The organism is Streptomyces sp. CA-294286 (assembly GCF_050947155.1).
In the GTDB taxonomy this organism is placed as follows: Bacteria; Actinomycetota; Actinomycetes; order Streptomycetales; family Streptomycetaceae; genus Streptomyces.
Genome location: NZ_CP192004.1, coordinates 962,478 through 1,018,567, shown reverse-complemented (window position 1 = coordinate 1,018,567; position 56,090 = coordinate 962,478). Strand labels below are relative to the sequence as shown.

51 protein-coding genes (1 of these 51 only partly in view) are annotated in these 56,090 nt (G+C 72.6%); 20 read left to right on the top strand and 31 right to left on the bottom strand.

From position 1 onward, the window contains the following. Window positions 1-857 precede the first annotated feature (857 nt). Window positions 858-2,300: an endo-1,4-beta-xylanase gene (locus tag ACQPZG_RS04450; RefSeq protein WP_433544435.1), complete on the top strand. Its 1,443-nt coding sequence runs from the start codon at window positions 858-860 to the stop codon at window positions 2,298-2,300. A gap of 289 nt (window positions 2,301-2,589) precedes the next feature. Here ACQPZG_RS04450 and ACQPZG_RS04445 read toward each other — a convergent pair whose 3' ends face one another. From ACQPZG_RS04445 to ACQPZG_RS04425, 5 genes are all read right to left on the bottom strand, one after another. Next, window positions 2,590-4,812, bottom strand: a complete 2,223-nt coding sequence (locus tag ACQPZG_RS04445; protein ID WP_433544434.1) for a beta-glucosidase — start codon at window positions 4,810-4,812, stop codon at window positions 2,590-2,592. A gap of 59 nt (window positions 4,813-4,871) precedes the next feature. Next, window positions 4,872-5,717: a carbohydrate ABC transporter permease gene (locus tag ACQPZG_RS04440; protein ID WP_433544433.1), complete on the bottom strand. Its 846-nt coding sequence runs from the start codon at window positions 5,715-5,717 to the stop codon at window positions 4,872-4,874. Continuing rightward, window positions 5,714-6,727 (bottom strand): carbohydrate ABC transporter permease, encoded by a 1,014-nt coding sequence (locus ACQPZG_RS04435; RefSeq protein WP_433544432.1) that lies wholly within the window; start codon window positions 6,725-6,727, stop codon window positions 5,714-5,716. Before ACQPZG_RS04435 ends, ACQPZG_RS04440 begins: the two co-directional genes overlap by 4 nt. Continuing rightward, window positions 6,728-8,059, bottom strand: coding sequence for an extracellular solute-binding protein (locus ACQPZG_RS04430; RefSeq protein WP_433544431.1), 1,332 nt, complete (start codon window positions 8,057-8,059; stop codon window positions 6,728-6,730). Between the two features lie 123 nt (window positions 8,060-8,182). Beyond that, window positions 8,183-9,241 (bottom strand): LacI family DNA-binding transcriptional regulator, encoded by a 1,059-nt coding sequence (locus tag ACQPZG_RS04425; RefSeq protein ID WP_433544430.1) that lies wholly within the window; start codon window positions 9,239-9,241, stop codon window positions 8,183-8,185. Between the two features lie 609 nt (window positions 9,242-9,850). On the opposite strand from ACQPZG_RS04425, the gene uppS reads away from it, so the two are divergent. The 3 genes from uppS to ACQPZG_RS04410 all read left to right on the top strand — a co-directional run bounded on the left by uppS (window position 9,851) and on the right by ACQPZG_RS04410 (window position 12,238). Beyond that, window positions 9,851-10,660, top strand: a complete 810-nt coding sequence (gene uppS, locus ACQPZG_RS04420; protein ID WP_433544429.1) for a polyprenyl diphosphate synthase — start codon at window positions 9,851-9,853, stop codon at window positions 10,658-10,660. A gap of 142 nt (window positions 10,661-10,802) precedes the next feature. Further along, entirely contained in the window at window positions 10,803-11,417 is a 615-nt protein-coding gene (locus tag ACQPZG_RS04415; RefSeq protein WP_433544428.1) for an ABC transporter ATP-binding protein, read from the top strand. Beyond that, entirely contained in the window at window positions 11,405-12,238 is an 834-nt protein-coding gene (locus tag ACQPZG_RS04410) for an ABC transporter permease (RefSeq protein WP_433544427.1), read from the top strand. The genes ACQPZG_RS04415 and ACQPZG_RS04410 overlap by 13 nt, the downstream gene beginning before the upstream one ends. 94 nt (window positions 12,239-12,332) lie before the next feature. Here the strand turns inward: ACQPZG_RS04410 and ACQPZG_RS04405 are convergent, their stop codons facing one another. The 4 genes from ACQPZG_RS04405 to ACQPZG_RS04390 form a co-directional block, all read right to left on the bottom strand. Next, window positions 12,333-13,430, bottom strand: coding sequence for a polyprenyl synthetase family protein (locus ACQPZG_RS04405; RefSeq protein ID WP_433544426.1), 1,098 nt, complete (start codon window positions 13,428-13,430; stop codon window positions 12,333-12,335). Between the two features lie 141 nt (window positions 13,431-13,571). Then, window positions 13,572-14,651 carry a polyprenyl synthetase family protein gene (locus tag ACQPZG_RS04400; protein WP_433544425.1) on the bottom strand — a complete coding sequence of 360 codons (1,080 nt, stop codon included), beginning with the start codon at window positions 14,649-14,651 and terminating at the stop codon, window positions 13,572-13,574. Between the two features lie 313 nt (window positions 14,652-14,964). Then, on the bottom strand, window positions 14,965-15,882 hold the full coding sequence (locus tag ACQPZG_RS04395; protein ID WP_433544424.1) for a squalene/phytoene synthase family protein: 918 nt from the start codon (window positions 15,880-15,882) through the stop codon (window positions 14,965-14,967). A 464-nt stretch (window positions 15,883-16,346) separates the two neighbouring features. Then, window positions 16,347-16,883, bottom strand: coding sequence for a hypothetical protein (locus tag ACQPZG_RS04390; protein WP_433544423.1), 537 nt, complete (start codon window positions 16,881-16,883; stop codon window positions 16,347-16,349). Window positions 16,884-17,467: 584 nt separating this feature from the next. Between ACQPZG_RS04390 and ACQPZG_RS04385 the strand changes: the two genes are divergently transcribed. The 6 genes from ACQPZG_RS04385 to ACQPZG_RS04360 all read left to right on the top strand — a co-directional run bounded on the left by ACQPZG_RS04385 (window position 17,468) and on the right by ACQPZG_RS04360 (window position 24,309). After that, on the top strand, window positions 17,468-18,484 hold the full coding sequence (locus tag ACQPZG_RS04385; RefSeq protein ID WP_433544422.1) for a LacI family DNA-binding transcriptional regulator: 1,017 nt from the start codon (window positions 17,468-17,470) through the stop codon (window positions 18,482-18,484). Beyond that, window positions 18,481-20,067, top strand: a complete 1,587-nt coding sequence (locus ACQPZG_RS04380) for a sugar ABC transporter ATP-binding protein (protein WP_433544421.1) — start codon at window positions 18,481-18,483, stop codon at window positions 20,065-20,067. Before ACQPZG_RS04385 ends, ACQPZG_RS04380 begins: the two co-directional genes overlap by 4 nt. Then, a complete protein-coding gene (locus ACQPZG_RS04375) occupies window positions 20,057-22,012 on the top strand; it encodes an ABC transporter permease/substrate-binding protein (protein ID WP_433544420.1) in 1,956 nt (651 codons plus the stop codon). The genes ACQPZG_RS04380 and ACQPZG_RS04375 overlap by 11 nt, the downstream gene beginning before the upstream one ends. A 57-nt stretch (window positions 22,013-22,069) precedes the next feature. Then, a complete protein-coding gene (locus ACQPZG_RS04370; RefSeq protein WP_433544419.1) occupies window positions 22,070-22,993 on the top strand; it encodes a ribokinase in 924 nt (307 codons plus the stop codon). Beyond that, window positions 22,990-23,379 carry a D-ribose pyranase gene (gene rbsD, locus ACQPZG_RS04365; RefSeq protein WP_433544418.1) on the top strand — a complete coding sequence of 130 codons (390 nt, stop codon included), beginning with the start codon at window positions 22,990-22,992 and terminating at the stop codon, window positions 23,377-23,379. Before ACQPZG_RS04370 ends, rbsD begins: the two co-directional genes overlap by 4 nt. Before the next feature lie 333 nt (window positions 23,380-23,712). Continuing rightward, a complete protein-coding gene (locus ACQPZG_RS04360; protein ID WP_433544417.1) occupies window positions 23,713-24,309 on the top strand; it encodes a hypothetical protein in 597 nt (198 codons plus the stop codon). A 269-nt stretch (window positions 24,310-24,578) separates the two neighbouring features. Here ACQPZG_RS04360 and ACQPZG_RS04355 read toward each other — a convergent pair whose 3' ends face one another. Continuing rightward, window positions 24,579-24,887, bottom strand: coding sequence for a hypothetical protein (locus ACQPZG_RS04355; RefSeq protein ID WP_433544416.1), 309 nt, complete (start codon window positions 24,885-24,887; stop codon window positions 24,579-24,581). A gap of 1,202 nt (window positions 24,888-26,089) precedes the next feature. Here ACQPZG_RS04355 and ACQPZG_RS04350 point away from each other — a divergent pair. The 3 genes from ACQPZG_RS04350 to ACQPZG_RS04340 all read left to right on the top strand — a co-directional run bounded on the left by ACQPZG_RS04350 (window position 26,090) and on the right by ACQPZG_RS04340 (window position 28,372). Further along, complete coding sequence (locus ACQPZG_RS04350; RefSeq protein ID WP_433544415.1) at window positions 26,090-26,953, top strand: poly-gamma-glutamate hydrolase family protein; 864 nt, start codon at window positions 26,090-26,092, stop codon at window positions 26,951-26,953. Window positions 26,954-27,116: 163 nt separating this feature from the next. Further along, window positions 27,117-27,914 (top strand): SAM-dependent methyltransferase, encoded by a 798-nt coding sequence (locus tag ACQPZG_RS04345; protein WP_433544414.1) that lies wholly within the window; start codon window positions 27,117-27,119, stop codon window positions 27,912-27,914. Between the two features lie 110 nt (window positions 27,915-28,024). Further along, window positions 28,025-28,372: a hypothetical protein gene (locus ACQPZG_RS04340; protein WP_433544413.1), complete on the top strand. Its 348-nt coding sequence runs from the start codon at window positions 28,025-28,027 to the stop codon at window positions 28,370-28,372. A 248-nt stretch (window positions 28,373-28,620) separates the two neighbouring features. On the opposite strand, the gene ACQPZG_RS04335 is transcribed toward ACQPZG_RS04340, so the two are convergent. Continuing rightward, on the bottom strand, window positions 28,621-29,844 hold the full coding sequence (locus ACQPZG_RS04335) for a cation:proton antiporter domain-containing protein (protein WP_433544412.1): 1,224 nt from the start codon (window positions 29,842-29,844) through the stop codon (window positions 28,621-28,623). Window positions 29,845-30,291: 447 nt separating this feature from the next. On the opposite strand from ACQPZG_RS04335, the gene ACQPZG_RS04330 reads away from it, so the two are divergent. Next, on the top strand, window positions 30,292-30,792 hold the full coding sequence (locus tag ACQPZG_RS04330) for a hypothetical protein (RefSeq protein ID WP_433544411.1): 501 nt from the start codon (window positions 30,292-30,294) through the stop codon (window positions 30,790-30,792). 228 nt (window positions 30,793-31,020) lie between these two features. Here the strand turns inward: ACQPZG_RS04330 and ACQPZG_RS04325 are convergent, their stop codons facing one another. From ACQPZG_RS04325 to ACQPZG_RS04315, 3 genes are all read right to left on the bottom strand, one after another. Then, a complete protein-coding gene (locus ACQPZG_RS04325) occupies window positions 31,021-31,788 on the bottom strand; it encodes an ANTAR domain-containing protein (RefSeq protein WP_433544410.1) in 768 nt (255 codons plus the stop codon). Continuing rightward, complete coding sequence (locus ACQPZG_RS04320; protein WP_433544409.1) at window positions 31,785-32,501, bottom strand: GAF and ANTAR domain-containing protein; 717 nt, start codon at window positions 32,499-32,501, stop codon at window positions 31,785-31,787. Before ACQPZG_RS04320 ends, ACQPZG_RS04325 begins: the two co-directional genes overlap by 4 nt. 112 nt (window positions 32,502-32,613) lie before the next feature. Next, window positions 32,614-33,474, bottom strand: coding sequence for a GAF and ANTAR domain-containing protein (locus ACQPZG_RS04315; protein ID WP_433544408.1), 861 nt, complete (start codon window positions 33,472-33,474; stop codon window positions 32,614-32,616). A 538-nt stretch (window positions 33,475-34,012) separates the two neighbouring features. Here ACQPZG_RS04315 and ACQPZG_RS04310 point away from each other — a divergent pair. The 4 genes from ACQPZG_RS04310 (at window position 34,013) to ACQPZG_RS04295 (ending at window position 36,726) form a co-directional block, all read left to right on the top strand. Then, window positions 34,013-34,249 (top strand): DUF6480 family protein, encoded by a 237-nt coding sequence (locus ACQPZG_RS04310; protein WP_433544407.1) that lies wholly within the window; start codon window positions 34,013-34,015, stop codon window positions 34,247-34,249. A gap of 270 nt (window positions 34,250-34,519) precedes the next feature. Beyond that, window positions 34,520-35,371 carry a SigB/SigF/SigG family RNA polymerase sigma factor gene (locus ACQPZG_RS04305; RefSeq protein WP_433544406.1) on the top strand — a complete coding sequence of 284 codons (852 nt, stop codon included), beginning with the start codon at window positions 34,520-34,522 and terminating at the stop codon, window positions 35,369-35,371. Between the two features lie 244 nt (window positions 35,372-35,615). Continuing rightward, window positions 35,616-36,014, top strand: a complete 399-nt coding sequence (locus tag ACQPZG_RS04300) for an ANTAR domain-containing protein (RefSeq protein WP_433544405.1) — start codon at window positions 35,616-35,618, stop codon at window positions 36,012-36,014. A gap of 301 nt (window positions 36,015-36,315) precedes the next feature. Then, window positions 36,316-36,726 carry a four-helix bundle copper-binding protein gene (locus tag ACQPZG_RS04295; protein WP_433544404.1) on the top strand — a complete coding sequence of 137 codons (411 nt, stop codon included), beginning with the start codon at window positions 36,316-36,318 and terminating at the stop codon, window positions 36,724-36,726. A gap of 155 nt (window positions 36,727-36,881) precedes the next feature. Here the strand turns inward: ACQPZG_RS04295 and ACQPZG_RS04290 are convergent, their stop codons facing one another. After that, window positions 36,882-37,709, bottom strand: a complete 828-nt coding sequence (locus ACQPZG_RS04290) for a VOC family protein (RefSeq protein ID WP_433544403.1) — start codon at window positions 37,707-37,709, stop codon at window positions 36,882-36,884. A gap of 192 nt (window positions 37,710-37,901) precedes the next feature. Here ACQPZG_RS04290 and ACQPZG_RS04285 point away from each other — a divergent pair, with 192 nt between their 5' ends. Beyond that, a complete protein-coding gene (locus ACQPZG_RS04285) occupies window positions 37,902-38,030 on the top strand; it encodes a hypothetical protein (RefSeq protein WP_433544402.1) in 129 nt (42 codons plus the stop codon). A gap of 203 nt (window positions 38,031-38,233) precedes the next feature. Here ACQPZG_RS04285 and ACQPZG_RS04280 read toward each other — a convergent pair whose 3' ends face one another. From ACQPZG_RS04280 to ACQPZG_RS04250, 7 genes are all read right to left on the bottom strand, one after another. After that, window positions 38,234-38,404, bottom strand: a complete 171-nt coding sequence (locus ACQPZG_RS04280; protein ID WP_433544401.1) for a hypothetical protein — start codon at window positions 38,402-38,404, stop codon at window positions 38,234-38,236. A 54-nt stretch (window positions 38,405-38,458) separates the two neighbouring features. Beyond that, entirely contained in the window at window positions 38,459-38,650 is a 192-nt protein-coding gene (locus ACQPZG_RS04275) for a hypothetical protein (protein WP_433544400.1), read from the bottom strand. Between the two features lie 452 nt (window positions 38,651-39,102). Further along, a complete protein-coding gene (locus ACQPZG_RS04270) occupies window positions 39,103-40,056 on the bottom strand; it encodes a glycosyltransferase family 2 protein (protein ID WP_433544399.1) in 954 nt (317 codons plus the stop codon). Window positions 40,057-40,115: 59 nt separating this feature from the next. Continuing rightward, window positions 40,116-40,991, bottom strand: coding sequence for a glycosyltransferase family 2 protein (locus ACQPZG_RS04265; protein WP_433544398.1), 876 nt, complete (start codon window positions 40,989-40,991; stop codon window positions 40,116-40,118). Next, the gene (locus ACQPZG_RS04260) at window positions 40,988-41,941 is read right to left on the bottom strand and encodes a glycosyltransferase family 9 protein (protein ID WP_433544642.1); all 954 of its coding nucleotides are present in this window, start codon (window positions 41,939-41,941) and stop codon (window positions 40,988-40,990) included. Before ACQPZG_RS04260 ends, ACQPZG_RS04265 begins: the two co-directional genes overlap by 4 nt. 103 nt (window positions 41,942-42,044) lie before the next feature. Continuing rightward, a complete protein-coding gene (locus ACQPZG_RS04255; RefSeq protein ID WP_433544397.1) occupies window positions 42,045-43,085 on the bottom strand; it encodes an NAD-dependent epimerase/dehydratase family protein in 1,041 nt (346 codons plus the stop codon). Window positions 43,086-43,311: 226 nt separating this feature from the next. Further along, entirely contained in the window at window positions 43,312-44,061 is a 750-nt protein-coding gene (locus ACQPZG_RS04250; RefSeq protein WP_433544396.1) for an SDR family oxidoreductase, read from the bottom strand. 562 nt (window positions 44,062-44,623) lie between these two features. On the opposite strand from ACQPZG_RS04250, the gene ACQPZG_RS04245 reads away from it, so the two are divergent. Then, window positions 44,624-46,021, top strand: a complete 1,398-nt coding sequence (locus tag ACQPZG_RS04245) for an MFS transporter (RefSeq protein ID WP_433544641.1) — start codon at window positions 44,624-44,626, stop codon at window positions 46,019-46,021. A gap of 82 nt (window positions 46,022-46,103) precedes the next feature. Here the strand turns inward: ACQPZG_RS04245 and ACQPZG_RS04240 are convergent, their stop codons facing one another. From ACQPZG_RS04240 to ACQPZG_RS04200, 9 genes are all read right to left on the bottom strand, one after another. Continuing rightward, window positions 46,104-47,195: a glycosyltransferase family 9 protein gene (locus ACQPZG_RS04240; RefSeq protein WP_433544395.1), complete on the bottom strand. Its 1,092-nt coding sequence runs from the start codon at window positions 47,193-47,195 to the stop codon at window positions 46,104-46,106. A 21-nt stretch (window positions 47,196-47,216) separates the two neighbouring features. Continuing rightward, complete coding sequence (gene rfaE2 / locus ACQPZG_RS04235; RefSeq protein ID WP_433544394.1) at window positions 47,217-48,638, bottom strand: D-glycero-beta-D-manno-heptose 1-phosphate adenylyltransferase; 1,422 nt, start codon at window positions 48,636-48,638, stop codon at window positions 47,217-47,219. After that, window positions 48,635-49,309, bottom strand: coding sequence for a D-sedoheptulose-7-phosphate isomerase (locus ACQPZG_RS04230; RefSeq protein ID WP_433544393.1), 675 nt, complete (start codon window positions 49,307-49,309; stop codon window positions 48,635-48,637). Before ACQPZG_RS04230 ends, rfaE2 begins: the two co-directional genes overlap by 4 nt. Window positions 49,310-49,535: 226 nt before the next feature. After that, window positions 49,536-50,810: a glycosyltransferase gene (locus ACQPZG_RS04225; RefSeq protein WP_433544392.1), complete on the bottom strand. Its 1,275-nt coding sequence runs from the start codon at window positions 50,808-50,810 to the stop codon at window positions 49,536-49,538. After that, window positions 50,807-51,772, bottom strand: coding sequence for a glycosyltransferase (locus ACQPZG_RS04220; RefSeq protein ID WP_433544391.1), 966 nt, complete (start codon window positions 51,770-51,772; stop codon window positions 50,807-50,809). Before ACQPZG_RS04220 ends, ACQPZG_RS04225 begins: the two co-directional genes overlap by 4 nt. Continuing rightward, on the bottom strand, window positions 51,769-52,911 hold the full coding sequence (locus ACQPZG_RS04215; protein ID WP_433544390.1) for a glycosyltransferase family 9 protein: 1,143 nt from the start codon (window positions 52,909-52,911) through the stop codon (window positions 51,769-51,771). The genes ACQPZG_RS04220 and ACQPZG_RS04215 overlap by 4 nt, the downstream gene beginning before the upstream one ends. Beyond that, a complete protein-coding gene (locus ACQPZG_RS04210; protein WP_433544389.1) occupies window positions 52,908-53,609 on the bottom strand; it encodes a D-glycero-alpha-D-manno-heptose-1,7-bisphosphate 7-phosphatase in 702 nt (233 codons plus the stop codon). Before ACQPZG_RS04210 ends, ACQPZG_RS04215 begins: the two co-directional genes overlap by 4 nt. Further along, a complete protein-coding gene (locus tag ACQPZG_RS04205; protein ID WP_433544388.1) occupies window positions 53,606-54,706 on the bottom strand; it encodes a glycosyltransferase family 2 protein in 1,101 nt (366 codons plus the stop codon). Before ACQPZG_RS04205 ends, ACQPZG_RS04210 begins: the two co-directional genes overlap by 4 nt. Further along, window positions 54,706-56,090: the 3' portion of a carbamoyltransferase family protein gene (locus ACQPZG_RS04200; RefSeq protein ID WP_433544387.1), read on the bottom strand. Its footprint extends 277 nt past the window's final position; the window shows 1,385 of its 1,662 coding nt (coding positions 278-1,662); its start codon lies beyond the right edge, outside the window; the stop codon is at window positions 54,706-54,708. Before ACQPZG_RS04200 ends, ACQPZG_RS04205 begins: the two co-directional genes overlap by 1 nt.

Sequence of the window (56,090 nt, the reverse complement as noted above, 5' to 3'; positions counted from 1 at the left end):
CCGGGACCGGGACGAGCGGGCGGGAAGGCGAGCGGACGGGCACAAGGCCCCGACGGGCCGGGAACGGCCTGTCCGGACGGAAGGGCACGGGGCGGCGAGTTCCGGTTGCCTGCCGAAAAACTTTCGGAAAAATTTCGGATGCCTGTGACGCCACAAGCTAGGAAGGCCGAGCCTTCCGGTCAAGACCTCGCACCGATCCGGCCTCGAAGTGCACCTCTCCCCCGGGGTGAACAGCACGTCGGGGCAACCGGAAGTACTTCGAAAGTTTCCGACGCGAGTAGCCCACGAGGGCGCCTGCGCGACGGGCGAGGCGCGGCAAGCAGCGTCCACTTGGCCGTCATCACGTCAACTTCCGTAGCCGCTCGACCTGTTGACTGCCCGACCGCACGTCATTACTGTCCGACTCGCATCACCGACACACCGACCATTGTTCGATATGTCGAATCAGGGCGCTCCCCGTCTCCGGACGGTCCAAGCGCTTACGGGGCACCGTCCCCGGGCAGCCCCCTGTCCCGGGACGTCGACGGCGGTCGGACGTTCCGCGCCGTCAACCGGCAGACCCCGATCGTCACGCCGTGTCGCCTTCACCCCGTTCCGAGGACTTGGACCCCAGAGCCGCAGGCGCCCCCGGCCGTCCGTCGTTTCCGGACGTCGGCCCCACCCGCAGCAACTCCACCCGCCGGCCCGCACGGACGCACGAGCCGCGCATGCCTCCGTCCCTTCGACCCACACGCACCACGCGAACGTCTGTACCTGATCCGTGGCTGGTCGCGCGTACGGGGCTCGCTCCAAGGGCCCCTGCGGCGTCGGGCAGCCGCTTCCCCTCCCTTCCGCCGTACAACCCTGGAGGCACAGCCATGTCTGCGCATGCCCTACCCCTACGCGCCTTGCGGCGCAGGTCCGGCACTCTGCTGTCCGCACTGATCATCGGCGTCCTCGGTGTGTCCGCCGCACCGGCCGTCCTCCCCTCCGCCCATGCGGCCAGGAGTGCGGCCGAGAGCACGCTGGGCGCCGCGGCGGCGCAGAGCGGCCGCTACTTCGGCACCGCGATCGCCGCGGGCAGACTCAACGACTCGGCCTACGCGGCGATCGCGGGCCGCGAGTTCGATTCGGTGACGGCCGAGAACGAGATGAAGATCGATGCCACCGAACCCCAACGGGGCCGCTTCGACTTCACCGCAGCTGACCGTGTCCACCACTGGGCGGTACAGAACGGCAAACACGTACGCGGCCACACCCTGGCCTGGCACTCGCAGCAGCCCGCCTGGATGCAGAGCCTCAGCGGCAGCAACCTGCGGCAGGCGATGATCGGCCACATCAACGGCGTGATGACGCACTACAAGGGCAAGATCAGCCAGTGGGACGTCGTGAACGAGGCGTTCGAGGACGGAAGTTCGGGAGCCCGGCGCGACTCCAACCTGCAGCGCACCGGCAACGACTGGATCGAGGCCGCCTTCCGCGCCGCGCGAGCCGCCGACCCGGCCGCCAAGCTCTGCTACAACGACTACAACGTCGAGAACTGGAACGCGGCCAAGACCCAGGCCATGTACGCCATGGTCAAGGACTTCACACAGCGCGGAGTGCCGATCGACTGCGTCGGCTTCCAGTCGCACTTCAACAACGACAGCCCGTACCACAGCAACTTCCGCACCACACTGCGGAACTTCGCGGCACTCGGCGTCGACGTGGCCCTCACCGAACTCGACATCCAGGGTGCCTCGGCCGCGACCTACGCCCAGGTGACCAACGACTGCCTGGCCGTCCCGCGCTGCCTCGGCATCACCGTCTGGGGTGTGCGCGACACCGACTCCTGGCGGCCGGAGCACTCGCCGCTGCTGTTCCACGGCGACGGCAGCAGGAAACCCGCGTACGGCGCCGTCCTCGACGCACTCAACGCCGCCTCCCCCACGCCCCCCGGCGACTCCGGACAGATCAAGGGCGTCGCCTCCGGCCGCTGCCTGGACGTGCCCGGCGCCGGCACCACCGACGGCACGCAACTCCAGCTGTGGGACTGCAACAACCGCACCAACCAGCAGTGGACCCACACCGCCGCCGGCGAGCTCCGGGTCTACGGCAACAAGTGCCTGGACGCCGCGGGCACCAGCAACGGCAGCAAGGTCCAGATCTACAGCTGCTGGGGTGGCAGCAACCAGAAATGGCGCTTCGGCTCCGACGGATCCGTCGTCGACGTCCGGTCCGGCCTCTGCCTCGACGCCACCGCGGGCGGCACCGCCAACGGCACCACGATCCAGCTCTACTCCTGCTCCCACGGCGCCAACCAACGCTGGACCCGCGCCTGAGGTCCCGCCACGCGCGCCGCAAACGACGGGGCGGATCACAGAAACGGTGAACGCTGCCCCGGCAGGGTGGCGACGGTACGCCGGGGGCTGGTGGGCCCCCGGGCACCCGCACCGGCGAGAAGGCGGTGGAGGCGAAGGACGCCTCCACCGCCGACGCCGTTCCGCACACCGGCCGGAAGCAGGGAGGCGCGGCCCGCCGACAGAGGGAACCGGGGCGGCAGCCCGCTCCGTCGCGGCTCCCTCCTCTGCCCGGGTACGGCGATCGGTGGCCGATCTCGCGGTACGGGTCCTACGTGACCCGCATCTCGCACCGCATCCGGCGGGTGTGCCCGACCTCCCGCACCGGGCCCGTCAGGGTGAGCGGGACGGTGTGGTGCACGTGCTCACTGGACGCGCAGACGCGCAGTTCGAGGGCGCCGGGCTCGACGGCACGGCGGCCGTCGGCACCGGTGTACCCGGCGAGGTCCGCCGGGAAGGTGGCATGGATTTCGGCCGATGCCCCCGGGGCGAGCGGAACGCGGGCGTAGCCCACGAGCCGGACCTCGGGCCGGGCGACGGTGCCGACGGGGTCGTGCAGGTAGAGCTGGACGACCTCGGTGCCGGCCCGTTCGCCGGTGTTGCGGACGGTCAGGCGCACGGTCGTCTCCCCGTCGGTGGGAAGGTCGGGGGCCTCGCAGTGCGGGGCGTCCCAGACGAAGGTGGTGGTGGACAGGCCGTGCCCGAAGGGGTACAGCGGTGTCGGGTCCACGGTGCTGGGGAAGCCGTGCCGGCCGAGTGGCGGAGCGAGGTACGGGGCGGGCTGACCGCCGGGATGCCGGGGCACGGCCACGGGCAGGCGGCCGGACGGAGCGACGCGTCCGGACAGCACGCCCGCGACGGCACCGCCCCCCTCCTGCCCGGGGAAGAATGCCTGGACGACCGCCGCGGCCCGGTCGGCCCAGCGGCCGAGCGCGTAGGGCCGCCCGCTGAGCACGACGACGACGGTCGGTGCCCCGGAGTCGAGCGCCGCGTCCAGCACCTCGCCCTGGCCGTAGGGAAGTGCGAGGTCCTCGGCGTCGCAGCCCTCGCCCGACGAGCCGCGCCCGAACAGGCCGGACCGGTCCCCGACCACGGCCAGGCAGACATCGGCGCCGGACGGATCGTCGACGAACACGGCGCCCGGCAGCTCGGTGCGCAGTGCCTCGGCGAGCGTCGGTACCTCGATGCCGGTCGGCAGGCCGGGGTGGTGGACGCCGACGTGCCGGGGGAAGGTGTAGCAGCCGAGCATGGCGGCCTGCTCGTGGGCGAGCGGGCCGAGGAGCGCGATGCGCGCATCGCCGCGCAGCGGCACGGCCCCGCCGTCGTTCGCGAGCAGGACGACGGACTCCTCGGCGACCGTCCGCGCCAGTTCCCGCATGTGCGGGGGGTCGAGGTCGACGGGCCCGGCGCTCGCGGCGGGCTCCCGCTGCGGGTCGAGCAGGCCCAGTTCGCACTTCTGCGTGAGCACCCGCAGTGCGGATCGCTCCAGCAGGTCCGCGGGGAGCGGGTCGGTGGGGTCGAAGCAGCGGGCGGCGGGGAGTTCGACGTCGACCCCGGCCGCGAGGGCGAGCCGTGCGGCGGCTCCCTCGCCGTCGGCGATCCGGTGCGCTTCCTCCAGCAGTGAGACGCCGTAGTAGTCCGAGACCACGGTGCCGGTGAAACCCCACTCCTCACGCAGGAGTTGGGTCAGCAGTCCGGGATGGGCATGGGCGGGCAGACCGTCGATGTCGTTGTAGGCGGGCATCACGGACCGGGCGCCCCCGTCCCGTACCGCCATCTCGAACGGCGGCAGGATCACGTCGGCGAGTTCGCGCGGGCCGAGCGGGGCGGGCGCGTGGTTGCGGGCGGCGCGGGAGGCGGAGTACCCGGCGAAGTGCTTGAGGGTGGCGACGACCCCGGCGGCCTCCAGTCCGCGCACGTACGCGGTGCCGATGGTGCCCACCAGGTAGGGGTCCTCGCCGATGGCTTCCTCGGTGCGGCCCCAGCGTGCGTCGCGCACGACGTCCAGGACCGGGGCCAGCCCCTGGTGGACGCCCACCGCTCGCATCGACGTACCGATGGCCCGTGCCATGTCCGTCACCAGTGCGGGGTCGAAGGTGGCGCCCCAGGCGAGCGGCGTCGGGAAGACGGTGGCCTGCCAGGCGGTGAACCCGGTCAGGCATTCCTCGTGGGCGAGGGCGGGCAGGGCGAACCGGTTGCCCGCACGGATCGCGCGTTGCAGTTCGGCGAGGCGGGCAGCACCTTCGGAGGGTTCGACCGGGACCGTGCCGAACGGGCGGGTGAGGTGGCCGACTCCGTACGGCAGGAGCGCGTCGAGGGCGGCGCTGCGGGCCGCGTACGTGTGCTGACCGGGAGCGACGTCGGCGCCTTCGGTGTCCGCACCGATCCATACGCTGGTGAGCTGGGCGGTCTTCTCCTCCGTGGTCATCCGGGCGAGCAGGTCCGCCGCCCGGACGGCGGCGGGCAGGGTGGTGTCCTGCCAGGGCTTGACCATGGAACTCCTCGGGTTCTCGGCGTGCAGGGGATGTCTGGGTGGGGGACGGCTGCCGGGGCTCAGCCCTTGGTCGCGCCCATCGTGATGCCGCCGATCAGCTGCCGTTCGGCGACCGCGTAGAAGCCGAGTGCCGGGATCATGGCGAGGACGAGGTAGGCGAAGACCCGGGCGATGTCGGCGGCGTACTGGCCCTGGAACTGCTGGACGCCGACGGGGATGGTCCACCAGTGGGGTTCGCTGAACACGAGCAGCGGGAGCAGGAAGTTGTTCCAGCTGCCGACGACGGCGAGGACGCAGACGGTGCCGAGCGCGGGCCGGGCCATGGGCAGCAGGATCCGCCAGAAGAAGCCGAACGGGGAACAGCCGTCGAGGGTGGCCGCCTCCTCCACCTCGGCGGGAATCTCCCGGAAGAAGCCCCGCAGGATGACGAGGGTCATGGGCAGGCCGAACGCGGCCTGCGGCAGGACCACCCCCCACGGGTTGTCGAGCAGCCCGAAGGTGCGCAGCAGGATGAACAGGGGCAGGATCGCCACCGCGAACGGGAACATCAGCCCCACCGTGAACAGAGTGAAGAGCAACTCCCGGCCACGGAAGGCGAATCTGGCGAGAGCGAACGCGGCGAGCGCGGCGGCGCCGACGGTGAGGAGGGTGGTGCCGATGGCGATCAGGGTGGAGGAGGCGAGCATGCGCCAGAACGAGCCGGAGGCCAGGATGTCCGTGTAGTGGGAGACGACCCACGGGGAGGGCAGGCCGAAGGCGTTGTCCGAGAGCTGATCGGTGGTCTTGAATCCGGACACCACCGCGTACAGCAGCGGGGTGACCATGACGACGCCGATCGCCCACACGGTGACGTACAGCGGCGTCGAGCGCAGTCGGCGGCGTGCGGTGAGGGACAGGCCGCTCATCGGGCGCCTCGCATGGTGGTGATGGCTCCTTCGGTGTCGCGGCGCAGCACGTAGCGCTGGTAGAGCAGGGCGAAAACGAGGCTGATGAGGAACATGGCGATGCTGATCGCGCTGGCGTAACCGATCTGGTAACGCTTGAAGCCGAACTGGAAGAGCGTGACGGCCATCGTCTCGGAGTGGTGGTCGGGGCCGCCCTGGGTCAACACCCACACCAGGTCGAAGAGCTGGATGGCGCCGATGACGGAGAGGAAGACGCTGATGCGGATCGTCGGCCCGAGCAGCGGCAGGGTGATGTGGCGAAAACGCTGCCAGGGCCCCGCGCCGTCGATGCGGGCCGCCTCGTGCAGCTCTCCGGGGACGCTCTGCAGGCCGGCCAGGTAGAGCATCATGTGGAAGCCGAAGTACTTCCACATCATGACGAGGAACAGAGTGGGCAGGACCCAGTCCTGGTCGGCGAACCAGAGGCCGCCCACGTGGTCGAGGCCGATCGCGCCGAGCACCTTGTCGGCGAGCCCGTCGTCCGGCGCAAAGATCATGGAGAACAGCACCCCGGTGATGACTTCGGACAGGACGTACGGGGCGAAGAACAGCATCCGGTAGAAGGCCCGGCCGCGCAGCTTCTGGTTGAGCAGGACGGCCATGGCGAGCGCGAACGGCAGCTGGACACCGACGGACATCAGGACGAGCAGCAGACCTCGCCACAGGTCGCCGAGGAAGACCGGGTCGCCGAGGAGGCGGGTGTAGTTGTCAACCCCGGTGAAGTTCGAAGGCGCACCGAATCCGCCCCAGTTGAAGAAGCTGACGTACAGGGCGTACAGGATCGGCATGAGCACGAAGAGGCCGAACAGGACGAGCGCGGGCACCGTGAAGGCGAAGGCGGTGCACCAGTCGCGCACCCGCTGCGCCAGGGGCCGGCGGTTCTCGGAGGTGCGGGACGGTCCTCCAACGGGTCCCCCGGCGGGGACGCCGACCGGCGGCTCCTCGCCGATGCGGGTGCAAGTCGTCTTCATCTACTGGCTCTTGGCGACCTGAGTGATGGAACGCGTCACCTGTTGCGGTGACTTCGCCCCGGCGATGAGGCCGGCGACCGAGTCGTTGATCTCCTGCCCGACGGCCGGCGGATACGCCTGGTCGAGGTACAGCTGGAAGCCGGTGGCCTTGTCGAGGGTCTGGGAGACGAGCTTGAGGTTGGGGTCGGTCAGGGCCGAGACGGCTTCCTTGGCGACCGGCATCATCCCGCCCTTCGACACGAGGATCGTGTCGGACTCGGGGCTCATGAAGAACTTCAGGAAGTCGGCAGCCGCCTTCGGTGCGCCTTTGCGCACGGCGTACCCGCCGCCGCCCCCGAACACGTCGGTCGCCGCGCCCTTGCCACCCTCGACGGTGGGGAACGGGAAGAAGCCGAGGTCCTTGCCGATGCCCTTGCCGGAGTCGGCCTGCACGACGGGCGCCCACTGACCCATCAGTTCCAGGGCGGCCTTGCCGTTGCCCATGAGCGCGGCCTCTCCTCCCGGCGTGGAGTAGGCGGCGCCGAGGAAGCCCTTCTGGAAGGGCTGGAGGGCGACGAGTTCCTTGAGGTGTTCGCCGGCCTTGACGAAGTCGGCACCGGTGAAGTCCCGGGCGTCGGCCGCCTTCTGCATGCCGTCGACACCGGCGATGCGCATCGCCAGGTAGGCCCAGTAGTACATGCCGGGCCACTTCTCCTTGCCGGCGAGGGCGATGGGAGTGATCCCGGCGGCCTTGAGCTTCTTGACCGCGTCGAGGCAACCGGCCCAGGTGGTGGGCGGTGCCTCGATGCCCGCGTCGGCGAAGAGCGCCTTGTTGTACCAGAAGCCGACAGCGCCGATGTCGATGGGCATCGCGTAGGTCGCGCCGTCGAACTCGTAGGGCTTCACTGCTGCTGCGAAGAACGTGTCCGCCATCGGCTTCACGGTGTCGGTGAGGTCCTCGACGAGGCCCGCGTCGATCTGCTGCCGGAGTACACCGCCACCCCAGGTGTGGTAGATGTCCGGAAGCTTCCCGGAACTCGTCAAAGCGGTCATCTTCGCCTTGTACGCGTCGTTCTCCAGCGTGACGAGCTTGACGCGGACCTGGGGATTCTTGGCCTCGAACGCCTTGACCCGCTCCGGCCAGACGGACTTCGACGGCTCCGTGGTCTGGATGTTCCAGAGTTCCACGACGGTGCGGCCCTCGCTGTCGGTACTGCTCGCACCGGAGTCCGAGCAGGCGGACAGGCCGACCGCTCCCAGTCCGACCGCCGACGCGGCCCCCAGGAAGCGGCGGCGAGGGAGGGCCGGGGCGACGGTGGACACGGGCACGGCTGAGCGGTCGAACGCTGGCATGGCACACCTTCCGGAAACCGTCCGAAAATTATCGGGGGATGGCAACGGAAGTTACGGACACACCGAGGGGGTGTCAACGACCCTGACAGAAAAGGCCGTTGACACCCCCTCAGGGCGACTGGGTCACACCTCGCGCGGCGCACCCGTACTGGCCCGGACCACCAGCTCCGTCGCCAGCTCGATCCGCAGGGACGCGGGCTCCACCGACCGGGCGAGGTCGAGAACCACCCGCGCCGCCAACTTGCCCATGTCGGACAGCGGTTGCCGCACCGTCGTGAGCGGCGGCGCCGACCAGCGCACCTCGGGCAGGTCGTCGAAGCCGACGACACTCATGTCCTCCGGTACGCGCAGGCCCCGACGGCGCAGCGCCTCGATCGCGCCGAGCGCCATCTGGTCGCTGGACGCGAAGATCGCGGTGGGCGGCTGTGCGAGGTCCAGCAGCCGGTTGCAGCCGGTGAAACCTGATTCGTGGTAGAAGTCCCCGGGCACGATCAGCTCGCGCTCGACCGGGACGCCCGCGACGTCCAGGGCCGCCCGGTAGCCGTCGAGCCGGGCCCGCGAGCACAGCAGGCGGGAGGGGCCCTCGACGAAACCGATCCGCCGGTGTCCGAGGCCGAGCAGGTGCTCGGTCGCCGCCATCCCGCCCGCCCAGTTGGTGGCGCCCACGGTCGGCGCCTCGGTGGCGGGTGCCCCGGCCGGATCGATCACCACCAACGGCACGCCCAGGAGCCGCAGTTCGTCATGGAGCCCCGGCGCGAGAGCCGAGGTCACCAGGATCACGCCGTCCGATGCCCGGGACCGCAGGTTGGTCATCCACTGCCTCGCCGCCCCTGCCCGGCCGTGGATCGCGGAGACCACGGTTCCCACGTCGGACTCGTGGGCGACCTCCTCCACGCCCCGGATGATCTCCACGGCCCAGGGGCTGTCCAGGTCGTTGAAGACCAGGTCCAGCAGAGCCGCCGGAGCTCGGAGCGCGCCGGGCCTGCGCTGGTAGCCGTACCGGTCCAGCAGGTCCTTGACCCGGGCCCGGGTGGCGGGCGAGACGTCGGAGCGCCCGTTGACGACCCGCGAGACGGTCGGCACGGACACCCCGGCCTCCCGCGCGATCTCGGTGATCGTCACCTTGGCCGGCCCCTCCGGGCCCTGCACGACTCCCTTGCGCCGAGCGCTTTCCCCCGCCACCGCCCCCACCTCCGTAGCTGTACGCCCGGAAGGCATCCGGGCACCCTGCGGAAACCGTAGAACACGCCGTCCGCCGCCCGCCCCACACCCCTGTCCGGTTCCTCGAACATACGGGAGGCGGGCGCCGGGCGGCGAGGACGCTCCGCAGAAGGCGGACCGCCTCTCCGGTCTCCTTCTACCTCTGGGGGGCGGGCGGTCCGCCGCCGGAAATGGAGCGGGTCCCGACGGGCCCACCTCACCCCGCCCTCGGACACAACGCCCGCAACTCCGCTGCACATGGCACTGGTTGAGTGAGCCCCGACAGCCCCGGTGCGATCGCGGCCTGCTCGCGCACGGGCACACCGTGACGCTCAGGGTGACTCGTATGCCGTGCTCGGTGCGCCCTCGGGCGCGGCCGGCTCGAACGGCGGGCCGACAGGACCCGGGAGAGGCGTGCGGTCGACCGGTGCGCCCCGCAGCCCTGTGCCGGCCTCCTGGAGGGGGCGGGGCGCTGGACCGTCACTCCCTGCTGCGCGTTGCGTCGGGAGGGGGCGGTCGTTGTACGGGTGGACGACCGGCGAGACGGCATCGCAGCCGGCGCGGCGTCCGGCTGTCGACGAGGAGTGGATCATGGCACACGCAGGTTCTCCGGGCGGGCGGGGCCCCGTCACTGCCGCGGCCGGTGCGGAAGGCGCCCTTTCCCGCGCCGCCGGGGCAGGTCCTGCCGCTCCACCTGCTCCTCTCCCCTCGCTTCGTCATCTGGCTGTCATCCCCGACGGCAACCGGCGGTGGGCGAAGGCGAAGGGGCTGCCGAGCCTGGAGGGCCACCGACGCGGCTGCGAGCGCACGCTGGAACTGCTCGACCGATGCCGCACGGACACCGCGATCGAAGTCCTCACGCTGTGGACGACCTCCGTCGAGAACCTCGGCCGGCCTCGTGCGGAGGTGGACCCGGGGCTTCCCGTCATCGCCGAGTTCGTGCGGCGCGTCGCCTCTGCGGGGCAGTGGCGGGTCGGATTCCTCGGCGATCTGGATCGTCTGCCGCCCCCCATGGCCGCCGAACTGCGCGACCATGCGCACCGGAGCAGTTCCGTGCCGGGTCCGCTGGTGAACTTCGCCCTCGCGTACAGCGGACAGGATGAGATCACTCGTGCGGTGCGCAGGCTTCTGGTCAGCCGGGCCGCAGACGGTCATCACCCCTGCGAGCAGCAGCCGTTGACCGCTGGGGACCTGGCTCGGCATCTCGACACGGCCGGCCTGCCCGATCCGGATCTGGTGATCCGCACCTCCGGGGAGACCCGGCTGTCGGGCTTCATGCCGTGGCAGACGCTGCACTCCGAGCTGTACTTCTCACCGGTTCTGTGGCCGGACTTCGACGCGTGCGCGCTGGAGGAGGCGTTGGAGGACTACCGGGGTCGTCAGCGGCGCAGAGGAATGTGACATGCGGGCCGCGGCGCGGGCCGCGGCAGGGTGGGACGACAGACGAGCAGACGGGACGCGTGGGATGCGAACGGCAGGTCACCAGGCGCGGGCGCCGTACGGGGATGCGTGGGCCACGGCTGAGAGCCAGCCGAGCCTGCGCATGAGGGAGGTGTGCAAGAGCTATCGGAAACGCCCCGTTCTGCGGGGAGTCTCGTTGGATGTGTTCCCGGGGCAACTGGTGGGCGTGGTGGGGGAGAACGGCGCCGGGAAGAGCACGTTGCTGCGCATCCTCACCGGTGACCTGGCCGCGGACAGCGGCGTGTCGCAGTGCCGGGGCACGGTGGGCAGCTGCCCGCAGGACCCGGTGCTGCACGGGGCGTTCACCGTCGAGCAGCATCTGCGGTTCTTCCGGACCGCCTACGGTCTGAGCCACCTCGACCGGGCCTCGGAACTGCTGGAGCAGCTGAACTGCACCGGCTACCGGAACCAGCGGGTGGAGACACTCAGCGGGGGGACCCGGCAGAAGCTCAACCTCGTGCTCGCGTTGATGCACGATCCGCGGGTGCTGCTCCTGGACGAGCCGTACCAGGGCTTCGACTGGGACACCTACCTGCGTTTCTGGGACCTGGCCCGGACCCTGTGCGACCGGGGCTGCGCGGTGCTGGTGGTCTCCCACCTCGCCTACGACGCCTCCCGCCTGGACGCCTTGTACCGCCTGGACGCAGGCGTGCTGCGTGAGGCGGAGCAGGCCGACACGGGCGCGTGGGGCTCGTGAAGCGGTGGTGTTCCTGCCTGTGGAGCGCGCTGCGGTTCGCAGTCGTCGAACAGGCCCGCAACCGACTCGCGCTGCTCATCGTGCTGCTCTTCGTCCCTCTGTGGACGACCCTGGCGTTCGAGGTGGTGGCCCGGACACCGCTGCGTTTCCACGTGCGCGCGGTGGACCGCCGGCTCGTCATGGACGCCAACGTCCTCACCCAGATCACCGGGGCGCTGCAAGCTCTGACCCTCGTCATCGCTTTCATGATGTTCATCGCCACCGCTCGTTCCACGCTGTTCGACCGGCGCCTGGTGCAGGCCGGCTATCCGCGGTCCTGTCTGGCTGCGGCGAAATGCGCCACGCTGGTTCTGGTGGCCGCAGTGGTCGCCGTCTACGCCACCGCCTGGACCCACGTGCTGTGGCACCCGGCGCAGCCCATGGTGTTCGCCGCGGGCATGTTCACCGGCGCCCTCGTCTACGGGGCGTTCGGCATCGTGCTCGCGGCCGTGCTGCGCAGCGAGCTCGCCGGGATGTTCCTGGCCATCATGACCAGCTCCATCGACCTGCTGCTCCAGAACCCGATGATCAACCCGGACGCCGACAGCCCTGTCGTGCGCTACCTCCCCGCTCACGGCGCGGTGCAGGCGTCCGTCGCAGCCGGCGGGCTGCACACCGTGCCCTGGAGTTCCTTGTTGCTGGGGGCCGGGTGGGCTGTGGGCATGGCCGCGCTGGGCATGGCGGCCTTCGCCGTACGCACCCGCACGCAGCGCCCACCGGCTCCCCAGCCGGCTGAACGCCGAGCCGGGGCCGCTGCGACGTCCACGGTCGGGACGCCGTGAGACCGCTGCCCGGTGCAAAGGCCGGCCGGGCAGCCTTGACGCGCCGAGCCCGCTGGGGAGCACGCGCAGCGCTCTCACCCCGCGTCAGGTGCCGCTACTTGATCCGGTCCATGGCCCACTGCGGCAGGCACTCGAAGAAGGAGACGGCCTCCGGCCGCCACCGCGTGCGCCAGCCGGCCGCCTCGGCGGAGGCCAGCTCCGCGCAGCGCTGCATCTGCGAGCGCATCCTCGCCGGGACCCCCCGCCGTTCGGCGATCTCCCGGACGGCGCCGATGGTCTCGTCCGTGCAGTCCGGATCGCCGAGCGCGGACTCCACCAGGGCCTTCTCGGTGTCCGTGGAGGCCGCCAGGAGGGTGTGGACGGTGTAGTTGCGCCGCCCGTCCCGGATGTCGGTCCCCGTGGGCTTGCCCATGACCTGCGCGTCACCGAACAGGTCGAGGTAGTCGTCGCGCATCTGCCCGCCGATGCCCGCCAGCCGGGCGTAGCGGCGCAGTTCCTCCTCGAAGGGGCCCGGCTGCTCTCCCGCGGCGAGCAACCCCAGTTGCATGGGGGCCAGGACGGAGTAGCGCGCGGTCTTGAAGTCGGCGACGCAGTGCAGCATCTCCTCGTCCGTGTCCGGGGCGAAATCGCGCTCCAGGTCGATGATCTGACCCACGAAGGTGGCTGATGCCGCTCTGGCCTGGACCTCGGCCATGGCCCGCCGGATCGCGGAGGGGGCTGGGGATTCCAGGAGCGCCCGCAGGGACAGGGCGAGCGCGAGATCGCCCGCGAGGACGGTGAGCCCGAGAGCGGCCTGCGGATGGTCGGGAAATCTGTGCCGGTAGGCGTAGTACGTCGAAGGGCCGCCCCGGCGGGTGGGGCTGTCGTCGATGATGTCGTCGTGGATCAGACCGTGGGTCTGCAGCAGTTCGATGCTCAGCGCCGCGTCGTCCACGGCCCGGCCGGGGTCGGCCGTCACCAGCCGGGCAGCTTCTTGGACCACCGCCACGCGCATCCGCTTGCCGCCGCGCAGCGACAGATCCCTCAGCAGAAGCAGGCACTCGGGCATGAATCTGCTGAACGACGGCGTCTCGACAGCAGCGTCGAGGGTTCGAAAGTACTCTTCGAACAAGCCGCTGAAGTGCGCGTCGTACGCGGCCAGGCGCGCCCGGAGGTCCGGGGCGGGAACAACGGCATCAGTCACGAAGAACATCTCCTGATCGGACGTTTCCGAAAGGGACCGGGTCAAGGCACTCTCGTCCTCTGGGCCACCGATGGGCAAACCGGTGCGCCCGGTGTCCGACCCGGCCGCCGGAACTTCCCGACAGCCGTCGAGCAGCGCCACCACGAGGGCTCATGAGGTGTACGAGACGGCAGCAACGGCCAGCCCGAGCAACGCGCGGTGGGCGGCGGGCGGGAAACCGGCCGCGTCCATCACCCGCACCACGTGCTCGTGGCGCGTGGTGATCATGGCCTCCGTTCGCTCCCGCGCTCCCGTCGACTCCAGGATCGTCCGCACCTCGCGCGCCCCGCTCTCCCCCAGGTCCGGCCGGCCCACCAGCTCGCCAAGACGCTGTCGCTGTCCGGGATCGGCCGCCTGCAGGCCCAGGGCCAGGAGCACGGTTCGCTTGCCTTCCCGCAGATCGCCAAGACCCGGCGCGCACACGCCGTCGGCGCTGCCGAACACGTCCAGCAGGTCGTCCCGGAGTTGGAAGGCCTCACCGAGCGGCAGTCCCAGCGCCGTGAAACGGGCCATGCCGTCCGCACCGGCTCCGGCGACGGCAGCGCCCAATTGCAGTGGGCGTTCGACCGTCGCGGTGGCGGTCTTGTAGCGGACGATCCGCAACGCCGCCTCGACGTCGTCCGGCTCCCGCCCCGCGCCCATCACGTCCAGGTACTGGCCGTACATCACCTCTTCGAGCATCGCGTCGTACAACGCGTGCACCGCGCACTGCCTTTCCGGGGGGAGCCGGGCGGTGTGCAGCAGCTCCTGCGCCCAGATCAGGGCCAGGTTGCCGATCAGCAGCGCGCCGCCCGATCCGAGCCGTTCCGCGCGCTGCGACGGAATCAGACGGGTACGCAGCACACGGTGAACCGCAGGGCGGCCACGGCGGCTGGCCGAGTCGTCCATGATGTCGTCGTGAATGAGGGCGAAGGCCACGAAGAGCTCCAGCGAGGCAGCCACCCGCACTGCGGACTCGGCGTCCCCACGCCCTCCGGCGGCATGCCAGCCCACCACACAGAGCAGGGCGCGGATCCGTTTGCCGCCCGCGGTCAGGAAGGACCGCAACGTATCCACCACCTCCGCCGGGAGGCCCCGCCCGTCTGCCGAGCGGGCCTTGCCGTCCAGGAAGTCCCGCAGTACCGCATCGACCCGCTCGCGTACCGCCCGCAGGCCCGCTTCCTCCTGGATTCCCGGGGCAGTCGGGGTCACTGGCTCGCCCCGCCGGTCCCGGACGCCGGCCGACCGGCCGGGCCGGGAAGAACGGAGCTCGGCAGCTGGACGGGGCCCCGTGCGTCGATGTCCTGGAACGGCCCGCGCCGTCCGGTGCGCGACGTCATCCATGTCTTCTGCATGCCTCGTCAACGACGGAAGCGAGGCGCGATCACGCCCCGGCGCCCGGCGGCGGCCTTCGGTCCTCGTCCGCCGTGCCCGTCGTCCGGTGGACCACTGCACCCCGTCTGACGGACAGCCCTACGACGGACAACCACCCCCTGCGCATTCCGGCACGCTGTCGCGCGGGCCGTCACCCACGCTCTCGCGTGGTGGCACTGAGGCGGCGTTCCTGGAGAAGCATGCGCAGACAGGCGACCGGTTGGTTTCGCACCGGGCCCCGCGTGATCCCGGTGCCCATCGATTCGATGCTCTGGAGCCGAAGGTGATGCAGACGCAGCACGCAGCGCATCAGAGGGCGATGGCCGTCCTCGACCTCGTCGACGATCCCGCTCGCCTGCCTGAGCGTGGTGTGCGCGGACCGGGCAGTCGTGGCGATGAGCGCGCGTACACCGGGCGTGTCCCGGCCCTCCTCAAGATCGTCACGCGTCACGCCGTGCCGCTGAAGGTCGTCGGAAGGCAGGTAGAGGTTTCCGCCCCGCAGGTCCTCGGCCAGGTCGGCCAGGAAGTCGGTGCGCTGGCACCCGTCGGCCAGCGTCCGGCAGGACCGGGCGAACTGCTCGTCGCCGCCGACGGGTTGCACCAACCCGGTGGTGAGCATGAGGAACGGCCAGGTGAGTTGGTCGATGTACGCCTGGTAGTCGGACTCGTCGACGAAGCCGGGAAAGGCCAGGTCGATCCGGGCACCCGCCAAGTAGGAGTCGACCCACCGCCGCGGCAGTCCGCGCGCGGCGGACGTGTGGAGGAACGCCCGCAGCAGCGGATGCTGCGCCCGGCCGGTGTCCAACCCGGCGCGGACGAGGCAGCTCCACCGGTCGAAGCGCCGTCGGCGCTCCGCGGGAGCACCCGCGTCGCACACGTCGTCGGTGAAGGACGCGAACGCGAAACCGGCGAGCAGATGCGGCTGGACGGCCGTCGGCGCGAGAGCCCGCACAGCCGCGTACGCAGCGGGATCACTGCGCATGAGGAACCGGGCCACATGACCGTAGTCGGACCGCAGCCGCCGCCCCGTCACTCCTGCCGCGTCCAGACACCGCCGCCACACACGCACGGGCTTCCCTCGCTCACCTGTAGAGGTGCGGACACGAGTACCTGCGCACCCGCGTCGATCCCTCAGGTCAACGAACGGAGCACGTCATGTGTCACGCCGTTCTTGCCCCCGCCATGACGAACCGCGCGCGTACCGCGCCTGTACGTCCGCGTTCTCGGCTGCGGGGGCGGCGATTTCGGTGGCCGCGCGGAGACGGCTGCGGCCAGGGCGGAGTCGGCCCGCTTCTGGAGCGGACGCCGCGGGGGCCGCCTCCTGCCGAGGCCGGTACGCGGCCCGGTGAGTTCCTGGTGGCGTGCGCGTTCGCGGGCGGCGGCGGGAGTGTCGGCGAGGCGGCTCTCCCCGGCGGCGAGGGCGCCCGGTTCGGGCGGTTGCCCATCCGAGGCGCCCGACGGCCCTCAATCCCAGGGGCACGTACTCGCCGTGCCGTCCGTCAGGGGGACCCTCACGCGCCTCCGACGCGCACCTCACTCCTCCGTGCCGCGCCCAGCGTGGGATGCCGCCCCCGTGACCGTCCAGAGCGCCATGCCCCACAGGCTGAGCGCGGCGATGAGACCCACCACCAGGCGAACCGTCCTGTCCGGGCCGTCCATGAGCCACACGGCCAGGCCCGACCCACCGGCGACGATCAAAAGGGCCGCAGGCACGCGCAGCCGGGGCTGCTCGAACACCGCCGCGAGCGGCAGGAAGTGGAGCCCGACGACCACCGCGACGAGCGGCGGGACGAGCACCGGTGTCCCGGCGCGTGCGCACACCACGGCGATGGCGACGATCAACAGCCACTGGAGGCCGTTGATCTGGTTGAACCGTCGGCGTCGGTCGGCAGGGAACGGGCCCCCCGCCGAGGCAGGGAGGTAGCGGCGCGCAGCGAACATCAACCCCACCGTGACGGCACAGCCCACCGCGACCTCCACCAGCCGCACCACGCCGTCGAAGGCGCTGGAGGCCAGCAGCCACCAGCCGAGCCCGAACAGCGCGAGAAAACCCACCCCTGACTTGAACATGATCGACACCCTAGGCGCAGATGCTGCCCGAAGGCCCGGCGATTTCCGCGTTGTTCGGCCACCTCACCGACCGGCAGCCTCACTTCGCGCCCCTTGCGCGGGTTCAGCCGACAGTGCGCACGGGCCGCACCAGGGCGAACGGAGCCCGATGCGGCACCAGCCGCTGTGCGGGCAGGCCCTCCACGGCCCCGTCGGACGAAGTCCCCGCAGGGTTTTCGGTGGCCCTTGTGACGGGAGCGGCCTGCCGGGCAACGCGTCTGCGGCCGGAGGCAGAGGCGATGAAAGTCCCGCTCACCGCGCAGCGACGCGCCTCTCCCCAGCAGATCAGCCACCCCGCCACGCTGCCCCCCTCATCGTCCCGGCGCACCTCCGCTTCCCTCGACCAAGGGCACAGGGGCGCTCCTCCGCACCACCGCCCCCTCCCGTCACGATCCGGTCTCGGACGCGGAAGAGGGGCTTGTTTTTGGTCATGTAATCGATTCCAATCGTCCGTGTAATCGATTCCACAGCGTCGAGTCACCGGGTCGCACCGGTCGGCGCAACGGTTTCGAGGTGTACGGAAACCACAAGGAGGTGGTCCGGGCATGGCGGGCATCAAGGATGTCGCGGCCCAGGCGGGAGTGTCCGTCGCCACGGTGTCGCGCGTACTGAACAGCCATCCGTCCGTCAGCGCGGAGGCGCGTATCCGGGTCCTCGCCGCCGTCGAGGCCCTCGGTTACCGGCCCAACGCGGTGGCCCGCTCGCTGCGCACCGCGCAGACCCGCACGCTCGGCCTGGTCATCAGCGACGTGCTCAACCCGTACTTCACCGAGCTGGCCCGCTTCGTCGAGGAAGAGGCCCGCGCGCTCGGCTACAGCGTCATCATCGGCAACGCCGACGAGCGGCCCGAGCTCCAGGACCACCACATCCGCACGCTCATCGACCGCAGGATCGACGGCCTCCTCGTCTCGCCGGCGGACGGCGGCTCCCCGCTGATGCGGGACGTCGCCCTGAGCGGCACCCCGATGGTCTTCGTCGACCGCTGGATCCCCGGCATCGACGTCCCCGTCGTCCGGGCGGACGGCACGGGTGCGGTCAGGGACCTCGTCGCGCATCTGCACGGCCTCGGCCACCGCAGGCTCGCCATCATCGCCGGACCCGCCGCCACCACCACCGGCAACGAGCGCGTCGAGGCGTTCCGGGACGCACTGCGGGAACTCGGGCTCGCCCTGCCCGACGCCTACATCGGACAGGGCGACTTCCAGGCCGCCAGCGGACGCCGGGCCACCGAGCGCTTCCTGGACCTGACCGAGCCGCCCGAGGTCGTCTTCGCCGCCGACAACCTGATGGCTCTCGGCGCGCTGGACGCGATCCGAGCGCGCGGACTGCGGGTCCCCGACGACGTCGCGCTCGCCGCCTTCGACGACATCCCGTGGTTCGTCCACACCGACCCGCCGATCACCGCCATCGCGCAGCCGACCGCCGATCTGGCACGGGCCGCCGTGCGCGCGCTCGCCGACCTGATCGAAGGACGGGCCCCACGGTCCGTCACCCTGCCCGCCCGCCTCGTCGCACGCCGCTCGTGCGGCGAGGCCGCAACGAACCAGAGGAGCGACCGGTGACCGCACCGGAAAAGCAACGGGCGACCGCACCGCAGGAGTTGCTGCGCATCGAGGGTCTGCGCAAGACCTTTCCCGGCGTCGTGGCGCTCGACAACGTCGACTTCGACCTCCGACGAGGCGAAGTGCACGTCCTGCTCGGCGAGAACGGCGCGGGAAAGAGCACCCTCATCAAGATGCTCTCCGGCGCCTACCGCCCCGACCGCGGCCGCATCCTGGCCGAGGGCCGCGAGGTGCGCATCGACGGCGCGCAGGACGCCGAACGGCTCGGGATCGCCACCATCCACCAGGAGTTCAACCTCGTACCCGATCTCACCGTCGCCGAGAACATCTTCCTGGGCCGTCAGCCGCGCCGCTACGGACTCGTCGATCACCGCCGGATGCGCCGGGACGCGGAGGAGCTGCTGCGCCGGGTCGGCGTCCACGTGCGAGCCGACGCCAAGGTCCGCGAACTGGGCATCGCCAAGCTCCAGATGGTGGAGATCGCCAAGGCGCTCAGCCTGGAGGCCCGCGTCCTGATCATGGACGAGCCGACCGCCGTGCTCACGTCGGAGGAGGTCGACAAGCTCTTCGCGATCGTCCGCCAACTGCGCGAGGACGGCGTCGGGATCGTCTTCATCACCCACCACCTGGAGGAGATCGCCGCACTCGGCGACCGCGTCACCGTCCTCCGTGACGGCCGCAGCATCGACCAGGTCCCGGCGTCGACCCCCGAGGACGAACTCGTCCAGCTCATGGTGGGCCGCAGCATCGAGCAGCAGTACCCGCGCGAACGCCCCGGCACCGGCGACGCGTTGCTGTCGGTGCGCGGACTGACCCGCGACGGCGTCTTCCACGACGTCAGCTTCGACGTGCACGCCGGCGAGGTCGTCGGCCTCGCCGGACTCGTCGGCGCCGGACGTACGGAGGTGGCGCGCGCCGTCTTCGGGGCCGACCCGTACGACGCGGGCACCGTCGAAGTGCGCGGCGAGCGCCTGGTCCGGCACGACGTGCCCGCCGCGATGAGCGCCGGGATCGGACTCGTACCGGAGGACCGCAAGGGCCAGGGCCTGGTCCTGGACGCCTCCGTGCAGGAGAACCTGGGCCTGGTCACGCTGCGTTCGGCGACCCGCTCCGGGCTCGTGGACCTCAAGGGACAGCGCACGGCCGCCGCCCGCATCGCCCAGCAGCTCGGCGTCCGCATGTCCGGCCTCGGCCAGCATGTGCGCACCCTCTCCGGCGGCAACCAGCAGAAGGTCGTCATCGGCAAGTGGCTGCTGGCCGACACCCGGGTGCTCATCCTCGACGAACCCACCCGCGGCATCGACGTCGGCGCCAAGGTCGAGATCTACCAGCTCGTCAACGAGCTGACCGCCTCCGGGCACGCCGTTCTGATGATCTCCAGCGACCTGCCGGAGGTGCTCGGCATGAGCGACCGGGTGCTCGTCATGGCCCAGGGCCGGATCGCCGGTGAACTCCTCGCGGGCGAAGCCACCCAGGACGCGGTGATGGCGCTCGCGGTCGGCACCCCGGCCACCACCGAGGGCTCCGCCCTCACGGAACACCCCGCACCGAAGAAGGAAGAGGAGGGCCCCCGTGGCCACTGACACAGCCAAGAGTGACGCGGGAACGGGCGGAGTCTCCGTGCTGCGCCGCGTCCTGCTGGACAACGGCGCGCTCAGCGCCCTGGTCGTGCTGGTGGTGGCGATGTCGCTGCTCTCCGGCGACTTCCTGACCACGCAGAACCTGCTGAACGTCGGCGTGCAGGCGGCCGTCACCGCCATCCTCGCGTTCGGCGTCACGTTCGTCATCGTCTCGGCGGGCATCGACCTGTCCGTCGGATCGGTGGCGGCCCTGTCGGCGACCGTCCTCGCCTGGTCGGCGACGTCGGCGGGCGTGCCGGTCGTACTGGCCGTCGTGCTCGCGATCGTCACGGGAATCGCCTGCGGTCTCGTCAACGGAGCCCTCGTCTCGTACGGCAAACTCCCGCCGTTCATCGCCACGTTGGCGATGCTCTCGATCGCCCGCGGTCTTTCCCTCGTCATCTCGCAGGGCAGCCCGATCGCCTTCCCCGAGTCCGTCTCGGTGCTCGGGGACACGCTCGGCGGGTGGCTCCCCGTACCGGTCCTCGTGATGATCGCGGCGGGCCTGCTCACCGCGCTGATCCTCGGTCGCACCTTCATCGGCCGCTCGATGTACGCGATCGGCGGCAACGAGGAGGCGGCCCGGCTCTCCGGGCTCCGCGTCAAACGTCAGAAGATCGTCATCTACGCGCTGTCCGGCCTCTTCGCCGCCGTCGCCGGCATCGTCCTGGCCTCGCGCCTCGTCTCCGCGCAGCCGCAGGCCGCCCAGGGGTACGAGCTCGACGCCATCGCCGCCGTCGTCATCGGCGGGGCCAGCCTGGCCGGCGGGGTCGGCAAGGCGTCCGGCACCCTGATCGGCGCGCTCATCCTGGCCGTCCTCCGCAACGGCCTCAACCTCCTGTCCGTGTCGGCGTTCTGGCAGCAGGTCGTCATCGGCGTCGTCATCGCGCTCGCCGTCCTGCTCGACACGCTGCGCCGCAAGGCCGGTTCGGGAGCGTCCTCCACCGCGGGCGCGGCCCCCGGCGCACCGGGGGCCGGCCGCAAGGGAGCACTCAAGCTTGCCGGTGCGGCACTCTGTGTCGCCCTCGTCGTCAGCGCGGTCTCCTTCTTCAGCTCCGGCTCGTCCGGCGGCACGACGAGGGTCGGCATGTCCCTCTCCACGCTCAACAACCCCTTCTTCGTGCAGATGAAGGAGGGCGCGCAGGCGGAGGCGGAGAAGGCGGGCATCGACCTCACCGTCACCGACGCCCAGAACGACGCCTCCCAACAGGCCAACCAGCTGCAGAACTTCGCCAGTTCCGGCTTCTCCTCGATCATCGTCAACCCGGTGGACTCCGACGCCGTCGGACCGGGCGTCCGCACCGCCAACAAGGCGGACATCCCCGTGGTCGCCGCCGACCGCGGCGTCAACGAGGCCGACACCGCCACGCTCGTCGCCTCGGACAACGTGGCGGGCGGCAAGCTCGCCGCCGACGCGCTGGCCGACAAGCTCGGCGGCAAGGGCAGCATCGTCATCCTCCAGGGCACGGCGGGCACCTCGGCCAGCCGTGAGCGCGGAGCGGGCTTCGCCGAGGGGCTCAAGGGGTACCCGGACATCGAGGTCGTCGCCAAGCAGCCCGCGGACTTCGACCGCACCAAGGGCCTGGACGTCATGACCAACCTCATCCAGTCGCACCCCGGCGTCACCGGCGTCTTCGCCGAGAACGACGAGATGGCGCTCGGCGCGGCCAAGGCGCTCGGCAGCAAGGCCGGGAAGACCGTCTCGGTCGTCGGATTCGACGGAACCCCGGACGGCCTGAAGGCCGTCGAGGCCGGTTCGCTCCACGCTTCGGTGGCCCAACAGCCCGCCGAACTGGGGAAGATCGCGGTGCGCAACGCCGTGAAGGCCGCGAAGAACGAGAAGGTCGAGAGCACGGTGAAGGTGCCGGTCAAGGTCGTCACCCGGGAGAACGTCGCCGACTTCTCCTGAACCCGGCCCGAAGACCGGCCTGTTGATCCCGGACCGACGAAAGCAGGAAACACACACATGCACGCCAACGCCCCTGACGACCGGTACGACCTGGTGGTCGTCGGGTCGGCCAACGCCGACCTGGTGATCGGCGTCGAGCGCCGCCCCGCGCCCGGCGAAACGGTCCTCGGCTCCGACCTGTCCGTCCACCCCGGCGGCAAGGGCGCCAACCAGTCGCTGGCCGCCGCCCGCCTGGGCGCCAGGACGGCCCTGCTCGCCAGGGTCGGCGACGACGACCACGGACGCCTCCTGCTGGAGACCCAGCGCGCGGCGGGCGTGGACACGGACAGCGTCCTGGTGGGCGGGGCGCCCACGGGCGTCGCCCTGATCACCGTCGACCCCTCGGGCGACAACAGCATCGTGGTCTCGCCGGGGGCCAACGGGCGGCTCACCCCCGAGGACGTCCGGGCGGCGGCCCCGCTGCTGGCCGCCGCCCGGGTGATCTCCGTACAGCTGGAGATCCCGCTCGACACGGTGGCCGAGACGGTACGCGGCCTGCGGCCGGACGCCCGGCTCGTCCTCAATCCGTCCCCGCCCGCCCCGCTCCCCGAGGAAGTGCTCACCGCCTGCGATCCGCTGGTGGTCAACGAGCACGAGGCGCGGTACATCCTCGGCGACGGCGCCGGCCGGGGCCCGCGCGACTGGGCTCCGGCCCTGCTCGCGCTCGGCCCGCGCTCGGTCGTGATCACCCTGGGCGCGGCCGGGGCCCTGGTGGCGGACCGCCGTACGCAATCCCTGGACCACCTGGTCGGCCCGAAGGTCGAGGCCCTCGACACGACCGGTGCGGGGGACGCGTTCACGGCGGCCCTGGCCTGGCGGCTGGGTCGTGGCGACGGCCTGCGGGACGCGGCGGCCTTCGCGGTCAGGGTGGGCGCGGCGGCGGTCACGGCACGGGGGGCACAGGAGTCCTTCCCGACAGCGGAGGAGGTCGACGCGCTGTGAAGAGGTCGGGCATCCTCAACCGCCACCTGGCGGGCGCGATCGCCGAACTGGGCCACGGCGACGGCGTTCTGGTCTGTGACGCCGGCATGCCGATCCCGTCCGGTCCCCGCGTGGTCGACCTGGCCTTCCGCGCCGGGACCCCGTCGTTCGCCGAGGTGCTGGACGGGCTGCTCGACGAACTGGTCGTGGAGGGCGCGACGGCCGCCCGGGAGATCCGGGACGCCAACCCGGAGGCCGCGGCGTTTCTGGACGGCCGCTTCCCCGGGCTCGAACTGATCCCGCACGACGACCTCAAGGCGCTCACGTCGGCCGCCCGCCTGGTCGTACGGACGGGGGAGGCCCGGCCGTACGCGAACGCACTGCTCAGGTGCGGGGTCTTCTTCTGAAGCCAACGCGCTCGGCCCGACTTCCGTGCGGGACGTCCGGCTCGACTCCGCACATGCACTCCGACACGGCCCAGCAGTGGCCGCTCCGGTGCCGGCACCGGTACTGCTGACGAAGGCGGCCAGGTCACCCACGGTCGCGTCGTCGTTCCCCGTGTCGGCGCCCTCCCCCACGAGGACGGGGGAGGGCGCCGTCGACGCCGACCGCTCCGGCGACTCCTCCCGGCGGGCCGTTCGGACCAGCCCGGATGGCGGTCCCCGACGGCTCGGGCGACGGTGGCAGAGGCGCCGACGAGCCTGTCGGCGCTCCCGTCGCCCGCAAGAGGAGTCACCCCCATGTCCGAACGCAACACCGTCCTGCGCAGCCTGCACGATGTGGGTCTGGCCGCATGGTTCGGCGGCTCCCTGATGGGAGCGGTCGGTCTCAACTGCGCGGCGAAGGAACAGGGCGACAGCTGGGAGGACGGCGCCCGGATCGCAAGCTCGGCCTGGGCCAAGTGGACCCCGGTCAACGCCGTCGCGATCGGCGCGCACCTGGTGGGCTCCAGCGGCCTGCTCGGCGCCAACGCGGCACGCGTCGTCACCCAGCAGGGCGTCGCCACCTCCACCTTGGCCAAGACCGTCCTCACCGGCACCGCACTGGCCGCCACGGCGTACGCCCGCGTCCTGGGCAAGAAGATCGAAACCGCCTCCTCCCAGGACCCCAAGGACGCCAAGAAGGCCGACCGTCACCCGGTCGACACCGGCCAGGCCGAACGCCACCTGGCCTACGCCCAGTGGGCAGTCCCGGCCCTCACCGGCGCCCTCCTGGTCCTCAACGCCCTCCACGGCGAGCAGCAACGCCCCGCCCAGCAGCTCCACGGCATGTGGCAGCGCGCCCGCACACTGGCCCCGCACATGAGCAACGGCCACCATTGGCACGTGACGCACTGACGTACGGCACCTGAGCAGAGCCGTCGCGGGGCGTGCAGGGTGCAGGCTGCGGTGTGCGATGTGCGATGTGCGATATGCGGTGTGGTGAGCATCGGCACCGTGCGGTCGAGATGCCGTCGGGCCCGGCGGTCGGTCGCAGTAGTCTCCGTGCGGGTCGGCGGAACGATCCCGCCGATGTGGGGCGGGTCACGCCGTCCACGACGTCCACGGCAGGGGGCCGGTGGCGACGCCCCGGGGCTGCCGAAGCACCGGCCGCCCCGTTCGTGCGTTCACGGACGGGGATTGAGGCGCTGCCACCGTGGACGCGCGTCGCCTCCTCTGCGGCCCGCCACCGAGGCGCAGCGGGGGCACTGGCGCTGCACCCGGTCCGCCGCGCCCCCCGACTCCGGGAAGGTGTCGGACCAGGTGATGTGCGGGAAGCGGGAGAGTTGCGAGCGGCTGAGGGAGAGTCCGCAGACCGTCTGATTGAGTCCCGGCTCCCAGGCGTGGACCTCGCCTGCGGGGAGACGGCGGCGGCCTTCCTCCTCGTCCGTCCAGTAGCCGGAGGCTGCGACGGCGTACTGCTTGACTCGTGCCACGGCGTACTCGCTTCCCGGTCAGCCGACCACGGCGCGAGCGCGCCGCTGCGGGCGTACGGGGAGCGTGCCTGGCGGGGTGCACCTGATCAGGGAACTCACGGTAGTCGTCCCAGCCTTTCCGTCACGTGAGGACTCGCTCGCGGGGCGGGCTCGCCGGATTTCGGCGCGCGCGACGAGCCCGCTGATCACGGCCGGGTACCCGATACCCCGTTGGCGAATCGGAGTCCGCGCGGACCTGCACACGGTGGCTCAACAGCAGGTGGCTCGACGGATTCGCGGGCATCGGCGGGGCTCGAAGCGGTCCCGTGGACGTCCGGGGGCGGGGCTCGCTGAGGCTGCGGATTCGCCGGGCGGCCGTGGTCCCCTCGCCGACGTCGGCCGGGATAGGCGCGGTGACGTCACCGGCTGGGGCCGACCGGGTCGACCGGGATCGGCCGGATGCGACTGGGATCGACCGGGTGGGACGCTTCTCGTAGGCGCATCGGCGGGTGCGGTCGGCTGCGCGGGGTTCTGCGCGTGGGCGGGCGCGTCGCCAGCGAACCGCAAGGGCCGCGCGTGGGCGGGCGCGGTCGCAGGCCGGACAGCAAGGGTGGGACCCCATCGTAGGGGACGTCCGCAGACGTCCGTGGCCGCCCGTGGCCGTCGTAGAGCGACTGTCCGGTGACGAGTCCGACCGCTTGTCTTTCCGGTTGTCTTTCCGGCGCGTGGTGGCTTTGTCTTTCCGGCGCGTGGTGGCTGCGTATCGGTCAGATCTTCACGCGCCACCACGCATGGCCCTTGTTCACGCCGCGATGGATTCTGGCCACACGCCCTGGGGCAGGGCGTGCCACGGGTCCCGGCAGATCAAAACGGCCTCTTCGCGGCTGCGTCTCCTGCGGCCCGTGCAGGGCCTGCAGGGTGCACGGCCGACTGTCGACCGGATCCCGCCGCACGCGGTGCCGGCCGAACGTCAGGACCCGTGCCATCTGCCGGACCGCACGTTCCCAGGTCGTCGAGGTGTTCGTAGAGAGCGCGGACGAGAGGCGGGCGCGACTCCGGACACCGCACCTTGTGCCCCAAAAGGCCAGGTGTTATTGGCTGTTGCCGGGCCAACCGATGCGTCGGAAACGCGCCACGTGCGTGTGTGCTTCGCGCACGGGTGTACGAGACTGCCCTCTGACGTCAGTCGGTCTGCCAGGCCGACCGTTCTCGGAAGGACCCCGATGCCAGATCTTCACGCCAACCGTCGCACGATCCTCACCACTCTCGCCGCAGCCGCCGTAGGCGCCCCGCTGCTGAGCACCGTCGCCGCGCGTCCCGCCGCCGCTGCGGTGGGCGACGACGTGTACGCCTCGAACACCCAGCTCTACCGGGGAGTTGTCGAGGGCAAGGACTTCGCCCGGCGCTTCAAGCGCCACGACATGTCCGACGACGCCAAGGCCACCACCCCGGGGCCGCGCCTGACGACGATCATGGCGATACACGGCGGTGGCATCGAGATGGGCACCTCGGAGCTGTGCCTGGGCACGGCGGGCTACCGCCCGGACACCCTCGCACCGTTCGACCCAGGGGCCCCGCTGTTCGACTACTGGATGCTCGAAGGGTTGCGTACCTCGAACAACGGTGAGCTGCACGTCACCGCATCGCACTGCGACGACCCCACCGCTCGCTCCATGGCCGCCGCCAGCGCCAACGTCCTCAGCTTCCACGGCTGCACGGCCGCCCAGGCGGGCGCACCCGCCTCCCGCCCCGAGGCCGTCGTCGTCGGCGGGCTCAACGCCCGCCTGCGCACACTTTTGTCCGAAAACCTGCGAAGGGCGGGCTTCCAGATCATCACGAGCGACCCCGAGCACCTCAACGGCGACCTGCCGCACAACATCTGCAACCGCACCCTGACCGGAGAAGGAGGCAGCCAGTTGGAACTGACGACCGAACTGCGCGCGAGCCTCTTCGACAACTTCTCGGGCGCGTCCAACCGGGCCTCGACGTTCAACGCCCAGTTCCTCAAGTTCACCACCGCCTGCCGGACCGCACTCAGGACGATGGAGACGGAACAGCTTGCCCGGCCCAGCCTCTTCTCCTACTGATATCGACCAGCGTCGGGAGGCTGACCGGCCCCAGGGGTCTCCGGCGCATCGCCGGGAGGAGCCCTCTTCCAGCGTCATCTTCTACCGCACCCCCAATACCGCACCCCCCTCAACCTCTCTTTACTCGGACACCGCACCCGCACCTGTCGAAAGAGGCTCTGACATGACCGACCCCACCAACTTGCCGCCCGAGATCGACACCTCCGTGGCCCACAGCGCGAGGGTCTGGAACTACTGGCTCGGCGGCAAGGACTGGTTCGAGGCGGACAAGAAGGCGGGCGACGCCTACCGCGACAAGTACCCCCTGATAGAGACGTTCGCCCAGGAGTCCCGCGGATTCCTCGTGCGCACGGTCGGCTACCTGACCGAAGAAGCCGGCATCCGCCAGTTCCTCGATCTCGGCGCAGGTCTCCCCACGGCCGACAACACGCACCAGGTCGCCCAGCGCATCGCCCCGGAGAGCAGGGTCGTCTATGTGGACCACGACCCTCTCGTCCTGCTCCACGTCCACGCACTGCGCTCCAGCACCCCCGAGGGCGCCACCGACTACGTCCTGGCGGACATGGCCGACACCGACGCCGTGATCGAAGGCGCCGCCAAGACGCTCGACATGACCCGGCCCATCGCCCTGGTCATCAACGACGTCCTGGGCCACATCGTCGACTGGGACCAGGCACTGGCTCTGGTGCGCCGCCTCGTCGACCGTCTTCCCCCGGGCAGCTACCTCTCGCTGAGCCACTCCACCGCCGCGGACGCGGAGCACCGCCGGGTTCAGGACGAGTACAACAACAGCGGGGCGATTCCCTACATCTTCCGCGAACCCGAGGTCACGCGGGCCTTCTTCGACGGCCTTGAGCTGATCGAACCCGGCTTGGTGTCGTGGCCCCACTGGCGTCCCGCTCCGGACACCGGCACCACCACTGCGAGGGCGGGCTGGGGCGGAGTCGCTCGGATCCGGTGACCGGACACGCCACCTGGCGCTTACGGCGGTGGACGGGCTCCCCTCCGTCATGTCCCGTGCTGCTCCCCCGGCGGCAAGGTGTAAGCCGGAGAGCGATAGCGTCCGTGGTCATGACAAACAAGGCAGTGGGAAAAGCCGGCCAGTGGGGCTGCATGTCCGTCGTCGTCATCGCGCTGCTGGGAGCCGGAATCTGGGTCGGGCTGCTGGGCAGGGACATGATCGCCGACACGCCGCCGGCACTCTGCGGCAGCCGGGTCCTGGAGGAGGGCCAGACCTGCGAGAGCTACTCACGATCCACCGGCAGGACGACCGACACCTTCGGCGCCGAAGAGGCCGCGAACAAGCAGGACACCGCCAAGGACTTCTTCGGCTGGGTCGTCGTCGCCGTCGGGGGCACTCTGACCCTGGCCGGAGGCGGGCTCGCGGTGATGGCAGTCAAGTACCGGAAGGACGACTGACGGCACGGCAACCGGGGTTCGCCGCACGGCAGTTCCGCAGGTGGCTCTGACGGGGACGGGCGTGCCGGGCGTGGTCGCCCCCTTTCCCGGGCACCGGGTGGCCGGTGCCGGCGCCCTCCCAGTGAACAGTTGCTGCGGCGGCGGCCATGGTCCGGCCGATGCCGGACGTGCGGATCGTCCTCGTCCTGCGCCAGCGGGGCCGGACGGTCGCGAGCGGACGACGCGGCCCACCGCGGGCGGAACACGGCTCACCGCGCCCGGTCCGGTGCCCGGTTGGCGGCCCTGCGGTAGAGAGCCAGGCCGGGGGTCGTGGTGATGCCGTGGACGACGGTGCTGGCGGCGACGACCAGCGTTCCGCCGGCCAGTACCACGGAGTTGGCTCCGAGCCTGTGGGCTTCCATGCTCAGGTAGAACAGCGCCGAGACCCCGAGGGGACCGAACCACCCCAGGAAGACGGCGTCCCGCCAGGTCAGGGAGAGCGGTCGCTTGAGCGTGAGCAGGACCGGCAGTCGGCGCAGCAGCAGCACGCCGAGGACCAGGAGCAGCGCCCGCCAGCCTCCCAGCTCGCCCCACTCGCGCCACGGAAGCATCGCTCCCAGGGCAGTGAACAGCGGCAGGACGACGAGGCGGTTGACCGCCTCGTCGATCTTGTTCTCGTCGGCGCGCTCGCTCGCCGAACTGGTGGCGTTGAAGACCAGACCGCAGACGAACACGGCCAGGATGCCGTCGACATGCAGCAGTCCGGACACGCCGAGCACGAACAGGGCCAGCACGAGCGTGAAGACGAGCAAGGGGCCGGACTCGACGGCGTGGCGTTCCTCGGCGGCGCGCAGTGCCCGCCCGCCCAGCCACCCCGCCGCCACCCCGAGAACGACCGCACCGAGAACCTGCCACAGGGACTCCAGCACTGCCTCGGTGCCGGTGAGGGGCCCGGCGATGGCCACGGCGGCGAGAACCAGGGGCAGGCCGAGGCCGTCGTTGGCACCCGACTCCAGGGAGAGGAGCTGCCTGGTCCTGGCGCTGACGCTCTTCTCGGCAGGTTCGCCGGTGACCACGCTGGAGGCGAGGACGGGGTCGGTGGGGGCCAGGGCGGCTCCCAGAAGCGCCGCCGAGCCCAGACCGATGCCCAGGGCAGCGGCCGACACTGCCGTGGTCAGCAGTGCCATGCCCAGCATGGCCACGCCGAGCAGAACGGCCACCGGCCCGATCCGCGCCCGTACGTCGCGGATCGGGTAGCGCAGTGCCACGGCCATCACCGAGACGGCCAACAGGATGCGCGAGACCTCGTGCAGCTCTTCGTGTCCCTCCACCACCGTGGGCAGATCGATGACCCCGAGCACGGCCGGACCGAAGAGGATGCCGGTCAGCAGGGCCAGCAGCGGGCCGCTCAGCGGCAGCCGTTGGACCGCCGCCGAGAAGGCCGCCACGACGAGAGCGAGCGCACCGGCAACCGTGAGCAGAATGTCCGTCATGCCACCCGGCTTCCCTTTTACCTCCGCGGGCATGTGCACGTGTACGCCCCGATGCTCCGGACGGCCCACGTGGCCCGCCGAGAAGCAGGACGCGAGGAACCGGGGTCGGCATGCCCGCGGCGCACCGTCGGAGGAGTGGTCGAGCAGTCCGTCAGGATCGGCCCAGGACCCGCCCGGTGCGAAGGCACCGTTCCGAATCATCCGCAGGCGCGAACCGGGCTGAGGAGAGAACGGGCCGTCTGGCGCTCCCCGCACCTCAGCCAGGGAGGTGCCGGCCGGGCCGCTACGAGCACCGGCACAGGGGACGTTGCGGTCGTAGTCGGAGCACACCCGCCGTCACGCCGTCCATCCACCGCATGCCGGCCAACCAGGCAGCCTGGGGAGGGCATGTCGGCGAGGGCTTCGGCGGGGCTTCCCACGACGACGGGCGGGGCCCATGATGACGGTATGACGGTCGGCGAAGACCTGCTCTGGGACGCGGACGACAAGAGCACGCGGAGGGTGGCGCGGCTTCGGCGCATCGGGGTGGCGGCCGGCTTCCTCGGCTTCCTCGGCCTGGCGCTGTGGAGGGAATCCGACGTCACCTGGGTCCTCTGTGCGGGTGCGCTCCACCTGCTCGGGGAGAGCGCGTACTGGGCGTGGGACCGACGGCGACTGGTCGAGGCGCGCCTCCTCGCAGGAGGAGCCGACGGGCCTGGCGGACTCCGCCTGCGCCGCGTCGGCGGACGGATCACCGAACACGACCCCCACCGTGTGGCCCGCGTCGTCGTCATCCATGACAACGTGAACGACCTGGCGAAACTCCGTCTGCGTCTGCGCGGCGGGCGGTTCCTCTTCTCACGCCAGAGCCGCCCCCCGGCCCTTGTCGCGTGGCGCCGCGCATGCCCGGAAGCGGAAGTCAGCGACAGAGCCGCCCGATGGGGCATGCCAGGAATCCCGGACTCGTAGAACTCCGTTGCGTTTCCTCAAGCCTGCTGTCCGGGGCACGTGGGACGGACGGACACAGGGTGGCCGAGCGTGGCGAAAGGGCGCCCTCCGGCCCGGAGACGGGAACGGCCCGGGGACACGGACCGGCCGACGCAGAGGTCGAGGTCGGTGGTGTTCACCGGGGCACCCGGTGTCGGCGGCTTGCCAGGTCGGCACGGCATGATCGCCTGAAGGCCCTCACAGAGGAGTTCAGACGGACTCCGTCGGCCCGGTGCTGCTCGTGCCGGGTGAAGTGAAGGAGGTGGCGCCGAGGGTGCCGTCGATGATCTGGCGTGCGGTGTCGGACAGGCGCTGTTGGTGGGTGCGTGCGTGGCTGCGGAAGACGTTGAAGGCTTGGTCGGGGGTGAGGCTGAGACGTTCGGCGAGGATGCCCTTGGCCTGTTCGAGGATGACGCGGCTGGTGAGAGCTGTCTGGAGCTGACTGGCCTCGGTCTGGGCGGCCTCCAGAGTGCGTTGCTGGAGGATCGCGATGGTGGCGATGTCGGCGAGGGCCTGGGCGAGGGTGACGTCCTGGGCGGTGAGCTGCCGGGGGTGGGTGTGAAAGAGGTTGAGAGCGCCCACGATGCGGTGCCGTAGGCGCAGGGGCACGGTGTGGGTGGTGGTGAAGCCGCTCTGGCGGGCGCGTGCGGCGAACCGCTCCCAGCCCCGGGTCGTGGCGGCGTGGGTGAGGTCGATGTTGACGGCGGCGGTTCCGGTGCGGAAGCAGTCCACGCAGGGGCCCTGGTCGTGCTGGAGGGCGAAGAGTTCCAGGAGGCGGGTGTCTTCGTCGGAGGCGGCGACCAGCCTCAGTTCGCCGTGGGCGTCGACGAGGAGGATGCCCGCCGCGGACACGTCGAGGAGTTCCACGCACCGCCGGGAGAGCCGGTGGAGGAAGTCGAGGACGTCGAAGTCCTCCACGAGCGAGTCGGCCACCTCGACGAAGACCTCTGTCAGGCGTTGTTCACGTGCCGCGGTCATGAGACATCATCCTTTGGGTCTTCGGGCGCGGTGGGCCCGGATGCGGGTGCGGGCGGGGCGAAGCGAAGTCTGCGGGCGACGACGTCCTGGGCGATGTCGCCCAAGGGCCGGTGGTGGCTGTAGGCATGGGCGCGCAAGTACAGGAGTGCTTCGCTCAGCGGCACGCCGAGCTGGACGCTGATCATTCCGGTGGCCTGATGGACCACTGCCTGCCGAAGGACGGCGTGGCTGCTCATGACGGCGAGCTTTTCCAGCGGCTGCCCGTCGCCGTTCAGCAGGAGGGAGGTAAGGGCGGAGGCCAGGACGAGAGCATCGTCCATCTCCCGGGCGTTGAGCGGCCGGGGGGTCTCACGGGCGAGGGTCAGGACACCCACGGTGATTGCTCCCAAGTGCAGCGGGAAGCAGAACACCGCGCCGACCCGGTCTTCCGCGAGCGCGGGCAGCAGGGCTGGCCACCGTTGTGGGAGTACTGCCCGCAGGTCACTGACCAGGACCGCGACCCCGGTGCGGGCCGCGTCCGGGCCGGGTCCCTCGCCCAAGGTGAACTGGAGTTCCTCGAAGCGGGCACCCATGCCGGGGTCGGCCAGGACCACTTCACGGACACCGCCCTCCAGCAGGGCGGACACCGCGAGGCCATCGACACCCAGAGTGCGGGCGCAGTCCTCGACGAGGGCAGGGCCGCCGTGGTGCAGGCGCTGCAGAATCCCGGCCATCGCGTCACTGATCACCGCCCCTCACCCCCACTTCCCGCAACTCTACGTCGCCTCAGCGGAGGCTTGGAGCGGCCCGTGTCCGGTTGTTCGGGTGAGCCTACTCGCCCCGGCCTCACGCGGAGTGACCCGTCGCGGAGTCCGGCTGCTGCGTCCGCCCGGAGGGAGTGGCGGACACCGGCAGGGGTTGCGAGGAAACGCCGGGTGCGGAGGTTCCGATGGAGTCCGGCTCAAGAGTGCCGTCGACGAGGTCGCGGGCGACGCTCGCGATACGCAGTTGGTGCCGGCGTGCATAGGTACGCAGGCGCTGGAAGGCGGCGTCCGGGTCGGTGTGCTGACGGCCGGCGAGGAAGCCCTTGGCCTGTTCGATGACGGTGCGGGTGTGCAGGGCCTGCTGGAGCTGGACGCTCAGGGTGCGGTGATGGTCCAGCGTGGTTTGCTGAAGCAGCGAGATGGCGGTGGCATCCGCCAGGGCGCGGGCGAGCCGCTGGTCCGCGCCGGACAGTGGAGCGGCGGTCACGCGGAAGAGGTTCAGGACACCGATCGTTTCGTTCCGCAGCCGGATCGGGATCGCGTGGACGAACAGGTAGCCGTCCTTGTGCGCCCGCGCGCTGAAGTCGGGCCACTGGCCGGGTGCTGTGAGGTCGTGCTCGACGGGCCGACCCTGGGCATGCGCGGCCTGACAGGGCCCTTGGCTGGCGTCGAGTTCGAAGAGCTCGACCAGACGCACCCGTTCCGACGTCGCTGCGACCAGCCGCAGCGGGCCGCCCTGCGGGGCCAGCATGACTCCCGCGTCGTCGATGGCCAGCAGTGTCGTGCAGTGCTCGGCGACCCGGTACAGGAAGTCCACCGGGTCGAAATCGTCCACCAGGGTGTCGGCCAGGTCCACGAACGCGGCGGACAGCCGCGCTTCCCTGGAGTTGTCCGCCTCCTCGGTGGGTCGCTCCGGTCCGGCACAGGAAGAGGAACTGGACAAGGGGGTCTCCGATCGTCGGCCTCAGCGACCGGGACCGGAAGGAGACTACGGGGACTGGGTGGAGTACCACCCGGCACCACAACACGCTGAGAAGTACCCGCCAAGTTACGCTACGCGGGCATTCGCAGAGTGGCATACGGAGGAGGGCGGTACGCGGTCCGTCGGCCGGCGTGCTGTCCTGCGTCCCGCACGGGCGAACCGAACCGAGGGGGAACGGGCGGCCGGGCGCGGCAACGCGCTGCACGCCGGGACGTACCGGCCGGGCCGCCACGAGCACCGGCACAGGGGGCGTCGGGGTCGTGCGCGGCAGGCTCGCCCCGCGCGCGGAGCCCGGGGCAGCCCGCAGCCGTCCCGTCCCGTGACCACACGCCCCTGCCACGAGCCGTCGAAGCGGGCGAGCGAGACTGGCCAGGGGTGCCACCGACTTCTTCAAGGCGTGGCAGGGCTGCGACCCGCTCAGGAACCCCCCGTACGACCAGAAGACGGAAGACTCACGACTTCGAGGTGCGCGGCGCGGTTGAGTGGGAACTCGTCACAGATGACTTCCTCTCCGACACCGGATCCTGACCCCGACACCACTACTGGCCTGGAGGCCGGCGGGGGTGTGCCGCCGGGAGAAACCCCTCCCGCGGAAAGCAGCATGCCCGGGGCCGGGCCCGACGAGACGCACAACCCGCCCAAGGGCTGGGCGAAGGCACCGCTCGCGCTGATCATCGGCCTCGCCGTGGTGGTGGCCGGGTTCTTCCTGGCGTACGCGATCGTCCTGCTGCTGTGACACGCACGGGGGGCAGGGCGCACACCCGCAGGGCGGTGCCTGCGCGGAATTTCCCCCGAGGGCTTATACCGTGCTGAAGGAAAGGACGGTTCGGCGCTCGGCGACAGGCCGTGGTGACGGGATCGTGCCCCGCGCAGTGCCCCGCGGCTAGGGCAAGCGGGGATTGTGCTTCGGACAGCAGGCACCTTGACGTGATCCGCACCCCTGACGAGGGTTTTGGTCCCGGGACGGGGTGCGGCGGAGAAACCCCTGCTGCCGAGAGGCCCCCTCATGCCGGTCATCGACCACTGCACGCCCGGGTCCACCCCCGTGTGCCCGCACGACGGCACCCCCGACACCGATGCCGCGTTCCGCCGCGCCGCCGCACTGCCCGCGGGGTCCGCGCGCGACGCGGTCCTTGAGGACATCACCCGCCAGTGGCTGCCGATGTCCGAGCGCCTGGCGGCCAGGTACCGTGACCGCGGGGAGCGCTTGGAGGACCTGCGCCAGGTTGCCGCCCTCGGCCTGGTGAAAGCGGTCACCCGCTACGACATCGGCCTCGGCGTTCCCTTCCTGGCGTTCGCCGTCCCTACGATCTCAGGCGAGATCAAGCGGCACTTCCGCGACCACACGTGGAGCGTCCGGGTACCCCGCAAGATCCAGGAACTGCGCCGCCGAGTGAGAGTGGCGCACCGAGAACTCGCCGAGCGCAGCGCAACCGAGCCCACCACAGCGGACATCGCCGCCCACACGGGGCTCACCGAGCACGAAGTACGGGAAGGGTCCGGGGCACTGCACGCCTACGCCGCACTGTCCCTGGAAAAGGCCCTCGCGCCGGGAGACGACGACTTCAGCCTGCGGACCACCCTCGGGCAAGCCGATCCGCGTTACGACAGAGCGGTGGACCGCGAAGCGGTCAGGCATATCCTGCGCACCTTGCCCGCCCGGGAGAAACACATCCTCTACCTGCGGTTCTTCGCCGACATGTCGCAGAGCAGCATCGCCGCCGAAGTCGGCCTCTCCCAGATGCACGTCTCCCGCCTCATCGCCCGCACCTGCGAAGACATTCGCGCGCAGGTCCTGTCCGAAGGCCCCGCCTCCTCCGCCTACCGGGACACACAGCGGGCTCGGGGCATCACCTGAAGCAGAGGTCCGGAAAGAGCCCGCCTGGTCCGCGCCCGGCCGCCCAACACGGCACGAGCGGGAGCGGGACGAAGCCGAGAAGGTCCCGCGCATCCGTTTCCGCCGGGACCTCCAGGACGGTGCCGACGGACGGACTGCCGATGTGACCGTATGAGGCGAAACCTGCCGGATGACAGGCATTTCGACACGCTCGCCGTGCTACGTTCCGCAAAACCTGGTGGCGGGGGCGAATCGGGAGACACGCATGGACTCTGTGGGATTCACCGCCCCACCACAGGACGGGACGGACCGCACGGCGGACATCCCCGCCGGTCCCGACGTCGGCATGCCGGCCGAGTTGGCGCTGCTGCGGAACGAGGTCAAAACCCTGCGCAGGGCGCTTGCCTCCCGCGCGAACATCGACATGGCCCTCGGGGTGCTGATGGCTGTTTACCAGTGCACGCCGACCGACGCGTGGCTGATCCTGGTCGATGTCTCTCAGCACACGCATGTCACCCTCCACGACCTCGCGGAACGCGTCACGGCGAGCACCCATGGCCCCGCCCCGTCCAAACCGGTACGCGACGCCCTGCGGGCATCAGCCGCGCGCCACGCCGCCGCCCGGCACGGTTCCCCGGGCCCGGCCCCGGACGCCTCCTCCTGAGATGGCCGCGTCCCCGTAAGAGGGCTGCGAGGCGCCGTGCCGCTGGTCGGACGCGGTGCCGGACGGGGGCGTGGAAAGGCCGCACGCCCACCGGGCCTGCCGACTCCGATCGCTCGTCGCAGGGGCGGCCGGACACAGGGGCAGGGCCCTTTCCCTTTCCTCTGCACCCCTGCGGGTTCGGCGCCCGCCAACCGGTGTCAGGTGCGCCCCTGCGGGTTTGGCGCCCGCCAACCGGTGCTAGGCGTATGGAGCGGTAGACGCCCGCACTTGCAGACGGTGCACCACACTCTGGAGGTCTCTCATGAGTACTACGGTCAAGGACATGCTCGCCGCCCACCCCGCCGACGTAGGCGGCTTGGACCGCGACAAGCTCGCCCGCTGCATCGAGGAGTGCATCGCCTGCGCACAGGCGTGCACCGCGTGCGCGGACGCCTGCCTGTCGGAGGAGATGGTGGCGGAACTCGCCCAGTGCATCCGGACCGACGCCGACTGCGCCGACATCTGCGCCGCGACCGCCTCGGTGCTCTCCCGCCGCACGGGTGACGACGCCACCGTCACCCGCGCTGTCCTTGAGGCGTGCGCCGCCGCCTGCAAAGCCTGCGGCGACGAGTGCGCGAGCCACTCCGACCAGCACGAGCACTGCCGTATCTGCGCCGAAGCGTGCCGCCGCTGCGCGCAGGCGTGCAACGATCTGCTCGCGTCCCTGGGCTGACATCGGGGCATCCGGCCGACAGCGGCGGAGGCGACCCTTCGGACGTGTCCGCCGCAGCGGCCCGTCCCACCCGGCTGCCCGCCCCACCCGGCCGCCCGGCTGCCCGAGGACGTCTGGAAGTCGGCTACGCAGCGGTTGTGACGGCAGGTTTCAGGTCACCGCAGCTGTACGCTTCGCGGCTCCGAACGTCCCGCTACGGAGAAGACGCTGCCCTGCGGGTCTCGGAGCGTGGTGGCCCGGTGGAGCCGGTTCCCGTGACGCACCAGGGATCCGCCGTGAAGCAGCGCCTGGCGCACTGTGGTCTCCGGGTCGGCGACCGTGAAACAGACCTCCCACTGCGGCAGGTCGGCCGGATCGAGGGCCGCATCGTCCGCGCCCGATCCGAGGCGCGCGAGCACCCTCCCTTCCTGGCTGAGCACCACTTCCTCCTGCTCGTAGTCGACGTCACAGCAGCCGGGGCGTTCGCAGGCCCAGTCCAGGACCTGCCCGTAGAAGATCGCCGCGTCGAAGGCGTCCGGTGAGAGCAACCGCAGCCTGACCGGTGCGTCGACACGCCAGGAGTGCCAGTTGGAGACGAGTCGGCCTTCCCAGATACCGAACACGGCGCCGCCCCGGTCCGCCGCGAGCGCGGCCCGGCCCGTCGGGAAGCGCAGCGGCCCTACGGCGACGGTGGCGCAGCGCTCCCGGATCCGGGCGGCCGTCGCGTCGGCGTCCTCGACCGCGAAGTAGGGCGTCCATGCGACGGGGACACCGAGCGTCGAAGCGAGCGCCCCGATGCCGGCCACGGGCCTCCCCTCGTGCAGGGCGACACGGAAGTCCTCGCCGAGGCTCAGCGGACGGAACGTCCAGCCGAAGACAGCGCCGTAAAAGGACTGCGCCGCCGCCAGGTCGTGCGTCAGAAGGCTCGTCCAGCAGGGGGCACCGACGATCTCGCGGCTCGTCGTCGCGTCTGCGGCACGAGCCGCAGTGCTGTGTTCGGTCATCGCACTCGACATCCAGTGAGCAGAGGGACGCGGCAGCGGATCCGCTGCCCGAAAGCACGCTCTCGTGCCGTGCCAGCCCGTACGAACGAGCCGATTGCCCGGCTTCATCAGCTCTCGCCATGCTATCTGTCAGGGCGACGACCGGAACCACGGACCGTTCGCCGCCTCATGGGCCGCTTCCGCGGACGCTCTGTGGCAACGACGACCGCACGGCTCGTCACCGCCGACGGCACGCCGTGCGGGCAGGCGTACGAGAGTGCCTTCCACGCGGTGCCGACCCAGGGAACCGAGGCGTGCCGAGCGGCCGCGGGCAACGCATGAAGCCGTGCGGCGGAGGAGTACGCGAGCGGCGGCGGCGTCCGTGACGACCTGGGACGCGGCGACCGCGAAGGTGCCGGGTACGAACGACGCGTCCGTACCCGGCTCGCGTGCCGCGTCGCGCCGGGACTCCGCAGTGTGGCCGGAGGTGCCCCGGTCGGGGAACCACTGCTGAAGGGCCCGGTCCGGCACGGCGGGTGCTGCCGTCAGCTGCCGTCCCGTACGTCGTCCGGGCTGAGTCCGGCTTCTTCCATCGCCTCGCGCAGGGTGCGTCCGGTGGCGCCCGCGTCCTGCTCCTCGGCGGCGCCCTCGTCCTGTGCCGCCAGGGTGTCGTCGGTGGACGTCGTCTTGGGCCGGTTCTCCTCGGGAACGGTCATGTCGTTCTCCTCGTGCATGTGTCCACGTGATGGTGTGCCTGTGCGCGTGCGCGGTCAGACGGGGTGGTCGGGTTGCTGCTCAGGAGGCGTGCCCCCACCCTTCCCTCCGCCCTTCTCGCCACGGTCCGTGCCGTGTGCGCGGCCTCCGCTCCCGGTGGGCTCGGCCGCCTTTCGCGCCTGGCTGTCCTGCGGGGTGCCTGCTCCTTTGTCGCTGCGCCGCACCTCGGGTTGCTGGGGATTCGACATCGGGAGTGATCCTTCCTGGAATGTCGGCCGGAACGCTTGTCCGTGGGACGGGTAGCCGGGGCTTCTGCATCCGACACATCCACATTGCGCCCGCGGTACGCGTGCCGCACGGCGAGTGGTGCGGTTCCGGCGCGTCAGGGCCCTGCCCCTCGCCCTTGTCGTCGGGCGAGGACGGTCTCCGCGACCGACCCGGCGGGCTGCGCCCCCTGCGGGGTGGACGGCACGCGCCACGGTCTCCGTCGCGCCGCCGCGCCCGACCCGTCGGTCATGGCTGCCGCTCTTCGTCGCCACCATTCTCCTCCCGCCGCACGCCTGTCGCACACCGCCGCGCACCCGGCGTCGCGGGCGGGGCGGGGACGACAGCGGCCCACGCGTCCGCGCCGTCGTCCCGAGCGGCCGGGCCGCCGGGCCGCCGGGGGGATCGTCCCGCGCTGGCTTTGCCGACTGGGAGGTCAGCCGACGTAGCGGCGGGCCGTGGAGTGACGTCGTGCCTCCTCCAGGGCGACGAGGCGGGCCTCGATCGCGGCGGGAACAGGGGCTCGCTGGCGTAGGACCCAGGGCAGCCCCTGCACCGCCTGCGCGACGGCACGCAGGGACGGCCTGTCGTGCGGCACGGTGCGCAGCAGGTGCCCGGTGCGGCGCAGGGCGGATCGCCAGGGACGGCGCAGCCAGGTGAACCAGAGGGTGTTGCGCAGGCCGAGGACGCGGCGGTGCGTGCTGTCACGTGCCTTCGAGGCCGCGTGATGGATGGTCAGTTCCGGTACGTAGCAGAGCCAGTGGCCCTGCGTCAGCAGGTCGGTGGCGAGGAGTTCCTCCTCCCCGCCCAGCCACAGCCCGGGATGGAAGCCGCCCGCACCCCGGAAGGCATCGGCCCGGATCACCGTCGCGGCGGCGAGGAACGAGCCGAGGGCGGGTCCGGGCAGCCAGTCCGGTCCCGGCAGCGGGGAGTCGCGCAGCTCGGCGACCACCGGGTCCTCCTCGCCCGACGGCTCGACCACGATGCGGGCGGTCACGGCCGCGAGGGGCGGATGCGCGTCGAGGAGGTCCGCGGCGCGGCACAGGGAGCCCGGTTCCCACCAGGTGTCGTCGTCGCAGAACGCCACGTACGGCGTCCTGACGTGACGCACGGCCAGATTGCGCCCGACGGCGCCCAGGTTCTCGCCAGGACACAGGAGTTGGACCTCCGGGAAGAGGCGTGCGACCGCCTCGGCCGTGCCGTCGCGCGAGGCGTTGTCGGTGACCACCACGCGCGGCCGTTCGGGAAGTTCCCGCAGCGTGCGCAGGGTGCGCAGCAGCTCCTCGCGGCGGTCCTTGGTGATCACGACGACGGTGGTGCGGGAATCGGGTCCGCGGCGGTGTTCGTCCTTCGCGCGCGCGGCGGGTGCCTGGTCGGCTTCGTTCGACATCTGCGCTGGTCCTGTACGTCGGTGGGCAACGGCGTGGAGCGGATGGCGGGCGGCGGTGGTCAGGAGGGAGTCCGGTCCAGCAGGCGGGCCGCGCTCTCGATCCCGGCGGGCAGCGGTTCCCTGGCGCGGAGGGCTGCGGGGAGGCGGACGAGGGCGCCTTTGAGCGCCGTCGCGGCATCCCGTTCCCCGCGGGCGGCCGCCGCGGCGAGGTGTGCGGTGCCCCGCAGGGCCACCGTCACCGGTCGCCGCAGCCAGGCGGTGAGGAGGGCGTTGCGCCGTTGCACCACGGTGCGGCCGGGCCGGTCGGAGGCGTCGGGGTGGTGGTGGGCCGTTACGGAGGGCTCGTAGGTCACGCCCCAGCCCCGCGCCGCCAGGTCGTAGGCGAGCAGAGTCTCCTCGCCGCCGAAGAACAGCACCCGGTGGTAGCCGCCCGCTTCCAGGAAGGCCGAGCGCCGGGTCACCGCCGCGCAGGCGAGGAAGCCCAGCACGGGGCGGCCGGGGAGGTCGTGGGCGGGCGGCAGGGGCGAGTCGGCGAGCACGAGGTTGAGCGGGTCCTCGGAGGTCTCGGGGCCGACCAGGGTGCGGGCGGCCAGCAGCCCGAGGCGTGGATGGGCGTCGAAGAGGTCGGCGGCGGCGTCCAGGGCGCCCGGGGCCCACCAGGAGTCGTCGTCGCTGAAGGCCACGTACGGCGTGCCGGCGTGCCGGACCGCGAGGTTGCGGCCCAGGGCTCCGGTGTTGCGCCCGGCCTCGACGACGAGGGCGCCGACGCGGTGGGCGCGTACCGCGTCGGCCGTCGCATCGGTGGAGCCGTTGTCCACCACGACGACGGGGGGCCGCTCCGGCAGGGCGGCCAGCCGGTCCAGGGTGCGCAGTACGCTCTCGCGGCGGTTGCGGGTGATCACCGCGACCGTGGTGCGGGGGCGGCGGTCGCTCACTGGCTCGCCTTCAGGAGTTTCTGCACCGCGCGCAGCACGTCGTCGGGGGGTACTTCGTCGCGGGGGGACCGGCCGGTGGACGAGACGGGGGCGTCCTGACCGCCGAGGAGGACGGCGGGTACGCCGTAGGGGCTGCGGCGTTCCGCGAGCGCGTGCGAAGGGCCGACGGAGACCACCGGGGTGGCGCAGGCGGCGGCCAGGTGGGCGGGCCCGGGGTCGCCCGCCACGACGACGTCGGCCGCCCGCAGGACGCCCGCCAGGGTCCGCAGATCCGTGCGACCGCCGAGGTCGACCGCCGTGTCGCCGCTGACCCTTCGCGTCAGGGCCGTCTCCCGGGGGCCGCCGGTGACGACCACGCGGTGACCTGCGTCGGCGAGCAGGACGACCGCTTCGGCCGCCCGCCCGGCGTCCCAGGCGCGGGTGTGCGCCGCGGCGCCCGGGTGCAGCACGACGTAGGGCCCGTTGCCGGTGAGAGCGGTCGTGTCGGGGGCCGGGAGCACACGGGGCCGCCCGTCGTCGCCCGCTCCCGGCGGGAAACCCAGGGCCGCTGCGGCGTCGAGCGCCGCTTCGACGTCGTGCCGTCCGGGTGCCCGCCGGTGGGGTACGTCGACGAGGCTGCCCGGGTGCTCGGTGAGGTGGGCCCCGATGCGGCGGACGTGCGCCATCCGCAGCAGGAGTGCGAGGGGCAGCGCGCTCCGCTCGGGGGGCGTGAGGACGAGGGCGGTGTCGTACGCCGCGACGCGCATCCGCCCCACGAGGCCCTCGACGTCCGCCTCCTGCACGGTGGGCGGACGCCCGCTCCCCCAGGGGGCGTCCCAGACGAGGATCTCGTCGACGTGGGGCAGCAGAGCGGCGGCGGGCGCGCCGCGCGGTGCGCACAGCATCGTCACGTGTGCGGCGCGTGCCGCCACCGCGCGGACGGCGGGGCCGGTCAGCAGGACGCCGCTCATGTCGTCCAGGCAGACGACGAGCACCTTTCCCGCGCCACGGGTCTGCACTCCTCCCCCGCCGTACGCGGCCGTCGGCGCCGTGAGGGACCGTTTCTGCACGCGGTCACCAGGTGCACGCATGGCGCGCACCTCCCGCGGTGCCCGGCGTGGTCCTGCTGCCGCTGCCCCGGCCGTACGGGGCGGCCCGGTCGAGGAAGTACGCGACGGTGCGCGTGAGTCCGTCCGCGAGGGAGACCCTGGGCGTCCACCCGAGGAGTTCGTGGGCGAAGCCGGTGGCGGGGTGGGGTGGTTCGGGGCTTTCGTGGCGGTGCCCGGTGAAGTGCGGGCGGGCGTCGGAGCCGGTGAGGTCGAGCACCCGGCGGGCGATCTCCTGCGCGGTCGGGCCGGGGTCGCCGCCGATGTCCACCGGGCGCACCGAGCGGCTGGCGGCCACCCGGAGCACGCCGTCGACGGTGTCGTCGACGTAGCACAGCGACGGCCTGTCATTGGCGTCACCGGGCACGGTCACCGGTCCGCCGCCCAGCGCCTGCCGGATCAGGCCGGAGACCAGCAGGCCCTCCCAGGAGCCCATGCGCGGGCCGTACACCGGAAAGACGCGGGCGATGCCGGCGTCGGCCTGCGTGGCGCTCATGTACGCGGTGACCGACGCGTGTGCCGCGCGCCGGGCCCTGTCGTCCGCGCCGAGCGCCCCGTCCGGTTTCCCGTCCCGGCCGGGCGGAACACCGTGGAGGAGGCAGGTGGAGACGAGCAGGAACCGCGCGCCGTCCCGTTCGGCGAGGCCGAGCGCGTGGCGGGTGGCGAGGCTGTCCGCGCCGAGTGTCTCCGCCGGGCGGTCCAGGTCGGCCGAGGCGGGGCACCCGAAGTGCACCACGAGGTCGTACGGTCCGGCGAGGACGTCGGTGCGGCCCGGCCGCGCGAGGTTCAGCCGCAGTCGCCGGAACCCGGGGCGGTCGGCCGGGTGCTGCGCCTCGCGGACCGTGGCCGACGGCGTCTCGTCCACGCAGTCGACCGCCACGCCCGCGTCCAGCAGGCGTTCGCAGAGGTGGGAGCCGAGGAATCCGGCGCCTGCGGTCACCAGGGCGCGCTGCCACGGGAGTGGCGGCTGTGGCTGCTGTGATGCCGAGAAGAACGTCGTCGGCGTCATGGCAGGATCTCTCCTTCCGCCGTGGGAGTGGGGGGCGTGGGTTCGGGGTACGAGGAGGCGGTTTCGGGCGTCGCCCTTCCGGGCGCGGTCGTGCAGGCTCGGGCCCCGCAGGACGTACGGGGCGCGGACGGCCTGCGGCGTACGGCGGTCTGCGACGCACGGCGGCGCCGGGCGGGCGGAGCTTCAGGGGGCGGTGGGCGCACGGCGGCTTCGGGCGAGCGGCCTGTCACGGCCAGGACGGCTCCCGGCGCGGCACGACGACGAGTTCGCCCACGACGCTTCCGGCCGGCACGGACAGCGCGTACAGCACCGTGTCGGCCACGAGGTCGGGGCTCTGCAGCAGGCTCACGTCGGCGTCCGGGAAGCGTTCCATGATGAACGGCGTCTCCATGCCCCCCGCGATGATCCCGGTGACGCCGATCCCCACGCAGTCGCGCTGGGCCTCCTTGAAGAGCGTGTGCGTGAACGCGCGCAGGCCCGATTTGCCCGCCGCGTAGGGTCCCGCCTCGGTCCAGGTGCGGTTGGCCGCGGTGGACAGGATGTTCACAATGTGGCCGCCCCCGCGGGCGATCATGCGCCGGTAGGTCTCCAGGCACAGGTACATCGGCCCGAGCAGGTTGGTCTCGACGACCCGCCTCACCTCGTCGGCCGTCAGGTGCTCGATCGGCTTGGAGACGTCCACGGCGGCGTTGTTGACGAGGACGTCGGGCGTTCGGCCCGCCTCTTCCAGGCTTCTGAAAGCGGCGGCGACGCCCTCGGCGTCCCGCACGTCCATGGCCACGAAGCGGGCTTCGAGCCCTTCGCCGGTGAGCTTCTCGCACAGCTCCCGGGCCTGCTCCTCGCGGACGTCGGCGACCAGGACGCTCGCTCCGGCCTCCGCCAGCTTCCTCGCGATCGAGGCTCCGAGACCGCGGGCCGCTCCGGTGACCAGTGCGTGCTTTCCGTCGAGATCGAGCTGCGCTGCGCCGAAACCCATGCCTGTGCCCTCCGTTGCCGGTCGAGGAACGATGCGCTGCGCAACCGTTCCGCTTCCCACTGTGACGGCGGCGAGGCGGTCCGGCACCTCGGGGACGGACCTTGGCGGAGGGCCGCGGCGCAGTCCGGGTCCTCGCGAAGGGACCGGCCTTGGGGCGCGGGCGCCGAGCGGTGTGAGCAAGCCCACCACACGGGCCGAGGCCATGGGGGACAAGGCGTCCGCGTCCTTACGGCGGCGGCCGGGGCACAACCGTCCGAGGTACGGCGATTGCGTCTGCCACCATGGTCGACGCCGTACTCCGCAGGGGCTCCGCAGCGTCCACGCGTCTTTCCGCACGCCTTGACGACGACCTTCCCGCAGCACGGCGCCCCTGACAGATCCGGTGGAGTGACGGCGCGGTGCAACCGGTGCCCCGAGCAGCTCCCGCCGCCCCCCTGCCCGAGTCCCCGGGCTCGTCCGCGAATCTTCGAGTGCCCCTGTGTCTTCCGTGCCCCCCTCCGCCGCGCCCTCCCCTGCCCCGACGGCGCCGTTCCCTTCCGCCGCTTCCTCCGCGCCCGACGACGTGTGCGAACCGCCCGTAGTCGCACCGCCGCTCCCCGGACCGCCCGCTGCCGCGTCGTCGGCGGGCGGCTCGCAGTCACCGTGGCGCTCGTTGCGTTACCGCAGCATGCGCTGGTGGTCCGTCGCCAACTTCGTGTCGAACGCCGGCACCTGGATGCAGCTCACCGTGCAGAACCTGCTGGTCCTGCAGATCACGGGTTCGGCCACCGCCACCGGCCTCTCCATGTCCGTACAGGCGGCCCCGGCGCTGCTGATGAGCCTCGTCGGCGGCGCCGCCGTCGACCGCTGGCCGCGCAAGCTCACCGCCTCCGTCAGCCAGGCCCTGCTCGGCGCCGTCGCCTTCACGACGACCGCCCTGGTGGCGACGGGCGGGCTCGACCTGACCGTCCTGATGGTGCTGGCGGCCGTCACCGGCATCATCGCCACGGTCGACGGGCCCGCGTGCGCCCTGCTGGGCAACGACCTCGTGCCGCCGCAGGACGTTCCGTCCGCCATCGGCGTCGGCTCGTTGGTGCACAGCGCGGGGCGCCTGGCCGGTGCGGCGCTCGGCGGTGTCACCGTCGGCTTCCTCGGCACGGCCGCGGCCTACGCCGCCAACGGGGTGTCGTTCCTCTTCGTCGCCGCGGTCATCCCCTTCCTCCGTCCCGCGTACGGGGCGCTGCGCCAGGCCGTGCCCGAGCGGACCGCCCCCGAGCAGGCCGCCCCGGCGCGGGCCGTTCCCGCGCCGCGCGGACCCGCGCCGGTCGGCGCGGACATGACCGTCCGGCAGGGGCTGGCGTACTTCATGAAGCGGCCCCGGCTCGTGGCCCTCGCCGGTATCACCGGTGTCAGCGCGGTCTTCGGGCGGAACTACCAGCTCACGCTGGCGGTGCTGGTCACGGGACCGCTCGCCGGGGGCGCCGGGGCGTTCGGCACGGTGTCCACCGTCCTCGCCGTCGGAGGCATCATCGGTGCGGTCCTCGGCGCCCGGCTGCGACGGCCGTCCGTGCGGCTGGTGGGCACCCTGGCCGCCGCGGGCGCCCTGTTGCAGGCGGTCGCGGGCTTCTCCCCCTCGCTCGCCGTGCTGCTGGTGCTCGTCCTGCCGATGGCCGTCGTCGAGTCCGTCTCCGACACGGCGGGGACCACCGTCCTGCAGACCGATCCGCCGGTCCATCTGCGGGGCCGCGTGCTGGGCGTGTGGGGAAGCATCAGTACCGCCTGGGGCCTCGGCGGCCCGCCCGCACTCGGGCTCCTGACGGAACTGGCCGGAGCCCGGGGCGCCCTGGTGGGCGGTGGGCTGATCGTGGCCGGATCGATCGGTGCGGGCTTCCTGCTGCGCAGGTACGGGGCCGCCGTGCCCGTAGTGCTGCGCAAGGAGGCGCGGGTCCCGGCAGCGCCGGTGCTGGAGACGGCCGCCTGAACGCGGCGGTGCGGCGACGACCCCTCCCGGCGTCCGGCGGACAGCCGGACGGCACCGGCGCCCGAACCCGCCCGCCCTGGGCCTACGGCCGCGCGCCGGGGAGGGGTGCCCGAGCCGGTGCGGGCCCCGGCGGGGTCCCGGACAGGGTCTGCGGGTGGGGAAGGCCCGCTACCGCCCCCACCGCGTCCAGGACCTCGTCCGTCGTGATGCGCAGCAACCGCTCGTCGGGCTGCCGCCCGTGGGCGTCGCCGGGCCGGGTACGGCCGTCGTCGCCTTCGGGGTGCCACAGCGCCCGGTGGCGCGCGTCCGCCACCGGCCCCCACAGCCGGGGCGACACCGGGCCGAACAGCACGACCGACGGGGTGCCGAGCGCCGTCGCCAGGTGGGCGAGCCCGGTGTCCCCGACGAGGACGCAGCGGGCGTGCGCCACGAGCGCCGACAGCACGTCGAAGGGCACGTCCTGCGCCCCTCCCAGTACGGCGTCCGCCGACAGCCCCGCCCGCGCCGCCACGAACCGTGCGAGCGCGTCCTCCCCGGCGCCTGCGGTCACCACCACCCGGTGGCCACGGGCGGTGAGTTCCGCTGCCACGGCGGCGAACCGCTCCGGCGGCCAGCGGCGGGCGCCGGCGTCGGCACCGGGATGGACGACGACCGCGCCGGGCGCCGGTGAGGCGCCGTCGGGCGGCGGGATCCGCACGTCCGCGGGGTCCGCCTCGATGCCGTACCAGGACAGCAGCCGGCACCACCGGTCCCGCTCGTGCTCGTCGTCCCGCCACGCGGGTCCCGCGATGCCGGGTGTCCCGGGATGCGCGTAGGCCAGCAGCCGCCCGGGACGCAGCCGCTGGAGCAGCAGGTGGCTCGGTGGCCCGTTGCCGTGCAGGTCGACGGCGATGTCGGGGGCGGGTCCCGTCCAGGCGAGGTGGGCGGGTACCGCGCGGCCGGCGGCCGAGGTGGGCAGCAGGCGGTCCACCAGACCGGTGGCCATGGCGGGCCCGGCCAGCCGCTCCGGAGCGGCCAGCACGATCTCGTGGGCCGGCAGCTGCCGGCGCAGGGCGCGCAGCGCCGGTACGACGGCGAGCAGGTCCCCCAGCCCCAGTGCCCGCAGTACCAGCGCCCGAAGGCGGTCCGGTGCCGCGGTGTCCGCCGGCGGGAGCCGGGTGCCTTCTTCGTTCACGTGCGTTCGGTGCCTCTCGGCTCAGGGGGCGGTCGGCCCGGTCCGTGCGACGGCTGCGGCGGCCCGGCGGGCCAGCTGGGTGGTGGAGCGGCCGTCCAGATAGGGCAGGACGACGGCCTGGCCGCCCCATGCGCGCAGGGTCCGCGCCTCGGGCAGGTCCTGGACGCTGTAGTCGCCGCCCTTGACCCATACGTCCGGCCGCAGCCTGGTGAGCAGTTCCTGCGGGGTGTCCTGGGCGAAGACGGCCACGGCGTCGACGCTGCCGAGCGCCTCAAGGACGCGGACGCGGTCGGCTTCCCTGTTGAGCGGGCGTCCGGGGCCCTTGCGGCGGGTGAGCGATGCGTCGGAGTTGAGGCAGACGATCAGGCAGTCGCCGATGCGCCGGGCGCTCTCCAGCAGGCCGACGTGGCCGGCGTGCAGGAGGTCGAAGCAGCCGCCGGTGGCCACGACCGTGCCGCCGCGCGCCCGCACCCGCGCGGCGAGGGCGAACGCGTCGGTGGAGGACGTGTCGGGGACCTCGCGGTGAGCGGGCGTGGTCCGCCACAGGTCGTGGTTGCCGGCTCCGCCCGCGGAGACGAAGGCGGCGGCCTCCGCGACGGCGCGCTGGAGGGCCTCCTCGGGGAGTGCCCCGTCGGCCAGCGCGGCGGCCGTGACGGCCGCGAAGCAGTCACCGGCGCCGCACGGGTCGCCGGTCGCGCGGTAGGGCGGCGGCACGAGCATCGGCGTACCGCAGCCGGGGCTGGTCAGGAGGACGCCGCGCTCGCCCAGCGTCACGGCGACCCCCGCCGCCTGCCAGCGCTCCGCGAGTTCCGCGCCTCGCCTGGCGTACGCGCGCAGCGTGACGCCGCAGTCCTGTGCGTCGCTCCCGTCGGGGCACAGGGCGCGGGTCTCGGCCGCGTTCGGGGTGACCAGCCGCGCGCCCGCCACGGGGGCGTCGCCCTTGGGGTGCGGGTCCCACACCAGCGGGACGCGGGGGGCGAGGGCGGCCAGGTCCTCCCGCACGGCGTCGGCGGTCCGTCGCCCGTAGTCCGCGACGAGGACGGCGTGCGCCCCGGTCAGCGCGTCCCGTACGGCGGCGTCGGGCTCGCCCGGTGTGCCGCCGCCCCGGTCGACGCGCACCAGGGGGCGGCCCGAGGCGAGGACGCGCGTCTTCACCGGCAGGCTGCCCTCCAGCGGCAGCTCCACCAGCCGCACCCGGCCGCTGAGCGCGCGGCGTACGGCGTCGCTCGCGGGGTCGTCGCCCAGTGCGGTCACCAGGGTCACCTCGCGGCCGTCGCGTGCGGCCAGCGCGGCGGCGAGCCCCGCGCCGCCGGGGCGCCGCCGGTCGCCGGTGACGTCCACCACGGGGGCGGGGGCGTCCGGGGAGAGCCGGGTGGCGGTGCCTTCGACGTCCTCGTCGAGCAGGACGTCACCGACGACGACCAGCGGCTTCGGGCCGCTCACCGGAGACTTCCGTTGACGGAGACGGCGTCCGCGTCGACGGGGACCCTCTCGTGGGGCGCGGTGCGGCGGCCCGCGGCGGCCCCGGGCGGTGCGGCGAGCACCGCGTCGAAGGCTTCGCACAACAGGTGGACGGCGACGAGGTGGGTCTCCTGCACGGTCGCCGTGGTGTCGCCCTCGACGCAGAGCGCTTCCTCGGCGGCTTCGCCCAGCGGGTTGGGGCCGGGGCCGGTGAGTGCCCAGACGTGCAGTCCGGCGGCCCGGCCCGCCAGCGCGGCCGCGATCAGGTTGGCGCTGCGGCCGGACGTGGACAGCAGGAGCAGGACGTCGCCGGGCCTGCCGTGGGCGGAGACCTGCCGGGCGAACACGTGGTCGAAGCCGTAGTCGTTGCCGATGGCGGTCATGCTGGAGGTCTCCGCGTGCAGGGAGATGGCCGAGTAGGCCGGCCGTTCCCGCTGGTAGCGGCCCACCAGTTCGGCGGTCAGGTGCTGTGCCTGGGCGGCGCTGCCGCCGTTGCCCGCCGCCAGCAGCCGGCTTCCGGCGGGCAGTGCGGCGGCGAGCCGGCCGCCCCAGTCCGCGATCCGGCCGAGGCCGTCACGGCACAGCAGGCCGAGCGCTCGCTCCAGGGACCGGCAGTGCAGTTGCGCGGCGTCGAGTGCAGGGGATTCGCTCATACGGATCGGGCGTACCGCGCCTCGGGGGCGGCGGGCCCGCACCTCCTTCGGGTGTCGGTGCTTGACGATCGGTCGGCGGCGGTGGGTTCGGTACGGGCCTGCGCACCGGGCTGTCAGGTGCGTGCCTCACCCGGCCGGCGGTTCTCACCCGGCCGGTGGTTCGGTGGGTGCCGCACCGGACGGACGGTTCGGTACGGCCGCCCGGCCGGACCGTCCGGTACGTGCCTCACACCGCGCCGACCCCCGTCACGCGGGGCAGGGCGTCCAGGACTTCGCAGTAGGCCGCCTCGGTGGCCGCCGCCACCTGCCCCCAGCCGTAGCGGCGCAGGACCCTGCGCCGGCCGGCCGCGCCGCACGCCTCGCGCAGCGCCCGGTCGCCGAGCAGTTCGAGGACGGCGCGGGCCAGGGCCTCGGGGTTCCCCGGCTCCACCAGGCGGCCCGTCACCGGGTCCGCCACGGTGTCGAGCTGCCCGCCGACGGCGCTGGCGACGACCGGTCTGCCGCACGCCATCGCCTCCAGCGGCACGATGCCGAACGGTTCGTACTCCGCGGGGCACAGCACGACGTCGGCCGCGCGCATGAGCGCGGGCACCTGGGCGCTCGGGACGCCCCCGGCGAAGCGCACCCGGTCGGCGACGCCCGCCTTCCGGGCGAGTGCGCGCAGTCTGCGGACCTCGGGGTCCTCGTCCAGCCGGTCGGCGGGCGGGCCGCCGACCACGAGCAGTTCCGTCTCGGGCAGCCGGGCCAGCGCGGCGATGGAGACCGCCGCGCCCTTGCGCGGCACGAGGCGGCCCAGTTGGAGCACCTGGTGCCGGTGGGTGCCGCGCGGGGCGGCCGGTCCGCGGGGGGTGAACAGTTCCGTGTCGACGCCGCACGGCACGACGCCCGCCTTGGCGGCGGGAATGCCCATCCTGCCCAGTTCCGCGACCTCGTCCCGGCAGGTGGCGATGATCCGGTCGCAGCCGTGCCCCAGTTCCGTCTCCAGTGCGATCCGCTGGGGCGGGCTGGGGTCGGCGCGTTGCTGGTGTCGCCTCTTGACAGTGCCGAGCGCGTGATACGTGTGCAGCAGGGGAAGGCCGAGTTCGCGGGTGGCGCGCAGCGCGGCCAGACCGGACATCCAGAAGTGCGAGTGCACCACGTCGGGCAGCGCACCGCTCCAGGTGCGCGCCAGGTAGCGGCCGAACTCCGGCATGTGGGGCAGCAGTTCGTCCTTGGGGATCTGGGCGTGCGGGCCCGCGGGCACGTGGTGCACGTCCACTCCCGCACACAGGGGAACGCGTACGGGCGGACCGGGAGAGTCACGGCGGGTGTAGACGGTCACCCGGTGGCCGCGGTCGGCGAGCGCGCCGGCGAGGCAGGCGACGTGCACGTTCTGGCCGCCCGCGTCGACGCCGCCCAGGGTGGCGAGCGGACTGGCGTGTTCCGAGACGAGGGCGATGGAGAGCGCTCCGGGATCGCGGGGCTCCGCGTCGAGAGCCGCCGGGTCGAGGGTCGAGGTCATGAGGTCGCCTCCGTCAGCACACGCTCCCAGTCGTCGAGGAAGCGTTTGAGTCCGTACCGTTCGAGAGCGGCCTGGCGGGCGCGCGCGCCGTCCTCGGCCGCGGCCTCCGGCTCCCGCAGGTAGTGCCGGACCGCGCGGGCGAGCACCTCGGGGCGGGTGGAGAGTGTGCCCGTGCCGGGTGTGACGGCCTCGACGGCCTCGGTGGTGGCGAGGGCCACGACCGGCATGCCCAGGTGCATGGCCTCCAGCAGCGAGAGACCCAGGGACGTCCAGCGCACCGGGTGCAGGTACAGGCGTCGCTGTGCGAGTGCCGCGTGCAGTTCGCTCTGCGGGAGGTCGGCGGTGCGACAGCGGTCCTCGGGGACGCCCAGGTGCGCGGCGAGGCCCTCGGTCCGCATCCCGAAGACGTCGAGGGGCGCCGCCTCGCTCAGCGCGGGAAGGAGGTCGGTGCCGGTGTGACGGCCGCGGCGCACCGGCTCGTTGACGACGACGGCGGCCCGGGCGAGGTGGCCGGTGTACTGGTGGCCCGGGTCGACGATGCCGTGCTCGATCACCTCGGTGCGGGTGGTGCCGTTGTCCCAGAAGAGCCGGTTGAAGTGCGTGACGTGCACGAGCGTCAGGTCATCGCGGTCGGCGCACGGGTGGCGGGTGCGCGGCACGTCTCCGTCCGGGGTGTTGTGCTCCAGGTACACCGCGGGAAGGTCCCGTCCCGGACGCCGTCCGCCCAGCCAGCGTGCGGCCAGTTCCGCTTCGTGCGGACGCTGGAGGAGGACCAGGTCCACGTCCGCGTCGCGCAGTTCACCGGGCGTGACCTCGCGGACCGGGTCGGGCCAGGCGAACGTGCGCGCGCGACCGAGGCCGTCGGGTCCGCGGTCCGGTGTCACGGGGACGAGGTAGGTGTGCGGCCCCTGCACGAACGAGGTCGTCCAGGAACCGTGCACGTGCCACAGCAGGATGTTCATACGCTCGCTCCTCGTTCCGTGCCGGGCGGACGGCCCGTTCCGGTCGGCGGGTGGGACAGGGACGCCGTCGGCGGGGACGGCGACGCGTTCGGACGCGGGTGCGTCCGGGGGCTGGTGGTGCCGTCGGCGAGCATCGCCACGGCGGCGAGCACCTCGGCGTCGCCGACGCCGTCGAGGCAGGGGTGGCCGGGCAGCGGGCAGTTCCGCGCCCTGCTGTCCGCGCACCCCTCGCGCTGGTCGCCGAGCAGGACGTGGGGTACGCCGTACGGGCCCCAGCGCTCGGCCGGCACGACCGGCGCGAACAGGCTGGCGACGGGTGTTCCGACGGCGGCGGCGAGGTGCGCGGGCCCGGTGTTGCCGACCACCGCGACCCGCGCCCCGGCGAGTACGCCCGCCAGTTGCCGCAGACCGGTGGTTCCGCCGAGGTCGAGGGCGTGCCCCGCCGCGACCCGCGCGGTCAGCTCGCGCTCCGCGGGCCCGCCGGTGACCACGACCCGGTGCCCGGCGGCGGCGAGGGCCGCCGCGGCGCGGCGCGCCCGGTCGGGACTCCAGGCGCGGGCGGGCACGGCGGCCCCCGGATGGAGCACGACGTAGGGTTCGCCACCGGTCAGTGCGGTGGTGTCGGGCGGTGTCGCCACGCGCAGCGCCCTGTCGTCGCCGGGCGGCAGCGGGAAGCCGCAGGCGCGGGCGAGGTCCAGGGCCGCCGAAGCCTCGTGGCGGTGCGGCAGCCGGTGGTGGCGCAGGTCCAGGAGGGAGCCGGGGTAGTCCTCGCTGTCGGCGGCCGTCCAGGCGACGCCCGCCAGTTTCAGGAGCAACGCCACCGGCAGCGGGCTCTGGTGGTAGGAGACGAGGATCAGGGCGCGGTCGAAGCGGCCGGCCCGCACCGTGTCGAGCACCTGTCGCGTCGCTTCCCGCGTGACCCGCGCCGGGTCCAGTCCGACCCACGGGGCGTCGTACACCAGGACGTCGTCGACGCCGGGCAGGAGTGCCCCCGCGTCGGCGCCCTGGGGTCCGCAGAGCAGCGCGGTGTACGAGGAGCCGGCCGCCACGGCACGGACGGCGGGCCCGGCCAGCAGCACGTCGCCCGCACTGTCGAGGCGTACGACCAGGGTGCGCGGAGGGCGGGGGGCGCCGGTCATCGCCGCGCCTCCGTTCCCGGCGGGCGGGCGGGCGTCGCCGTGCGGGGCGTCCGCGGTGGGTCGAGGGCCAGGTGGACGGCGGCGAGGAGGTTCGGAGCCACGGCGTCCGCGTCCTCGGTCTCCTCGGCGCGGGTGACCGCGGTGGGCACCAGTACGCCACGGGCGCCGGCGGCGCGGGCGGCGAGAACGTCGGCGCCGATGTCACCGATGACGACCGTGCGTGCGGGGGGCACGCCGAGGCGCGCGCACGCGGCGAGCACCAGTCCGGGCGCCGGTTTGCGGCAGGCGCAGCCGTCGCCGGGTCCGTGCGGGCAGACGGCCCAGACGCCGAAGGGGCCCAGCAGTTCCTCCACGCGCCGCCGTACCGCGTCGACCTGGGCCGCGGTCAGCAGGCCACGGGCGACTCCCGACTGGTTGCTCACGACGCCGAAGGGGACGCCCGCCGCGCGTACGGCGTCGACGGCGTCCCGCGCGGTGGGCGTGAGTTCCACCAGTGCCGGGTCGCCGTTGTAGGGCACGTCCTCCACGAGGGTGCCGTCGCGGTCGAAGAGGACCGCCGCCGGGAGTTCCCGGTCGCCGTGCGGCTTCGCCCCGGCTCCCGGGGCCGGTGCCGTGCCGCGGGGGCCGTCGAGCAGCCAGGGGCCGTCGCCTCCGGTGTGAAAGCCCTCTCGCCGGCCTGTTGCGGGGGTCCCGTTCATCGGCGCACCCGTTCCTCGGGGGCCCGCAGGACCGGCGGCCCCGGGCTGCGGCCGGGTCCGGCTCCGCGCACCTGGAGCGGCTGCGCCTCCCGGTGGGCCAGCTGTCCCCGCAGCCAGTGCCAGACGGCGGCAGGCGGAATGAGGACGCTGGTCAACGCCATGGTGGTCACTTCGTCGCGGTGCCGGGGCCCCGGCAGGATCCGGGCGAGTGCGAATTCGGTGGTGCCGGCCAGCCAGAGCGCGGCGAAGGCGGAGGCCGCCCCGGGCCTGCGCAGGAGCGTGCAGGCGAGCGTCCCGGCCGCCGCCGCGGTCACGGCAAGGTGGCGGGGCAGCCGTCCGCGGGGCGCGGCGGCGCGGGTCCACCAGTGGGGCCCGTGCAGCCGCGTCATGAGCACGTCGTCCGCGTTGCCCGCCTGGAGGCGCAGCGAGATCCAGCGGTCGGCCGGGCGCACCGGATGGGCGGTGGAGCGTCTTCCCGCGGCCACCGTCCAGCCGGCGGCGAGTACGCGCAGCGCGAGGTCGGCGTCTTCCCGAAACGCGCGGCGGAACCGCTCGTCGAAGCCTCCGACGGCCTCCAGCGCCTCGCGCCGGTAGGCCATGTCGGCGGTGATCCACCGGGCGGTGGCGAGGCCGGCGGTGTTGCGTTCCCAGTCGGTGGGCCTGCGGTCCTCGGGCAGGGGCACGTCGATGCGGGCGGTGACCGCCGCGTCGCGCGGCCTCGCCGCGCGGAGGTCGGCGGCGAGCTCGTCGCCCCAAGCGGGCCCCGGGACGACGTCGTCGTCCAGGAAGACGATCCACGGCACGTCACCGGCCGCCCGCCATCCGGTGTTGCGGGCCGCGGCGGGACCTGCGGCCCGGCCGCCCACCACGGTGGTGACGGAGGACAGGGACGGCGGGACGTGGTCCTCCAGCGGTGGCCCGCCGTGCGGTCCCGGCCGGTCGTCGACGAGGATCAGCCGGTCCGGCTTCGGTCCGGCGGCCTCGGCCAGCGCGTGCAGCGTCACCCGCAGACTGGGCCGTCCCAGGGTGGGCACGACCACCGCGTACGGGTCTGCGGCCCGGCCGGTGCCGCCGGTCCGCTTCGGGCGTGTGGACATCAGGCACCGCCGCCCTCGGAGGACCGGTAGAGGTCCTGGCGGCGGATGGCGTACGGGCCGATGGCCAGCAGGTCGACGGGAGAGGAGCCGAAGCACTCCAGCGCGTCGCGCGGGTCGTCCACCATCGGGCGGCCCGCCGTGTTCAGGCTCGTGTTGACGACGACCGGCAGGCCGGTGAGCTCCTCGAACTCGCCGAGCATGCGGGCCACCAGGGGTTCGTGCGCCGGGTCCACGGTCTGGATGCGGGCCGTCCCGTCGACGTGGACGACCGCCGGGATACGGTCCCGCCATGCCGGGGCCACGTCGTGCACGAACAGCATGTACGGGCTGGGCATCGGGCCGTCGAAAATCTCCGGAGCGCGGTCGGCGAGCACCATCGGGGCGACGGGACGGAACTGCTCGCGGCCCTTGACGTCGTTGAGCCGTTCCAGGTTGCCCGCGTGCCCGGGGTGCGCCATGAGCGAGCGGTGGCCGAGTGCCCGGGGGCCGTATTCGGACCGGCCCTGGAACCAGGCGACGATCCGGTTGTCCGCCAGCGCCCGCGCCACGGTCGCGGCGATGTCCGCGGGGCGCTCGAAGGTGACGGCGGCCGTCTTCAGCAGGGCCCCCAGTTCGGCGTCCGACCAGTCGCGGCCCAGGTCGGCGCCGGTCATCGGCTCCGGCCGGACGCCCCCGTCCGCGGTGAGCAGCAGCGCGCTGCCCAGTGCCGTGCCGGCGTCACCCGCCGCGGGCTGCACCCACACCCGGTCGAAGGGGCCCTCCCGGGCGATCCGGGTGTTGGCGACGCAGTTCAGGGCGACGCCGCCGGCGAGCGTGAGCACGCTGTCGTGCGTCTTGCCGTGCAGCCAGCGCGCCAGGTCCAGCAGGGTCTCCTCAAGGACCGCCTGGGTGCTGGCGGCCACGTCCGCGTGCTCCTGCGTCCACGGTTCGTCGGCGCCGCGCGGCGGGCACAGCTCGTGCCACGGCACGGCGGTGGCCCGAAAGCCCCCGTCGCCGGTCGGGTACACGTGCCGGCGCAGTTCGGGCAGCATCCGCGGGGTGCCGTGGGAGGCGAGGGCCATCACCTTGAACTCGTCGGAGGAGCGCAGGAACCCGAGGTGCTGCGTGAGTTCTTCGTAGACCAGGCCGAGGGAGTGCGGCAGGTCCTGGGAGTACAGCGGTTCGAGCTTGTCGCGCACGCGTCGTGCGGCGAGGTGCGAGGCCCGCTCGCCGCGGCCGTCCAGCACCAGTACCGAGGAGTCCTCCGCGTCCGGCACGGCGAAGGCGCTCGACGCCGCGTGGGCCATGTGGTGCGGTACGAACCGGACGATCCCGGGGTCCAGTCCCGGCAGGGCGGTCCTGAGGAAGTTCGGCGCCTCCCTGGCGTACGTCTGGCGCAGGTGGT

Bases quoted from the DNA above. Each gene is read 5' to 3' on its own strand.
- ACQPZG_RS04340 (WP_433544413.1), top strand. From the start codon at position 28,025: ATGACAAACAAGGCAGTGGGAAAAGCCGGCCAGTGGGGCTGCATGTCC.
- ACQPZG_RS04440 (WP_433544433.1), bottom strand. From the start codon at position 5,717: ATGAGCGGCCTGTCCCTCACCGCACGCCGCCGACTGCGCTCGACGCCG.
- ACQPZG_RS04325 (WP_433544410.1), bottom strand. From the start codon at position 31,788: ATGACCGCGGCACGTGAACAACGCCTGACAGAGGTCTTCGTCGAGGTG.
- ACQPZG_RS04275 (WP_433544400.1), bottom strand. From the start codon at position 38,650: ATGTCGAATCCCCAGCAACCCGAGGTGCGGCGCAGCGACAAAGGAGCA.
- ACQPZG_RS04250 (WP_433544396.1), bottom strand. From the start codon at position 44,061: ATGGGTTTCGGCGCAGCGCAGCTCGATCTCGACGGAAAGCACGCACTG.
- ACQPZG_RS04215 (WP_433544390.1), bottom strand. From the start codon at position 52,911: ATGACCGGCGCCCCCCGCCCTCCGCGCACCCTGGTCGTACGCCTCGAC.
- ACQPZG_RS04350 (WP_433544415.1), top strand. From the start codon at position 26,090: ATGCCAGATCTTCACGCCAACCGTCGCACGATCCTCACCACTCTCGCC.
- ACQPZG_RS04335 (WP_433544412.1), bottom strand. From the start codon at position 29,844: ATGACGGACATTCTGCTCACGGTTGCCGGTGCGCTCGCTCTCGTCGTG.
- ACQPZG_RS04415 (WP_433544428.1), top strand. From the start codon at position 10,803: ATGAGGGAGGTGTGCAAGAGCTATCGGAAACGCCCCGTTCTGCGGGGA.
- ACQPZG_RS04280 (WP_433544401.1), bottom strand. From the start codon at position 38,404: ATGACCGTTCCCGAGGAGAACCGGCCCAAGACGACGTCCACCGACGAC.
- ACQPZG_RS04445 (WP_433544434.1), bottom strand. From the start codon at position 4,812: ATGGTCAAGCCCTGGCAGGACACCACCCTGCCCGCCGCCGTCCGGGCG.
- ACQPZG_RS04300 (WP_433544405.1), top strand. From the start codon at position 35,616: ATGGACTCTGTGGGATTCACCGCCCCACCACAGGACGGGACGGACCGC.
- ACQPZG_RS04260 (WP_433544642.1), bottom strand. From the start codon at position 41,941: ATGAGCGGCGTCCTGCTGACCGGCCCCGCCGTCCGCGCGGTGGCGGCA.
- ACQPZG_RS04270 (WP_433544399.1), bottom strand. From the start codon at position 40,056: ATGTCGAACGAAGCCGACCAGGCACCCGCCGCGCGCGCGAAGGACGAA.
- ACQPZG_RS04370 (WP_433544419.1), top strand. From the start codon at position 22,070: ATGCACGCCAACGCCCCTGACGACCGGTACGACCTGGTGGTCGTCGGG.
- ACQPZG_RS04330 (WP_433544411.1), top strand. From the start codon at position 30,292: ATGACGGTCGGCGAAGACCTGCTCTGGGACGCGGACGACAAGAGCACG.
- ACQPZG_RS04205 (WP_433544388.1), bottom strand. From the start codon at position 54,706: ATGTCCACACGCCCGAAGCGGACCGGCGGCACCGGCCGGGCCGCAGAC.
- ACQPZG_RS04405 (WP_433544426.1), bottom strand. From the start codon at position 13,430: ATGTTCTTCGTGACTGATGCCGTTGTTCCCGCCCCGGACCTCCGGGCG.
- ACQPZG_RS04310 (WP_433544407.1), top strand. From the start codon at position 34,013: ATGACTTCCTCTCCGACACCGGATCCTGACCCCGACACCACTACTGGC.
- ACQPZG_RS04320 (WP_433544409.1), bottom strand. From the start codon at position 32,501: ATGGCCGGGATTCTGCAGCGCCTGCACCACGGCGGCCCTGCCCTCGTC.
- ACQPZG_RS04295 (WP_433544404.1), top strand. From the start codon at position 36,316: ATGAGTACTACGGTCAAGGACATGCTCGCCGCCCACCCCGCCGACGTA.
- ACQPZG_RS04305 (WP_433544406.1), top strand. From the start codon at position 34,520: ATGCCGGTCATCGACCACTGCACGCCCGGGTCCACCCCCGTGTGCCCG.
- ACQPZG_RS04225 (WP_433544392.1), bottom strand. From the start codon at position 50,810: ATGACCTCGACCCTCGACCCGGCGGCTCTCGACGCGGAGCCCCGCGAT.
- ACQPZG_RS04430 (WP_433544431.1), bottom strand. From the start codon at position 8,059: ATGCCAGCGTTCGACCGCTCAGCCGTGCCCGTGTCCACCGTCGCCCCG.
- uppS (WP_433544429.1), top strand. From the start codon at position 9,851: ATGGCACACGCAGGTTCTCCGGGCGGGCGGGGCCCCGTCACTGCCGCG.
- ACQPZG_RS04220 (WP_433544391.1), bottom strand. From the start codon at position 51,772: ATGAACATCCTGCTGTGGCACGTGCACGGTTCCTGGACGACCTCGTTC.
- ACQPZG_RS04385 (WP_433544422.1), top strand. From the start codon at position 17,468: ATGGCGGGCATCAAGGATGTCGCGGCCCAGGCGGGAGTGTCCGTCGCC.
- ACQPZG_RS04345 (WP_433544414.1), top strand. From the start codon at position 27,117: ATGACCGACCCCACCAACTTGCCGCCCGAGATCGACACCTCCGTGGCC.
- ACQPZG_RS04450 (WP_433544435.1), top strand. From the start codon at position 858: ATGTCTGCGCATGCCCTACCCCTACGCGCCTTGCGGCGCAGGTCCGGC.
- ACQPZG_RS04390 (WP_433544423.1), bottom strand. From the start codon at position 16,883: ATGTTCAAGTCAGGGGTGGGTTTTCTCGCGCTGTTCGGGCTCGGCTGG.
- ACQPZG_RS04290 (WP_433544403.1), bottom strand. From the start codon at position 37,709: ATGACCGAACACAGCACTGCGGCTCGTGCCGCAGACGCGACGACGAGC.
- ACQPZG_RS04210 (WP_433544389.1), bottom strand. From the start codon at position 53,609: ATGAACGGGACCCCCGCAACAGGCCGGCGAGAGGGCTTTCACACCGGA.
- ACQPZG_RS04255 (WP_433544397.1), bottom strand. From the start codon at position 43,085: ATGACGCCGACGACGTTCTTCTCGGCATCACAGCAGCCACAGCCGCCA.
- ACQPZG_RS04230 (WP_433544393.1), bottom strand. From the start codon at position 49,309: ATGAGCGAATCCCCTGCACTCGACGCCGCGCAACTGCACTGCCGGTCC.
- ACQPZG_RS04360 (WP_433544417.1), top strand. From the start codon at position 23,713: ATGTCCGAACGCAACACCGTCCTGCGCAGCCTGCACGATGTGGGTCTG.
- ACQPZG_RS04435 (WP_433544432.1), bottom strand. From the start codon at position 6,727: ATGAAGACGACTTGCACCCGCATCGGCGAGGAGCCGCCGGTCGGCGTC.